General features: G+C 41.0%; 48 protein-coding genes and 2 pseudogenes (2 of these 50 running past the window's edge). 28 read left to right on the forward strand and 22 right to left on the reverse strand.

Going from position 1 to position 57,671, the window contains the following annotated elements; genetic code table 11:
* The 5 genes from BDE27_RS02210 to BDE27_RS02230 form a co-directional block, all read left to right on the forward strand.
* On the forward strand, nt 1-986 hold the 3' portion of the coding sequence (locus BDE27_RS02210; protein WP_167450519.1) for a BglG family transcription antiterminator. It extends 928 nt beyond the left edge of the window; 986 of the gene's 1,914 nt are visible here — the last part of the coding sequence; the start codon falls outside the window, past its left edge; its stop codon occupies nt 984-986.
* 611 nt (nt 987-1,597) lie between these two features.
* On the forward strand, nt 1,598-2,812 hold the full coding sequence (locus BDE27_RS02215; RefSeq protein WP_099132690.1) for an alpha-xenorhabdolysin family binary toxin subunit A: 1,215 nt from the start codon (nt 1,598-1,600) through the stop codon (nt 2,810-2,812).
* A gap of 42 nt (nt 2,813-2,854) precedes the next feature.
* Nucleotides 2,855-3,907, forward strand: coding sequence for an alpha-xenorhabdolysin family binary toxin subunit B (locus tag BDE27_RS02220; protein WP_099132689.1), 1,053 nt, complete (start codon nt 2,855-2,857; stop codon nt 3,905-3,907).
* 491 nt (nt 3,908-4,398) lie between these two features.
* Nucleotides 4,399-5,058: an SGNH/GDSL hydrolase family protein gene (locus BDE27_RS02225; protein WP_099132688.1), complete on the forward strand. Its 660-nt coding sequence runs from the start codon at nt 4,399-4,401 to the stop codon at nt 5,056-5,058.
* A gap of 12 nt (nt 5,059-5,070) precedes the next feature.
* Entirely contained in the window at nt 5,071-6,114 is a 1,044-nt protein-coding gene (locus BDE27_RS02230) for an acyltransferase (RefSeq protein WP_099132687.1), read from the forward strand.
* Nucleotides 6,115-6,547: 433 nt separating this feature from the next.
* Here BDE27_RS02230 and BDE27_RS02235 read toward each other — a convergent pair.
* Nucleotides 6,548-7,241 (reverse strand): IS1 family transposase gene (locus BDE27_RS02235; RefSeq protein WP_099132686.1). Its coding sequence is split into 2 segments (ribosomal slippage): nt 6,548-6,986 and nt 6,985-7,241, totalling 696 coding nucleotides; the frame shifts between segments, so codons are not numbered across the junction.
* Nucleotides 7,242-7,357: 116 nt separating this feature from the next.
* On the opposite strand from BDE27_RS02235, the gene BDE27_RS20125 reads away from it, so the two are divergent.
* Nucleotides 7,358-7,900, forward strand: a complete 543-nt coding sequence (locus BDE27_RS20125; protein ID WP_099132685.1) for a hypothetical protein — start codon at nt 7,358-7,360, stop codon at nt 7,898-7,900.
* Between the two features lie 160 nt (nt 7,901-8,060).
* Here BDE27_RS20125 and BDE27_RS02245 read toward each other — a convergent pair whose 3' ends face one another.
* The 3 genes from BDE27_RS02245 to BDE27_RS02255 form a co-directional block, all read right to left on the reverse strand.
* Nucleotides 8,061-8,687 carry a TetR/AcrR family transcriptional regulator gene (locus BDE27_RS02245; protein WP_099132684.1) on the reverse strand — a complete coding sequence of 209 codons (627 nt, stop codon included), beginning with the start codon at nt 8,685-8,687 and terminating at the stop codon, nt 8,061-8,063.
* 196 nt (nt 8,688-8,883) lie between these two features.
* On the reverse strand, nt 8,884-9,285 hold the full coding sequence (locus BDE27_RS02250; RefSeq protein WP_099132683.1) for a type II toxin-antitoxin system VapC family toxin: 402 nt from the start codon (nt 9,283-9,285) through the stop codon (nt 8,884-8,886).
* Nucleotides 9,285-9,530: a type II toxin-antitoxin system Phd/YefM family antitoxin gene (locus BDE27_RS02255; RefSeq protein ID WP_099132682.1), complete on the reverse strand. Its 246-nt coding sequence runs from the start codon at nt 9,528-9,530 to the stop codon at nt 9,285-9,287. Before BDE27_RS02255 ends, BDE27_RS02250 begins: the two co-directional genes overlap by 1 nt.
* Nucleotides 9,531-9,966: 436 nt before the next feature.
* Between BDE27_RS02255 and BDE27_RS02260 the strand changes: the two genes are divergently transcribed.
* On the forward strand, nt 9,967-11,115 hold the full coding sequence (locus BDE27_RS02260; protein WP_099132793.1) for a porin: 1,149 nt from the start codon (nt 9,967-9,969) through the stop codon (nt 11,113-11,115).
* Between the two features lie 44 nt (nt 11,116-11,159).
* Here the strand turns inward: BDE27_RS02260 and rdgC are convergent, their stop codons facing one another.
* Complete coding sequence (rdgC, locus tag BDE27_RS02265) at nt 11,160-12,071, reverse strand: recombination-associated protein RdgC (protein ID WP_099132681.1); 912 nt, start codon at nt 12,069-12,071, stop codon at nt 11,160-11,162.
* A 168-nt stretch (nt 12,072-12,239) separates the two neighbouring features.
* On the opposite strand from rdgC, the gene mak reads away from it, so the two are divergent.
* The 5 genes and pseudogenes from mak to BDE27_RS02290 all read left to right on the forward strand — a co-directional run.
* Complete coding sequence (mak, locus tag BDE27_RS02270) at nt 12,240-13,148, forward strand: fructokinase (protein ID WP_099132680.1); 909 nt, start codon at nt 12,240-12,242, stop codon at nt 13,146-13,148.
* A 93-nt stretch (nt 13,149-13,241) separates the two neighbouring features.
* Nucleotides 13,242-15,212, forward strand: coding sequence for a bifunctional 2',3'-cyclic-nucleotide 2'-phosphodiesterase/3'-nucleotidase (locus tag BDE27_RS02275; RefSeq protein WP_208638560.1), 1,971 nt, complete (start codon nt 13,242-13,244; stop codon nt 15,210-15,212).
* 481 nt (nt 15,213-15,693) lie between these two features.
* Nucleotides 15,694-17,328 carry an ABC transporter substrate-binding protein gene (locus tag BDE27_RS02280; protein ID WP_167450521.1) on the forward strand — a complete coding sequence of 545 codons (1,635 nt, stop codon included), beginning with the start codon at nt 15,694-15,696 and terminating at the stop codon, nt 17,326-17,328.
* A gap of 131 nt (nt 17,329-17,459) precedes the next feature.
* Nucleotides 17,460-19,094, forward strand: coding sequence for an ABC transporter substrate-binding protein (locus tag BDE27_RS02285; RefSeq protein WP_099132678.1), 1,635 nt, complete (start codon nt 17,460-17,462; stop codon nt 19,092-19,094).
* A gap of 130 nt (nt 19,095-19,224) precedes the next feature.
* Nucleotides 19,225-19,698: pseudogene (locus tag BDE27_RS02290) on the forward strand (ABC transporter substrate-binding protein); the annotation flags it as partial.
* An 11-nt stretch (nt 19,699-19,709) separates the two neighbouring features.
* Here BDE27_RS02290 and BDE27_RS02295 read toward each other — a convergent pair.
* Nucleotides 19,710-20,551 (reverse strand): IS5 family transposase gene (locus BDE27_RS02295; RefSeq protein WP_120211323.1). Its coding sequence is split into 2 segments (ribosomal slippage): nt 19,710-20,209 and nt 20,209-20,551, totalling 843 coding nucleotides; the frame shifts between segments, so codons are not numbered across the junction.
* Nucleotides 20,552-20,614: 63 nt separating this feature from the next.
* Between BDE27_RS02295 and BDE27_RS02300 the strand changes: the two are divergent.
* Nucleotides 20,615-21,712, forward strand: a pseudogene (locus BDE27_RS02300) (ABC transporter substrate-binding protein); the annotation flags it as partial.
* 83 nt (nt 21,713-21,795) lie between these two features.
* Here the strand turns inward: BDE27_RS02300 and gltP are convergent.
* Nucleotides 21,796-23,109, reverse strand: a complete 1,314-nt coding sequence (gene gltP, locus BDE27_RS02305; RefSeq protein ID WP_099132447.1) for a glutamate/aspartate:proton symporter GltP — start codon at nt 23,107-23,109, stop codon at nt 21,796-21,798.
* A gap of 751 nt (nt 23,110-23,860) precedes the next feature.
* On the opposite strand from gltP, the gene BDE27_RS02310 reads away from it, so the two are divergent.
* The gene (locus BDE27_RS02310) at nt 23,861-25,483 is read left to right on the forward strand and encodes an ABC transporter substrate-binding protein (RefSeq protein ID WP_167450522.1); all 1,623 of its coding nucleotides are present in this window, start codon (nt 23,861-23,863) and stop codon (nt 25,481-25,483) included.
* 34 nt (nt 25,484-25,517) lie between these two features.
* Here BDE27_RS02310 and BDE27_RS02315 read toward each other — a convergent pair whose 3' ends face one another.
* The 4 genes from BDE27_RS02315 to sbcD form a co-directional block, all read right to left on the reverse strand.
* Nucleotides 25,518-25,922, reverse strand: a complete 405-nt coding sequence (locus BDE27_RS02315) for a type II toxin-antitoxin system HicB family antitoxin (RefSeq protein WP_099132449.1) — start codon at nt 25,920-25,922, stop codon at nt 25,518-25,520.
* Between the two features lie 51 nt (nt 25,923-25,973).
* The gene (locus BDE27_RS02320) at nt 25,974-26,165 is read right to left on the reverse strand and encodes a type II toxin-antitoxin system HicA family toxin (protein ID WP_099132450.1); all 192 of its coding nucleotides are present in this window, start codon (nt 26,163-26,165) and stop codon (nt 25,974-25,976) included.
* A 79-nt stretch (nt 26,166-26,244) separates the two neighbouring features.
* Entirely contained in the window at nt 26,245-29,925 is a 3,681-nt protein-coding gene (locus tag BDE27_RS02325; protein WP_099132451.1) for an AAA family ATPase, read from the reverse strand.
* Nucleotides 29,926-29,942: 17 nt separating this feature from the next.
* Nucleotides 29,943-31,160 carry an exonuclease subunit SbcD gene (sbcD, locus tag BDE27_RS02330; RefSeq protein ID WP_099132452.1) on the reverse strand — a complete coding sequence of 406 codons (1,218 nt, stop codon included), beginning with the start codon at nt 31,158-31,160 and terminating at the stop codon, nt 29,943-29,945.
* Between the two features lie 292 nt (nt 31,161-31,452).
* Between sbcD and phoB the strand changes: the two genes are divergently transcribed.
* From phoB to brnQ, 3 genes are all read left to right on the forward strand, one after another.
* Nucleotides 31,453-32,142: a phosphate regulon transcriptional regulator PhoB gene (gene phoB, locus BDE27_RS02340; protein ID WP_099132454.1), complete on the forward strand. Its 690-nt coding sequence runs from the start codon at nt 31,453-31,455 to the stop codon at nt 32,140-32,142.
* Between the two features lie 19 nt (nt 32,143-32,161).
* Nucleotides 32,162-33,472, forward strand: a complete 1,311-nt coding sequence (gene phoR / locus BDE27_RS02345) for a phosphate regulon sensor histidine kinase PhoR (protein WP_099132455.1) — start codon at nt 32,162-32,164, stop codon at nt 33,470-33,472.
* Nucleotides 33,473-33,826: 354 nt separating this feature from the next.
* The gene (gene brnQ / locus BDE27_RS02355; RefSeq protein WP_099132559.1) at nt 33,827-35,167 is read left to right on the forward strand and encodes a branched-chain amino acid transport system II carrier protein; all 1,341 of its coding nucleotides are present in this window, start codon (nt 33,827-33,829) and stop codon (nt 35,165-35,167) included.
* A gap of 94 nt (nt 35,168-35,261) precedes the next feature.
* Here brnQ and ggt read toward each other — a convergent pair whose 3' ends face one another.
* The 3 genes from ggt to BDE27_RS02370 form a co-directional block, all read right to left on the reverse strand.
* Nucleotides 35,262-37,022, reverse strand: coding sequence for a gamma-glutamyltransferase (ggt, locus tag BDE27_RS02360; RefSeq protein ID WP_099132456.1), 1,761 nt, complete (start codon nt 37,020-37,022; stop codon nt 35,262-35,264).
* 199 nt (nt 37,023-37,221) lie between these two features.
* A complete protein-coding gene (locus BDE27_RS02365) occupies nt 37,222-37,824 on the reverse strand; it encodes a peroxiredoxin C (protein ID WP_099132457.1) in 603 nt (200 codons plus the stop codon).
* A gap of 199 nt (nt 37,825-38,023) precedes the next feature.
* Complete coding sequence (locus tag BDE27_RS02370; RefSeq protein WP_099132560.1) at nt 38,024-38,611, reverse strand: acyl carrier protein phosphodiesterase; 588 nt, start codon at nt 38,609-38,611, stop codon at nt 38,024-38,026.
* A 118-nt stretch (nt 38,612-38,729) separates the two neighbouring features.
* Here BDE27_RS02370 and queA point away from each other — a divergent pair, with 118 nt between their 5' ends.
* From queA to pgpA, 11 genes are all read left to right on the forward strand, one after another.
* A complete protein-coding gene (queA, locus tag BDE27_RS02375) occupies nt 38,730-39,803 on the forward strand; it encodes a tRNA preQ1(34) S-adenosylmethionine ribosyltransferase-isomerase QueA (protein WP_099132458.1) in 1,074 nt (357 codons plus the stop codon).
* Between the two features lie 143 nt (nt 39,804-39,946).
* Entirely contained in the window at nt 39,947-41,071 is a 1,125-nt protein-coding gene (gene tgt, locus BDE27_RS02380) for a tRNA guanosine(34) transglycosylase Tgt (RefSeq protein WP_099132459.1), read from the forward strand.
* 139 nt (nt 41,072-41,210) lie between these two features.
* Entirely contained in the window at nt 41,211-41,549 is a 339-nt protein-coding gene (gene yajC, locus BDE27_RS02385; protein ID WP_074021392.1) for a preprotein translocase subunit YajC, read from the forward strand.
* A gap of 28 nt (nt 41,550-41,577) precedes the next feature.
* Nucleotides 41,578-43,425, forward strand: coding sequence for a protein translocase subunit SecD (secD, locus tag BDE27_RS02390; RefSeq protein ID WP_099132460.1), 1,848 nt, complete (start codon nt 41,578-41,580; stop codon nt 43,423-43,425).
* 10 nt (nt 43,426-43,435) lie between these two features.
* The gene (gene secF / locus BDE27_RS02395; protein ID WP_074021389.1) at nt 43,436-44,404 is read left to right on the forward strand and encodes a protein translocase subunit SecF; all 969 of its coding nucleotides are present in this window, start codon (nt 43,436-43,438) and stop codon (nt 44,402-44,404) included.
* Between the two features lie 122 nt (nt 44,405-44,526).
* Nucleotides 44,527-44,976 (forward strand): transcriptional regulator NrdR, encoded by a 450-nt coding sequence (gene nrdR / locus BDE27_RS02400; RefSeq protein WP_074021387.1) that lies wholly within the window; start codon nt 44,527-44,529, stop codon nt 44,974-44,976.
* Between the two features lie 5 nt (nt 44,977-44,981).
* On the forward strand, nt 44,982-46,103 hold the full coding sequence (ribD, locus tag BDE27_RS02405; protein WP_099132461.1) for a bifunctional diaminohydroxyphosphoribosylaminopyrimidine deaminase/5-amino-6-(5-phosphoribosylamino)uracil reductase RibD: 1,122 nt from the start codon (nt 44,982-44,984) through the stop codon (nt 46,101-46,103).
* A 98-nt stretch (nt 46,104-46,201) separates the two neighbouring features.
* Nucleotides 46,202-46,672, forward strand: a complete 471-nt coding sequence (ribH, locus tag BDE27_RS02410; RefSeq protein ID WP_074021384.1) for a 6,7-dimethyl-8-ribityllumazine synthase — start codon at nt 46,202-46,204, stop codon at nt 46,670-46,672.
* A 30-nt stretch (nt 46,673-46,702) separates the two neighbouring features.
* Nucleotides 46,703-47,119, forward strand: a complete 417-nt coding sequence (nusB, locus tag BDE27_RS02415; protein WP_099132462.1) for a transcription antitermination factor NusB — start codon at nt 46,703-46,705, stop codon at nt 47,117-47,119.
* 97 nt (nt 47,120-47,216) lie between these two features.
* Nucleotides 47,217-48,263 (forward strand): thiamine-phosphate kinase, encoded by a 1,047-nt coding sequence (thiL, locus tag BDE27_RS02420; RefSeq protein WP_099132463.1) that lies wholly within the window; start codon nt 47,217-47,219, stop codon nt 48,261-48,263.
* Nucleotides 48,256-48,747, forward strand: a complete 492-nt coding sequence (pgpA, locus tag BDE27_RS02425; protein WP_099132464.1) for a phosphatidylglycerophosphatase A — start codon at nt 48,256-48,258, stop codon at nt 48,745-48,747. The genes thiL and pgpA overlap by 8 nt, the downstream gene beginning before the upstream one ends.
* A gap of 46 nt (nt 48,748-48,793) precedes the next feature.
* Here the strand turns inward: pgpA and pcp are convergent, their stop codons facing one another.
* From pcp to BDE27_RS02470, 8 genes are all read right to left on the reverse strand, one after another.
* Nucleotides 48,794-49,441 carry a pyroglutamyl-peptidase I gene (gene pcp / locus BDE27_RS02430; RefSeq protein ID WP_099132561.1) on the reverse strand — a complete coding sequence of 216 codons (648 nt, stop codon included), beginning with the start codon at nt 49,439-49,441 and terminating at the stop codon, nt 48,794-48,796.
* Nucleotides 49,442-49,476: 35 nt separating this feature from the next.
* Nucleotides 49,477-50,493: a DUF979 domain-containing protein gene (locus BDE27_RS02435; protein ID WP_099132465.1), complete on the reverse strand. Its 1,017-nt coding sequence runs from the start codon at nt 50,491-50,493 to the stop codon at nt 49,477-49,479.
* Nucleotides 50,493-51,221: a DUF969 domain-containing protein gene (locus BDE27_RS02440; protein ID WP_099132466.1), complete on the reverse strand. Its 729-nt coding sequence runs from the start codon at nt 51,219-51,221 to the stop codon at nt 50,493-50,495. The genes BDE27_RS02435 and BDE27_RS02440 overlap by 1 nt, the downstream gene beginning before the upstream one ends.
* Nucleotides 51,222-51,522: 301 nt before the next feature.
* Nucleotides 51,523-52,203, reverse strand: coding sequence for a helix-turn-helix transcriptional regulator (locus tag BDE27_RS02445; RefSeq protein WP_099132467.1), 681 nt, complete (start codon nt 52,201-52,203; stop codon nt 51,523-51,525).
* 1,021 nt (nt 52,204-53,224) lie between these two features.
* A complete protein-coding gene (locus BDE27_RS02455) occupies nt 53,225-54,403 on the reverse strand; it encodes a MalY/PatB family protein (RefSeq protein ID WP_099132468.1) in 1,179 nt (392 codons plus the stop codon).
* A gap of 1 nt (nt 54,404) precedes the next feature.
* Entirely contained in the window at nt 54,405-55,844 is a 1,440-nt protein-coding gene (nhaC, locus tag BDE27_RS02460; protein ID WP_099132469.1) for a Na+/H+ antiporter NhaC, read from the reverse strand.
* A 40-nt stretch (nt 55,845-55,884) separates the two neighbouring features.
* Nucleotides 55,885-56,886, reverse strand: a complete 1,002-nt coding sequence (locus BDE27_RS02465; protein ID WP_099132470.1) for a LacI family DNA-binding transcriptional regulator — start codon at nt 56,884-56,886, stop codon at nt 55,885-55,887.
* Nucleotides 56,887-57,015: 129 nt separating this feature from the next.
* On the reverse strand, nt 57,016-57,671 hold the 3' portion of the coding sequence (locus BDE27_RS02470; protein ID WP_099132471.1) for a helix-turn-helix transcriptional regulator. 19 nt of this gene lie beyond the right edge of the window; the window shows 656 of its 675 coding nt (coding positions 20-675); its start codon lies off the right edge, out of view — the gene reads right to left on this strand; its stop codon occupies nt 57,016-57,018.

Below are 57,671 nucleotides of genomic sequence, written 5' to 3' on the forward strand. Positions count from 1 at the left end.
TAGCCTCCGATGATTTTATTTCTTTACTGTCTTTACACTTGTCAGGGCTACACACAAGGTTGAAACATAAAATTTATACTAAAAACCCCATGTTGGAAATAATCAAAAAGGAATGCAGAATCGTTTTTGATATTGCTATCTTCATTTCTTTTCAGTTAAATAGATATTTCAATAATAAATTGAATGAAGATGAAATTTCTTTCATTGCATTACATGTTGGGGCGGAGTTTGAACGGCAAAAAAGAAATATTACTAAAATTAGAACGGTGCTCCTGTGTCCGAGTTATCGTGGAATTGAAAATAAAATTTACCATCAACTATTACGTGATTTTGGTGATGAAATAAATCTTATTAAGGTTATTTCCCAGCCTGCTGAATTGGAAGGCATGGAGTTTGAGTTATTGATTACGACAATAAATTTTTCTCCAGAACGATATTATGAAACTGTTTACATTTCACCTTTTCATTTAAGAGATAAGCATTCTGAATTGATGGAAAAAATTGACACAGCCAATGCGAACCGAAAAAGGGCAAGGTTAATCCGAAATATTGATTTATTCTTTGATCCCGAACTTTTTCTTTATAATCCCAATCTTCGCAATCGGGATGAACTTATCGAAATAGTTTGCCAGAAAATGTTAGCGAAGGGCTATGTTGAAGCTGATTTCATCAACTATGTGTATGAGCGTGAGAATGCATCTTCGACAGCTTTTGGCATTTTAGCGTTACCTCATTCGATCAAACTGGATGCGGTGAAAACTTGTATCTCGGTAGTCATAAGCTCAAAAGGCATACGTTGGGGAAAAGATGAACGAGTGCATGTGGTGTTTTTGAGTGCAATAAATCGGGTAGACAGGACGTGTTTTGCTGAGAGTTACGATGCGTTGTTGGATATCTTTAATCACGACAGTGTTATTGGTGCACTGGGTAAAATCACTGACTTCGAAAGGTTTCGAGATATTTTAATTGAATATCAATATCATTAAATCACCTCATTACCAACAGGGTGAGAATTTAGTTCTTTGCCCTGTTTATGAACTGTTTAAGATAAGTGTTTTAATGTTGTAAAGTTAATTGAAATATCCTTAAATAAGGTTATTTGTACTGATATTATATTTTTTGTTTTATCTTGGGAAACTTGGTTTATTTTTCTGTATTAAAAAAAGTAAAAGATAGATTATTTTTACTACATTGCTTTATATCGATACACTTCTATTTAGCCTTGAGTTGATCTATTCTTCTGTTATTTTTCTTTCTGGCGGATATATATTCTTATATAGAAAATGAGGAACAATAAAAACATATTATATGGTATGCGAAAATAAATATTAGTAATGGGTTGTTAATCTGATTATTTTGGTTTGTTTAATCGTAAATAAATAAAATTTTGATTTTGTCATGATGCTTGTGTAATAAGAATAAACAAAATAAACAGAATAAATTAAAGTAAATTTGCAGATAAAAATATCAACTTTTCACATTAAGGTTAATGTAAGTGTTCGAATTAAAATTATATCGAAATAAAAGGGTTTTCAGATGGAGAAATGAGAAGTTAAATTAACTTTAAATTAAACCTACAACACGAATGGAGAACGATATGTCATTAAATAAACTCTTAGCAGAAAATAAGATACCTGTTACAGAAGTCCCCGCAGTGACCTTAAAAATGTTGACCAGTCAGATAGAAGGCATTGCTCGTCCAGGAGGTATCTTTACTAAAGAAGATCTCATTAGTATCAAATTATATGTTAAACATGGTTTGGAACTACCTTTTAATTTACAGGGAGTCAAGGAATATATCGGTTATAACGATATTGATATTGATGGTTTGAAACCTGCGAATATGACCAACCTGTTTAAAGAAATTCACAATCATGCACTTAGTTGGAGTGATGTAGAAAGTAACGTCCAACAGCAAAGTATCGATCTGGAAAATGCCGGCAGGCAAATTACCGGAACGGGAGGAGAAATAATCAGTGTTATTGAACAAATGCCGATTATTGAACGGGTCAAAACAAAATTAGGTGATTTAACTGATAAGCAATTAGCGGAAATAACTTATACCAATGATGATAAAGAAATCGCTGTTGAATTGGGTAATATCCTTGAAAGCATGAAGAAAGATATTAAAAAACAGCAGGAAAATACTCAGAAAGTTAAAAATTCGGTAACCGATTTTAAGATCACTTTGATTGGTGGAAAATTAACAAATGGCGGAATTGCACAAGGATTAGAGCCACAGGTGAATAGTAAGAAAAAACTGATGGATGAGAATAATCTTTCTGCGACCATTAAAGATCTGCAAGATAAGATTGATGAGAAGAATAAAGAGATTGAGCAACTCAAAAAAGACTATGATAAATACGTTGGCCTGGCATTTTCTGGCATGGCAGGAGGCATAATTGGTTGGGCGATTACTGGTGGTATTTTTGGTGATAAAGCAGAAAAAGCCCGTAAACGAAAGAATGAATTGATCGAGGAAGTTAAGGGATTGCAAGATCAAGTGAAAAATAAAAGTGCACTGCAAACCGCCATTCAAAATCTTTCCCTGAATTTTTACAATATTCATATTTGTATGCTGGATGCGGAATCTGCCTTAAACCACTTAGATTTTATGTGGAACACAATGCTAACGCAAATTACATCTTCAAAAGATAAGTTTTCTGAAATTAATGATGCATTGAAACTGACCTCTTTTGTGTCAACATTTAAGCAAGTTATTAGCCCCTGGAAAGAAGTACAAGGTTCTGCTGTGCAATTAGTTAAGACTTTTGATGAGGCACTGGCAGAATATAAGAAACTCTACAACTAATTTTTTCTGAGAATAATTAATAAAATAGAAAGGAATATTAAAATGTCCGAAGATATTATCTTACAAAAAGAAATTTTGTATCCAGAAATTAATATCAAAGCCATGAATCAGGCGGTAAATGCTATTTGGCTTTTGGCACAACGGCAAACATCCGGTATTGCAATTATTGGGGAAAAAGTTGAACGAATCAGGCTCTATAGCCGTGATCTTGATGAACTGGTGCGTCGCTCGTTATCACAATTAACGCCGATACTCAGCCAGCTTGCTGCGGGAGAGGCTTTCCAGACAATCAACCAAATCGATGAGGCTTTGGCAGCTTCTGATTTGAGTGACGATGATCGTCAGGCTTTGCTGGCAGAGCGTGATCAATTGATCCAAAAGTTATCGCAAGATATTGACCATGTGATTGTTAATTTCAGTAGCAGCACTAATCAACTGAATGGAAAAATCAATGATATTCGCAATATGGTGATTGCGGAGCGTCTGGAGGAGCTTCTGGCACAAACGGAATCACGAAAAGCAGAATTGCAGAGTGATATTGAGAGTAAAGCCGAAAAAAGAAATAAATTGGATGCTGAACGGGCTAAAATTATCGAAAGTCAGGATGTGATCCGTGAAAATAATATCGCGGATATGTTTAAAGATTTTATCCCTGACGCCAGTGATATTGATGGTCTGGATTTTACTCAACCTAAAAAAGAGGCTATTAAACAGGCTATAAAACAAGGTGTTGAGATAGCCAGAAAAATATTAGGTAAAGTTTCTGAAGGATTGAAATATATCGATCTGGCAGATGCCAGAATGAAACTGAGTGATCAAATCGATCAAGTAATAAAAGAAACTGATGCACTGAAAGTGACATTACGGGAAACGGAGCGACGGCTTTCTGGCTTGAAAGATGTAATGCAAATCGAAGCAGAACGCACCATCATGCTTGCTGAGGCGGTAAAACTGGGACAAGCGTGGAACGCATTCGCTACTCAATTACATCGTTTATCAGGTAATAAAGTTGATCAGAAATACTTAACGAGTTTGATAAATAACCAATTGGATTTTTTGGCTAATTTAGCCTCACAATATCATATGTTGAAATAAATATTCTGATAAATAAAAGGCTGGGAATAGGTATTCTCAGCCTTCGTTTTGATAAATATATATTTGTCAAAAGTGTTAATATTTAATTACTTTATAACGTATCTGTTTTATATTTCCGTTGATTATTAACTTATTATTTAAAATAAACTTACACCAGTTGTTTTTTTTGCTCTGCAATTTCTATAGGGCAATGTAGTCAGCTAGAAAGCACAGTAGCCACCGACTGAGTGACAAAAATTTGGGCGATTCCCCTGCGCCAGCCGATAACCCCAGAGACAGAAATTCTTCAACATCCGATTAATTATTGATCGTCATTTCATCAATAATATTTATAAATAATTACAGAATGATAAGTTGCACACAATATTTTATGGATTTAACTGTTAATTTCTTGAATGCGGGAAAATACTGTGATGTGGATACCTTTTTTCCTGAGAAGGATACCCCAGGAACGGCCCGATTATCATTCCAGAAAAAGCAAAGGAAAAGAAATGACTTATATTCAATCTCATTTGGCGGGGCAAGTTTGGTTCTCACTCGGAGACAGCATAACAGAAAGAGGGTGGTATCAACCCATCGTGACTGAAATATTAGGCCTAAGAGAATTTGTTAATTACGGTATTGGAGGAACATGTATAGCTCAAAAAGATAAAGATGATAGTTCTGCTATGTGTTTAAGATATAAAGAAATGGGAAACAATTCAGACATCATTACCATATGGGGAGGGGTTAACGATTTTGGCTATGATTTTGGTTCCCATGGGGGGATAGAAATAGGTGACAGTAAAGAAGAAAAAACTCCATTAACATTTATTGGCGCTATGCATTTATTGCTGGCAGGAGTGACAAAGCAATACCCATTATCAAGGATAGGGTTCATCATAACAACGCCTCTCTCAATAAAAAGAGGAATGAACGAAAAAAATTTGAAAGGATACTATTTGTCTGATTATTGCAATGTTTGCAGGGAAGTTTGCGAAAGATATTCTATTCCGTATCTGGATTTGTTGAAAAACTCCGGTTTTAATGAAGGAAATATAGATATCATGACGAGCAATAGCTCAGGTACTGTGTCCGATGGACTGCATCCATCAAAAACAGGCATGGCAAAAATAGCGCCTAAAATTGCAAACTTCATGTTATCAATTTAAGAGGAATTTTAAATGAGAATTCTAACCATAGATTTATTAAAGATAATGTCTATATTTTTCGTTGTCGTATCCCACGTTACATTGTTCTTTTTGTTACGTCATGATAATGATGTGATTTTGTATTTATACAGGCAAGCAGGCCAGTTGGGTGTTTCGTTATTCTTTATGTGTAGTGGTTATTTTTTACTAAATAACAAACATGAAAACCAAACAACTTATGTAGTTAATAAAGTAAAGAAAATTTTAATTGTATTGTTGTTTTGGTTGGTTTTTTATTATTGTTATGATAATTTCTTTATTAGTAAATTCACAACAATTCCTCCCGTCAGTTTTTTTAACTACATTAACGTTAGTCGTATTATATCCGACGCCACTCATTTATGGTTTATATTTGCAATAATTTCTCTCTATATACTAACCCCATTGATACGGAATTCATTTAATCCAGGGAACGCTAAGGGACTGATAAAGATTATAATCATAATGTTTATTATTTCTAATTTTACCTTGCTGAATGCATTGACAGATTATAAATATAACTTTTCCATTGTGCCCTTTAATATTTTACTCCCATTCCAGGTTCAAGGGCTTCTCAGTTTTCTGATAGGAGGGTATATAGGGCTTACGAACCCTAAAATAAAATCCTTCTCCTTTAACCACATAACTTTATTGGTGTTATCCATTATTTCATTGATAATTTTGTCATTTATATCAGTCAGGACAGGAATGACCTTCTTTTATGGGAAGTTTTATAATATCTTTCTTCAGATCTCTTCCGTGTGCCTATTTTTATTCTTGGTTAATTTAAATATAAGTAAAATATCAAGCGTAACAGAAGACATCAGCAAGAATATTCTGGGGATATATCTCGTCCACAATATTTTTGTTGTTGAGATACATAATGACTTTATTCATGAATTTTTGTTAAAGGAATTTCATTACGTAAATATATATGTTTATATAATAGTGTATTCACTACTGGCTTTTGCTTTATCATATATGTTATGTATTTTATTACGAAAGTTTAAGATAACGTCGTCAATCATCACTGTTTAATGTGATAATAAGGCCAAAAGATCTGCGTTTACAAGGAAGAACACAGATCTTAACGGACTTTTGTGGTCAAGATCGTACTTTGCCTGTAGCGCTAGAGGTGCAACGATAGAAACACTTACCTTCCCAAATTACCAGTGTCAAATTTGGTTAACAGCCTCAAAGGGGTAACGTAACTGATTTCCCTTAGCTTCTAGTTTTTCTGACGCTTTAATTACCTTACCTTGCATAAAAAATGGAGTTGTGCATGGTTATCACTAAATTCTATGAGTTACTCGATCAACTACCACCGAAAAAAATCGGTTTCATTTAAACGCGAAATAGTGAATGACAATTTTTATTTATAACTGGCTAACCTTATTTCAGAAAAACAAAAAGGCTATACCGGAAGCATAGCCTTGGATTCAGGTCATGTATTAAATGGTTAGATTGAATATTAAAAATAGTACTCACGCTCAATAAAAGTCCCTATCACCTTATCGTGCATTTCTTCGGATTTTGAATAACTGATCGTTTTTCTATTCAGTCTTTTTACTCGAGTACGCTGCGTTAAATTCGTTCTCTCTATACGCTGAGTAAACATCTTTCCAGTCAGGTGCTCTTCCTCGGGAAGGTTGTTATAAACAACATAATCATCCGTGCAGTAAAACCGAATATTAAAGGGCGATAAGAGGGCAAGCAGCTTGTCTAACGTTTTTCTACTGCGATCGCCAAAAACAGGGGCCACTACTCGTTTCAGGCGGGGTTCCCAAGCATACCAAAGCCAGCGTTGATTTTTCTTGTTCCTCACAAACGCCCATTGCTCATCTATTTCACAGATAAGCTGAAAGTTATTTCCATCAAGGGGCAGTGTCGTTACGTTTCGGGGCGTGAGGTTTTAACGTTTTCATGACGGTGGCCGTTGCGACTTTCAGGACTCGGGCGGTGTCACGAATTCCCCCGTTATTCATCGCCATGTCGACAATCTGCTCTTTAACGCCGGGTTTGCAGGCTTGATAGGTGTATTCCAACTGAAAAACCTTACAGCAGGTATAGCAGCGATAACGAGGATGACCGCCATTCCCTTTTCCATGTCCTTTGACATGTTCGGATTTATGACAATAACGGCAATAGACGTCAACTTTGGCCATGCTTCCTCCTTAAAAAGCCGGAAGCATATCACAACAACTAACCATTTAATACATGACCTCAGAGTACAGTTTATTCTGTCAGTGTTGATGGCAACAACGATCCTCGTGCAACAGATGTGAATGGAAACATTGGTGATGCTACTCTAAAAGAGCAAGATCAGGGAATTGCATTAGGACCTTTAGCTTACGCTTTGTTGGCATCAACGGCAGTAGGAGGGAATTCTAGCTCTTATGCAAAATATGGTGTAGTTATTGGTGCAAATTCACAAGTTGATACTGGTGCTACTAATTCTGTTGCGGTGGGATATCAATCTTATGTAAGCGGAAAGAATTCTATTGCGTTAGGCGATAATTCAGTTGCAAGTGAGGATAATGTTGTATCAATCGGAAATGATGGCCTTGGTAATGGCTATGGTGGTCCGAAGAAACTACGGAAGCTAGTTAATCTTGATGACGGTAAAATTTCGGATGACTCAAAAGAGGCTATTAATGGTTCCCAATTGCAGAAGGTGCAGGATACTATAAAGAATAACGAAAAGGATATTGAAGCTAATAAGAATCTGCTTGCTAATACAAATGTGATGGCAGAGGAAAACGCAAGGGATATCATCTCTATCTATGATAGAATTGATATGTTGGAAAAAAAATGCAATCCGTAGATAGCGAACTTGGTCGGATTAATTTATTTCAACCCTATGGTGTTGGTAATATACGGGTGTAAATATAGAATGGTGATAGGGTTGTGAAATATATTAAAAATAGCTATTTTGATAAATAAAAGGCTGGGAAACTATTTCTCAGCCTTAATTATAATAAATATTATCCACACTCAAGCAAACTAACCGCTGCGGTAATACGGGGCGTAATATCTGTTTCTGGCAGCGCTGGAAGAATGTCCAGTACCATTTGCCTGAGCGGCTCTACAATAACCATCGAAATGACAAGTTCACTGATAATAGGAAAATCCATTTTTTTCAGTAATCCTTGTTGATATTGGCGTTCAAGCCAATTCACTAATATATTTCTGCTTCTTTCAATTCCACCTTGCTGATATTTATCCAATAATATTTCACGATAAGGAAAATCAGATTGTAATAATTTAAATAATCCTACCGCTTCCATAGATAAGGATTTCTCTGCTATTTCAGTTAGAAATATTTTCAATAATTCTATCAATTGCTGAAAATTATTGGCGTCTTTTTTAAAGTTGGGAATAAAAGGCTCTTCCCAACCCATAACAATTTGTTCAAGTAAATCTTCTCGATTTTTGACAAACCGATAGAGCGTTTTTTTGGCAATACCGGCTTTTTTGGCTACCACATCCATGGTTGTTTTGTTATAGCCTTGATTAATAAGCAGTAGAAAGGTGACCTCGTGAATTTTTTGGCGTATTGCTTGCTCTGGAATTGTCGGGCGGCCTCGTGGACGTGGATGATTTTCTGCCATTTTAGCACCTTTACGTTGTGAATATTTGTACCGCACTGGCGTGATCCCATTAATAAACAGAACAGACTGATACACAACTCGCAGGTGCTTGTCAACTCTATCAAAACATGATTATCCGTTCATGAAATTATTGCCGGATGTTGACGAAAAATAGCAGAACAGAGTAGGACCATGGTCCCACTTGGAGAGTGCAGCGTCATCTATTAGGGATTACGGTAATGTAATTGCTGACAAAATCTATTAGCTTGCTATCACTCGTGATGAGTGGAATCTTGTTGTGTTTTGCCTGAGCGACAATTAACCGATCAAATGGGTCTTTATGTAACTTTTCCGGTAAATCGCATACAACGAGCGAATGATCGCTTTTAATGGGGATTTCAATCAAACCAGCGTCAAACAACCCATCCCTGAACTGTTCGGGATCTATGGAAAAATCAGGTTTGTTTAAATTGCTTTTAATGACCACCTCCCATATAGACGCTGCGCTAAAACACAGGGTTTTGCTGGTATCTTCCAGCAGATCAGCAATATCAGCTTTCAGTTTTTCCGGTTCATATGCCATAAACAGCAGGATGTTGGTATCTAACAGGAATTGCACTATGAATATTTCCCTTCAAACATATCAACAATTTCGGCGCTGTTCATATCGTCAAAATTGGCGGGAACCCGCCCCTTGCCTTTGAGGAAGCCTAATTTGCGTTTGGGCTGTTCTTCTCTGTATGCAATAACTTTAACCAGTGCATGACCATTTTTGGCGATCACCACTGGTTCTCCGGTGCGGGCGACTTCCTGAACAATTCTGGATAGGTTGGTTTTTGCATCGTAGATGTTAATTTGTTCCATAACATCCCCTCTTGATGTTTTAATGTACACAATTTTAGGATATTTATTTTTATTAGTCTGGTCAAGTTGATTAGACCTATAATTGCCAAAATACGTTCTCTATGCTCGAATCATAGCATTTTTTATTACTCATCCATTATTTATAACTTACTGTTTTTAATAAGTTATTATCATAATTAATATTGTTGAATTATAGGGGATATCCCTATAATGTGACCTTCTTCACAAGGTGGCATTTTTTGCTAATTATTGTTAGCAAAAGGTTTTGCTAGATCTTAATATCGTCATTGCTTGTTACAAATTTAACATTAAATTAACTAAAGCAAGTAAAATATTCCGCCCACCTGATTATTGACTATTCCAGAGCAAGTTGTTCTTGGGATAAGGATCTTTTGGCGGTGGCTCAATAATAACAAGTCCAATGAGGATTATGATGATGATAAAACGCAACGCACTCGCAATGGCAATTCCGGTACTGCTTATTACAGGGGCTGCAAATGCTGCTGAAATTTATAATAAAGATGGTAATAAAATAGATTTATATGGAAAGGCTGATGTTCAAAGAACATTCTCCAAATCAGACAAACAGTCTGGGGATGGTTCTGTCGGTCGTATCGGTATTAAAGGTTCAACCCAAATTACGGATACCCTAACTGGCTTCGGGCGCTGGGAATTCAACATGGGTGCCAATGGCACAGAAGTGGAGAGTGGAGCAAACACCAGAACTCGTTTGGCTTTCGCCGGGCTGAAATTTGGCGAATATGGTTCGCTGGATTATGGGCGCAATTATGGTGTGGTTTATGATGCCAACTCATGGACAGATGTATTGCCAGTATTTGGTGGTGATTCCATGGCCGCAACCGATAACTTCCTGATGGGGCGTTCAACAGGGTTATTAACATACCGTAATACTGACTTTTTTGGCTTGGTGAATGGCCTGAATTTTGCTTTGCAGTATCAAGCTAAAAATGATGACGGCACTAAAAATAGCCGTAGCGATGTTGCAAGACAGAATGGTGATGGTTTTGGTCTTTCCAGCACCTATGATTTTGGTAATGGCTTCAATATTGGGGCGTCATACGGCAACTCTAACCGTACTTCGGCACAGAAGTACGGTTCTGATGCAGCTAAGGTTCTGGCAAAAGGGAATAAAGCCGAAGCATGGATCGTTTCTGCCAAGTATGACAAAGATAATGTCTATCTGGCGGCTATGTATGGTGAAACCCGTAACTTAACCAGATTTGGCAGTTCCGTGGATAGCTACACGATGTTTGCCAATAAAACCCAAAACATTGAGTTGACTGCTCAGTATCAGTTTGATTTTGGTTTGCGTCCCTCTGTCGCGTTTGTTTATTCCAAAGGTAAAGATCTGGGTAATGACCTGGCTGATAAGCGCATACAGACAGGCAAGGGAGCTGAAGATTTGGTGAAATATGTTTCAGTCGGTGCTTTCTATAATTTTAATAAAAATATGGGTACGTATGCTGAATATCAATTTAACTTATTGAAAGACAATGATTTCACCAAGAAAGCGAAGATTAGCACTGACGACGTCTTTGGTGTTGGTTTGGTTTATCGCTTCTAATTGTATCGAACTGCCTCAAGGGGGTTGAGGCAGTTCACTTGTGCTTACCTTTCGGCTTCGCCGCCGAGTGCATCAATCGTATTTTTGATTAGCGCACTGAGTTCTCCTGCCATTAAGGTAAAATCAGCATCGAATCGTTGGGCAACATCTTCACGATCAATATCATCATTTTGTTCACGTAAAGTTTCACTGAATTTAATGCGCTTGAAAGTGCCATCGTCTGACAGCATAAACTGAATACGTTCTTCCCAATCTAAGGCCAACTTAGTGACATATTTGCCGGATTCAATATGTGTCGCAATTTCGTCTGAAACCAAATCCTGTTTCTTACAGCGGATCACTCCACCTTCCTCCAGAATAGCTTTGAGTTCGGCTTCATCCATCAAAGCATAACCTGTAGGAAGATCACCTGAACGTACCCATTCGGTTAGCGTCAATTCAATGGGGTTGGTGAAAGTAAGAGGAACAACAGGTAATGATCCCAATGTTTTTCTCAGCAGTGCCAGATTATCTTCAGCTCGTTTTGCGCTAGCGACATCAACGATAATCAAATGGTTGACGGTATCGATCCAAATATAGGTTTGGCTGAAACGGCTGAATGCTCTTGGCAGCAGCGTATGAATGACTTCATCTTTTAGTGAATCTTTCTCTGTTTTTTTCAGTTTGCGATGTTGTTCACCCTCCAGGCGGGCTATTTTGGTCTGTAATTCCTGCTTAATCACCGGAGAAGGTAACATTTTTTCTTCTTTGCGCGCGCAGATCAGAATTTGATTGCCGGAAGCATGGGTTAATGCTTCACCGTGGGAACCCATTGGCGAAACCCAGCCAGTTTTCATCATATCCTGGCTGCCGCATGGGGTGAATGCCAATGGGCTTAATTGTTTTTCCAGTTCATCTGCCGAAAGTGAAATCTCTCGGTTTAAACGGTAAATTATTAAATTTTTGAACCATAACATGCAGTTACCCCATATTGTTGCGCATTGTGACAAAAGTCATCTTAAAACATAAGGGAGCATGATAACGAATCATGTGATGAAGCCCTAGAACTTCATTCGTTTCATATAATCACTGCCTTATTCTCATATAATAAAAAGCATCGTCCCGCTAAATAGGAAAAGTCAGTTATGCGTATAGGAATTGATCTTGGTGGAACCAAGATTGAAGTGATTGCATTAGGCGATCAGGGAGAAGAGTTATTTCGCAAACGGGTGGATACTCCCCGCAATGATTACCAGAAAACATTGGCTGCCATTGTTGGGTTGGTTATTGATGCGGAACAAGCAACCGGACAGCAAGGAACTGTAGGGATTGGCATTCCTGGTGCAATTTCGCCTTTTACCGGAAAAGTAAAAAATGCCAACTCAGTTTGGTTGAATGGCAAGATATTGGATAAGGATATAGCGGCTTTGTTGGGGCGTGAAGTGCGTATCGCTAATGATGCCAATTGTCTGGCGGTATCGGAAGCCACTGATGGCGCGGGGGAAGGGATGCCAATGGTATTTGCCGTTATCATTGGAACAGGTTGCGGCTCAGGCATTGCATTTGAGGGGCGGGTTCATGCCGGTGGCAATGGATTGGCAGGGGAATGGGGACATAACCCATTACCGTGGATGGATGAAGAAGATCGCGTGTATCAGGATGAAGTGCGCTGTTTTTGCGGTAAGCCAGGATGTACTGAGACATTTGTGTCAGGCACCGGATTTATGACGGATTACTTCCGCTTAAGTGGAATGCAGAAAAAAGGCAACGAAATCATAGAAGCGTTGGCACAGGGAGATGAGTTAGCGGAATTGGCGATGCGCCGTTATGAAAGGCGTTTGGCGCGAGCGCTGGCACAGGTGATTAATTTATTGGACCCGGATGTAATTGTACTCGGCGGTGGCATGAGCAATATTGATCGTCTTTACCAAACGTTGCCCGATTTAGTCAAAGAGTGGGTTTTTGGTGGCGAGTGTGCAACACCAATCAGAAAAGCCGTGCATGGGGATTCCAGTGGTGTGCGTGGTGCGGCCTGGTTGTGGCCTGTTTGTTGAAACGGCATATGATGATGCCCGTAGTGACAATCCGGCTTACAAAAATAAAAAACAGACCATTCTGGGAACAATTCTATAAAGGGGCATAGCATGATGAAGAATATGTTGAAAAGGAAGAACGTGTTGAGAATGTCAACCTTGGCAATGCTGGTGGCATTCAATGTGAACGCGGCAACCGTTGATTTACGGGTGATGGAAACCTCGGATATTCACGGTAATCTGATGGATTTTGATTATTTTAAAGATAAATCCACGGAGCAATTTGGTTTGGTTCGTACTGTGAATTTAATTAAGGCGGCCAAAGCGGAAGCAACCAACGCGATCTTGGTAGATAACGGTGATTTGATTCAAGGCAGCCCACTTGCGGATTACATGGTGGCAAAAGGATTGAAACAAGGGGAGGTTCATCCAGCTTATAATTTGATGAATACTATGGACTATACCGTCGGTAACTTTGGTAACCATGAATTCAACTTTGGATTGGATTACCTGAAACAAGCCATCGCCGGTGCTAAATTCCCTTATATCAATGCCAATATCATCGATGCCAAAACCGGCAAAAACTACTTTACACCTTATATTATCGTTGATACTCCAGTTAAAGATCGCGAAGGCAAAGAGCACACGATTAAGATCGGTTATATCGGTTTTGTGCCACCACAAATCAGTATTTGGGACAAAGCCAATCTCAATGGCAAAGTGGTTGTTAATGACATCACTGAAACCGCGAAAAAATTCGTCCCTCAAATGAAAAAAGAGGGCGCAGATCTGATTATCGCCATTCCACATTCCGGTTTTTCCCAAGATCCTTATAAAGCGATGGCAGAAAACTCGGTTTACTATCTGAGTGAAGTTTCTGGCATTAATGCCATTATGTTTGGTCATGCTCACGGCGTGTTCCCAAGCAAGGAATATACCGGTATCAAGGGTGTGAATGTCGCTAATGGAACGATTAATGGCATTCCTGCCGTCATGCCGGGGCAGTGGGGGGATCATCTGGGTGTTGTTGATATGGTGATCAATAACGACAGTGGTGAATGGAAAGTCGAATCTGCTAAAGCACAAGCCCGTCCTATCTATGACAAAGTCCATAAAAAAGCATTGGCTGAACGCGATAATAAACTGGTTTCCATCATCGAAAAAGATCATCTGGGAACTCGCGAATTTGTGAGTAAATTCATTGGTAAAGCCTCTGATAACATGTACAGCTATCTGGCTCTGATCCAGAGTGATCCAACCGTTCAGATCGTCAATGATGCGCAGGTAGATTATACCAAACGCTTTATTCAAGGTGATCCAAATTTGGATGGGCTCCCTGTTTTAGCGGCAGCGGCACCTTTTAAGGCGGGTGGACGTAAAAATGCGCCGGCTGATTTTGTGGAAGTGGAAAAAGGTGATCTGACTTTTCGCAACGCGGCTGATTTGTACCTTTACCCAAATACATTGGTGGTAGTGAAAGCAACGGGGGCGGATGTGGTCGAATGGCTGGAGTGTTCGGCGGGCATGTTTAACCAGATTGATCCAAATTCCACCAAACCGCAAGAATTGCTGAACTGGGAGGGTTTCCGTACTTATAACTTCGACACCATCACGGGTGTTAACTATAAGATAGACCTGACTCAACCCGCTAAATACGACACCGATTGCCAGCTTATCAATAAAGGTGCGAACCGCATCAAAGATGTTACCTATCAGGGTAAGCCGATTGATCCAAAAGCCATTTTCCTGATCGCCACCAATAACTATCGGGGTTACGGCGGCAAATTCGCCGGAACCGGAGAGGATCATATTGCGTTTGCTTCACCGGATGAAAACCGCACCATTTTAGCTTCTTACATTTCCAGAATGACTAAAGAAAAGGGCGTAGTATCAACTCAGGCTGAAAATAATTGGTCATTCTTGCCAATCAAAACAGATAAAAAATTAGATATCCGTTTCGAAACTTCCCCAACAGAAAAAGCGGCGAAGTTCATTAAACAACACGCCCAATACCCAGTGAAGTACTTAAAAAATGATGATACCGATTTTGCCATCTACCAAATTGATTTGACAGAGAAAAAATAAAACTTACTGAACTTAATTATATTAATGCCTGCTCTTGTGCATAGCTAAAGGGTAGGCAACTGTTTGAACGTTAAGAGATAACAAAACGAATTATAAATATAAATGACTTCCGATTTCGATTGGTGCTGCATTGTTGGTCGGGTGTGTAACCAAGCCAGCCTATGATGCTGAAAATGTTGTGGATGTACGAGTTCTGGGCCTCGGGTTATTGATATCGGAACAAAATAATGTGACGGGGATAAAAGATAACGCAGATCGGCGTAGATAAAACCAATAGATCAAAGATACTGTAACGGTTGTTTGATCCAGATCAGAAATGCAACGCTAATTATTATGCGTTGCACTTTGGTATGAGAATAAATTTCAAATTACTCGAATATATTACTCAATATAGTCATTTTCATATCGGTAATAGTCATCAGGTAACAGTGATATATGTATTGATTATTTAATATTGAAAACAATTATGGAGACCAATAATATGCAGAAAATTCTGGTAAAGATAACAAAAAATAAAATAGCTAAAATATTTATCTGTTCTGTCAGTCTGATTCTGGGAAATATCACTTTCTCGTATGCTGCGATTGTTCCTCCCAATGTTCAATTGGCGGATAAGCAGGAAATTACCCGCAACAATTTTTCCGAACCTAGTTCTTTAGATCCGCATAAGTCTGAGGGAAGTAGTGAATTTGATATCTTGCGGGATTTTTTTGAGCGTTTAATTGATACCGATAAAAAAGAAAATATTATTCCTGCTTTAGCGGAAAACTGGGAAACTAAAAATAATAAAACATGGATCTTCCATTTAAGGAAAGGGGTTAAATGGTCTGACGGTTCACCGATTACCGCCCATGATGTGGTTTTTTCTTTCCGGCGGCTGGTGACACCTGATACGATTTCTCCTTATGGTAGCTACTTGATTCAGGCTACTGTCGTGAACGCCCGTGATGTACTATCTGGTAAGAAAAAACCGCAAGAACTCGGTGTAAAGGCGCTGGATGATGCAACGGTAGAAATTGTACTGGAAAGGCCAAAAGCGGGTTTTCTGCAAATGTTGGCGCATCCCGCAATGTCTCCTGTTAGTGAACAGGTTATTAAAAAATATGGCAATAAGTGGACTCAGCCTCAACATTTTGTCAGCAATGGGCCTTTTAAACTCTCTGCATGGGTAGTGAATGAAAAAATTATTGGTGTCAGAAATCACCATTATTGGGATGATAAAAATACCGTAATTAATAAAGTCACTTACTTGCCATTATCAGATTATAAAGCGGATCTAAACCGCTATATGACAGGAGAGATTGATATATCCAATGGAGGGCCATCGGAATTCTTGCCAACCGTTAAGAAGAAGTTTGGCGAGCAATTGCATGTTAGTCCCATAATGAGTGTTTATTATTATCTCTTTAATACACAAAAGTCGCCATTTAATGATGTTCGGGTCAGACAAGCGCTGGCTTTAGCACTGAATAGAAACATTATCACTGACAAGGTATTAGGCAACGGTCAAAAGCCCGCTTATGATGTCGTGTCTCCGGGCGCTGGAGGTATTTATTTAAAACCGCCTGAATATGCCTCATGGACACAAGACCAGCGCGTTGCCAAGGCTAAAATGTTACTGAATGAGGCGGGTTTTAATGAAAAGAATCCACTCAGATTTACCTTGCTATATAACACCTCCGATGCTCATAAAAAAATCGCCATTGCTGCCAGCTCGGCGTGGAAAAAGCATCTAGGTGTGGAAATCATTTTACAAAATCAGGAAACAAAAACACAAAATGATAGTATGGCTCAAGGCAACTTTGAGGTGACGAGATACGCATGGAATGCCGATTATAGTAGCCCGACCAGTTTCTTAGATATTTTTACATCAGGTAATACCAATAATCATACCCAATATCAGAATAAGGAGTTTGATCAATGGGTTTTAAAGGCGGATGAAACTAATGATCCAGCCGATTACCAACAAGCCATTGATATTCTCAATCAAGAAATACCCGCCATCCCCGTTTATTATTATGTCCGTGTAAAACTAGTCAAGCCTTATGTTGGTGGATTCCACGTGGACTCAATGGGAAATATCCCGACAAAAGATCTTTATATTATTAAGCACTAATTTTTTGATCAGTGATAAGAGCCTGTTGCAGTCGGCTATTATTACTTATCAAAGTTAATTGAAATTATAAGTTAAATAAAAATGGTAGAGTAGTGTAATAGTAAAAATAGTAATTAATGGAGAATCAAAATATGAAAAAAATCATGGCAGGTTTAATGAAAAATAAGCTCACCCAAATTCTTACCTGTTCGATGGGAATACTATTAACAAACATCACATTCTCTTATGCTGCCGTTGTTCCACCGGGAACACAATTAGCTGAAAAACAAGAAATTGTGCGTAACAATGGTTCTTTCCCCGCTTCTTTAGATGTACATAAAGTAGAAAGTAATGTTGAGTTGAATATTATCCATGATTTTTTTGATGGTTTGGTTTACACCGACAGAAAAGGTCATATCGAGCCCAGATTGGCTGAACGTTGGGAAACGAATGACAACCAAACCTGGCTATTTCATTTAAGAAAAGGCGCTAAATGGTCTGATGGCTCGCCGATTACCGCTCATGATGTAGTATTTAGCTGGCGACGTCTTCTTGATCCAGAAATGGGTTCGCCTTATAGCAGTTATCTTGGAACCGCCCACGTGGTTAATGCAAACGACATATTACTAGGCAAGAAAAAAGTGGAAGAACTTGGTGTGAAGGCGCTGGATGATTTCACATTGGAAGTGAAACTCGATAAACCCGTGGCTTATTTTTTGCAAATGCTAACCCATCCAATTTTGGTCCCGGTGAGTGAAAAAGCGGTTAAAAGATATGGTGACAAATGGACACATCCAGATGTTTTTGTTGGCAGTGGTGCATTTAAGCTATCTGAATGGAAAGTGAATGAAAATGTGATTGGTGTCAGGAATCCTCATTATTGGGATAATAAAAACACGGTAATTAATAAAGTGACTTATCTTGCTATCACATCAGAAAAATCGGATTTAAACCGCTATCTTGCCGGTGAAATTGATATGACTATGACCATTCCTTTGGATTCTTTTGCATCATTAAAGAAAACATTGGGTGATCAAGTTCATATTAATTCTATGCTCAGTACTTACTATTACGTGTTTAATACGCAAAAACCGCCGTTTAATGATGTTAGAGTCAGAAAAGCCTTAAGTTTAGCCATAGATAGAGATGTGATTGCTAATAAGGTATTGGGAATGGGGCAACTACCTGCTTATGATATTCTGCCCCCTAATATCGGTGGTATCACATTAACCCCGCCAGAATATGCCTCCTGGACACAAGAGCAGCGGGTAAAAAAAGCTAAGGAGTTGTTGAACGAAGCCGGTTTTAACGAGAAAAACCCGCTCAAATTTAACTTGCTTTATAACACGAGAGAATCTCATAAAAAACTTGCCATCGCTGTCACTTCAATGTGGAAACAGAACTTAGGTGTTCAAGCCAGCCTACAAAACCAAGAATGGAAAGTGATGTTGGATAATATGCACCAGAACAAGTTTGATGTTGTCAGATACGCATGGACAGCGGATTACAACAGCCCAATGTCTTTTTTGGATACTTTCCTGACAGGAAGCAGTCATAATATACCACAATATGCCAATAATGATTTTGATCAGACAGTCATTAAAGCAGGTGAAACCGATGATGTCGCTTATTACCAAAAAGCAATGGACATTTTTAATAATGATATTCCAGTGATCCCTATTTATTATTATGTCAGTAATCGTCTGGCGAAGCCTTATGTTGGTGGATTTTACGTTACCCCAATGGATTATATCTCGACAAAAGATCTCTATATTATTAAACATTGAATATCAATCAATTTGTTGTAGAAAAATGTCGGGTTGAAATATAAAAAATAAATACAGTTATGAAGGGTTGAATATGAAGAAAATAACGATAAATAAAAAGATAAAAGTTCTCTCTTTAGCTATCTCTGCCATGATTGGGAATATAGCAATATCTTATGCCGCTGTTATTCCTGAAGGAACAAAACTGGCCGCTAAGCAGGAAATTGTACGTAATAATGGTTCAGAACCCGCTTCATTGGATACACATAAAGTTTCAAGTGATGTCGAATTTAATATTATTAATGATTTTTTTGATGGTCTGATTCAGGTTAATAGTCAGGGCAATATTGAGCCAAGGTTAGCAGCCAGTTGGGAAACTAATGATAATAAAACGTGGATTTTTCATTTAAGAAAAGATATCAAGTGGTCAGATGGTTCACCTATTACGGCTCATGATGTGGTATTCAGTTGGCGGCGTTTGATTGATCCCGATACCGTTTCCCCTTATGGAAGTTATCTTGAGAATGCTGCTGTAGTGAATGCAAATCAGGTATTGACGGGTAAGAAAAAAACGGAAGAGCTTGGGGTAAAAGCGTTGGATGACAAGACGCTAGAGGTGAGGCTAGGCTGCGTCCCTTAATTAGATAACCGCCTGTAAAAGAGTCGAATACAGCCTAATTTCACCATGGACAAATAGTTTCGTGCGGTTTTTTCGTAACGGGTTGCAATACGCCGATTTCCTTTCAGAAAACCGAAACAGCGTTCGACAACATTGCGGTCACGATAAGCCTGTTCATCAAATTGCGTACGACCATCAGCACTGCCTTTTTCATTGATTTTATAAGGAATAACGCTTTTGATCCTCAATTTACGCAGATAACCGCGGAGCTTTCTACTCGAATACCCTTTGTCTGCCAGCACGGCTTTGCCACGTCGTTTCATGAAACCATTTTTGCGTTGTATACCAATGCCGTCGAGCAAAGGGATGGCGGATTGACTTTCATGAGCTTGCCCAGCGGTCAACATCAGGTTGAGGGGAAAACCCTTTCCGTCGGTTGCCAGGTGGATTTTGGTGCCATAACCACCGCGTGAGCGACCCAGCGCATGATCGTCAGTGATATCGGGATGTTTTTTTTCGCGCCTGCGGCATCTTTACTCGCGCGAATATTGCTGCCATCCAGGCAAATTTCAGCCCAGTCAATCAAGCCTTTTTCATCCAGAATGGACAGTAACCGATTAAATATCTTGTTGATAATGCCCGATTTTGACCAGCGATTAAATCGGTTATAGACCGTTTTCCAAGGGCCATAGCGTTCAGGTAAATCACGCCACGGTGCCCCGGAGCACAAGACCCAGAACATCCCATTCATCACACGGCGGTGTTCAACATGTGGACGTCCTGCTCGCTCTGAATGGACCGGGGGCAAACAAGGTTCTATCACTATCCATGCGTCATCAGGAATGTCGTAGCGTGCCATCATCTTTTTCCCATATTGAAAACAGTTTAGATGAGAATACTATCAATTTACATTAAGGGACACAGCCTAGATAAACCTGTCGGAGATTTTCTACAGATGCTGACTCATCCTGTTATGTTTCCAATAAGTGAAAAGGCAGTAAAACAATCTGGTGATAAATGGACCAGGCCAGAAGTTTTTGTGGGAAGTGGTCCATATAAACTCGCTGAGTGGGTCGTCAATGAAAAAATAATCGGAGTCAGAAATCCTCTATATTGGGATAATAAAAACACAGTGATCAATAAAGTAACCTATCTTCCGCTCTCTTCAGAAAAAGCAGATTTAAACCGTTATCTGGCGGGAGAAATTGATATTACCAATACTATTGCCGCAGAATCTTTTCCATCGCTGAAGAAAACATTACCTGATCAGGTACGTATTTCTCCTAAATCTACAGTCTATTTCTATGAGTTTAATAATAAAAAACCGCCATTTAATGATGTCAGAGTCAGGCAGGCACTGAGTTTAGCCATAGATCGCGATATCATTGTGGATAAGATATTGGGACAGGGACAATTACCGGCATATATTATGCTCACGCCAAATATAGGAGGCTTTAATTTTAAACAACCTGATTATGCTTCCTGGACTCAGGAGCAGCGTATTGCTAAAGCGAAAAAGTTATTGAATGAAACTGGATTTAATCAAAATAACCCTCTTACTTTTAATCTGCTTTATAACACTCAGGAAGGACATAAAAAAATTGCCATTGCGGTTAGTTCAATGTGGAAGAAAAATCTTGGTGTAAATGCTGTTTTGCAGAATCAAGAATGGAAAGTGATGTTGGATAATATGCATCAGGGGAAATTTGATGTCATCCGGCGGGCATGGGTTGCTGATTATAATAGTCCGATGACATTTTTATCCATATTTTCATCTAATCAAGTCAAAAATACATCCATGTATGAAAATGTTGAGTTTGATAAATTAGTGGAAAAAGCAAGCAATAATAATGCTAAAGATTATTATCAGCAGGCTTCAGATATTTTAGCCAAAGACTTACCTGCTATTCCAATTTATTTTTATGTGAACCATAATATGGTTAAACCTTATGTTGGCGGATTTAATATTAATACAAGAGGTGAATATTTCACAAAAGATCTTTATATCATCGAGCATTAATAACCGTAGTGGAGCGTGACATAGGTTAAAAGGAAAAGCAAGGATTGCTTTTCCTTTCAGGATAATACGACTAAAAATAAATGTTATTTAGAAATCAGTGATTCTTCATATTGCTTAGATTTTTGCTGATCAAATTGTCTCTCCCATTTAGCCACAACAAGTGCAGCGAGTGCATTACCTACTACATTTAATGCGGTACGAGCCATATCAAGAATTCGGTCAATCCCCGCGATGAAGGCTAAACCTTCTAATGGAATTCCCACACTTCCCAGCGTTGCCAACAGAACGACGAAAGAGACCCCTGGAACACCGGCAATTCCTTTTGAGGTAATAATCAATGTGAGGACAAGCGTAATTTCTTGCCAAAGCGATAAATCTATTCCATAGAGTTGGGCAATAAAAATGGCGGCGATACTCTGATACAGTGTTGAGCCATCGAGATTAAATGAATAACCAATTGGAATAACAAAACTGGTAACTGATTTTGACGCACCATATTGTTCCATTTTATCCATGATACGGGGTAATACTGTTTCTGAGCTGGCAGTAGAATAGGCTAACAGTAGTTCATCTTTGAGGATCTTAAAGAGCGTAAAAATGTTGATATCGCAGTAGCGGGCAATCAAACCAAGAATGACAATAGCAAAAAATAAAATTGCACAGTGAACTAAAATAACTAATTTTATTAATGGCAATAATGAGCTAAACCCGAAATTAGCTACTGTTACTGAAATCAACGAAAATACCCCGATTGGAGCATACATCATAATAATATGAGTAACCCTGAACATGGTTTCAGAGAATGTTTGTAATACCGTTAATAAAGGTTGTTTTTTTTCCTTCGGTAGTGATGATAAGCCTAAACCAAATAATACAGCAAAGAAAATGACGGGCAACATGTCGCCACTGGACATAGCAGCAAAAATATTATCAGGTACTAATGATAGAATAGTATTAATAATACCATGTGAATGATTTTCAACCTGCTGTGTTGTACGTTCATATTGAGATATATCTACTTGATGAAGAGTAGACATATCAATACCTACACCAGGTTTAAACGTATTTGCTAAAAAAATGCCTACAACGATTGCAATTGTTGTTACTATCTCAAAATAAAAAATTGTTTTTAAGCCTAGTTTTCCTAATTGCTTAGTATTACCAACACCGGCAATACCAACAACTAATGTTGAAATAACAATTGGGACAACAATCATCTTAATAAGCTGGATAAATATTTTCCCAGCAGGAGAAAGAACATTAACAATTAACCACTGTTTGTGTTCATTGTCATGTAAAACTGCTCCTACAATAATTCCTAATATAAGCGCAGCTAAAATTTGCCAGCCTAGCCCAAATTTAAATTTCTTTTTATTAACTGTTTCGGTCTTATTCATTAGACAACCTTATGTTTTTTTATTTCTTTACTCCTCTTTTTTATACAATAACCTTGACCTAAAGCACAATAAAAATTGCGGTAATCTTTTAAATAATATACAAACAATACCCGTAATTATTAAAGATGCTGATTTATTATTCAAATCAGCTCATGCTAGCGGCCATGAAAATTGATCTGACACTAACTCAGAAACAATCCCTTGAATTGATATATGATATGATTCGTGATGGGTGAGTAGCTATCTGAAAGGCTACTTCAATCGGGAAAAGGAACCTGTGGCCTACCTCATGATTGTTTTAAAACATTAAAATAATCTGTTAATTATTTTCTTTGCTATTTTGCAGTAATTTGAAAACTATTGTGCATAAATAAATACCTTTTCATAATAGTGAGCGACTAAGGTTAGTGGAGAGCTTGACTCCTTGCGCCGCAAGGAGTCAAGCAGTGTCCTATCATTTTGGAAAGCTATTTATATAGCTATAAATACAGTATTTCTTTATATTTCTAGATGGGAATTTTTAATCACTTTCGGGTGTATTTAAATAATCTGAATATATTAAATTGATTTTAAAAGAAAAATAAAAATGAATGTCAAATATCCATTTGAAAAATACTCAATCAAAAAATTTATTGTTGTTGCACTAAATAATTTATTGAGTAATAAATAGCGTGTCATGCTGTAACATGGATTGAAAACAAAATGGAGGACAAAAATAAATAATTACAGCACAGCTATGGGGAGACATGACATGTTAAATAAAATCAGCAAAAAAAAGATTAAAACATTAGGTTGTTCTATCAGTATTATATTGAGTAGTATCACATCATCTTATGCCGCAGTTATTCCACCTGATACACAATTATCGGAAAAACAAGAAATTGTTCGTAATAATGGTGCGGAGCCTGCTTCACTGGATGTCGATAAAGTCGAAGGTAATATAGCACTAAATATTATCAATGATTTCTTTGATACGTTAGTGGGCACGGATAAACAAGGCCAGATCATACCCAAATTGGCTGCAAGCTGGGAAACGAAGGATAATAAAACGTGGATTTTCCATTTGAGGAAAGGAATCAAATGGTCTGATGGTACACCCATTACCGCTCATGATGTTGTTTTTAGCTGGCGACGGCTGACAAATCCTAAAACACTTTCTCCATATGGTAGCTATTTTGTTGATGCTTCTGTGGTGAATGCCAAAGAGGTTTTGGCCGGAAAGAAAAAAGTGGAGGAGCTTGGTGTAAAAGCCTTGGATGATTCGACATTGGAGGTAAGGCTAGAAAAACCGGTTGGATATTTTTTGCAGATGCTGGCGTTCTCGATTACGTCTCCAGTTAGCAAAAAAGTTGTTGAAAAATACGGAGATAAATGGACTCAACCTGAGTTTTTTGTTTCTAGTGGTGCATTTAAATTAGCTGAATGGAAAGTGAATGAAAAAATTGTTGGAGTGAGAAACCCTTATTATTGGGATAATAAAAATACTGTTATTAATAAAGTAACTTATCTTCCATTGTCATCAGATATATCAGATTTAAACCGTTATCTGGCTGGAGAAATAGATATTACATTTACAATTCCATTAGAATCGTTTGCCTCATTAAAGAAAAATATGAGTTCACAAATTCATATTTCGCCTATACTTAGCACATATTACTATCAGTTTAACAATAAAGAACCTTTGTTTAAAGATATTAGGATCCGACAAGCGCTAGGTCTTGCTTTGGATAGAAATATTATTGCCAATAAAGTCGTTGCCCAAGGGCAAATACCTGCTTACACAATCTTGCCTCCTGGAATTGGTGGTTTTAAATTTAAACAACCTGATTATGTATCATGGACACAAGAGCAACGTAATGAGAAAGCCAAACAGTTATTAAATGAAGCAGGTTTTAATAAAGATCATCCTCTTAAATTTAATTTGGTTTATAATTCATCAGGTTTACATAAAAAAGTTGCTATTGCTGCAACCTCAATGTGGAAAAAGAATCTCGGTGTTATTGCTAATATACAAACTGAAGAGTGGAAAGTAATGTTGGAGAACGAACATCAAGGTAAATTTGATGTTGTTAGAGGTGGATGGATTGGCGATTATAATAACCCAATGTCTTTTTTTAATATATTTACAACAAATCAAACAAATAATACTTCATTTTATTCTAATAAAGACTTTGATAATTGGATTCGTAAAGCAGGAGAAACTAATAAAAAAGAAGATTTTCAACATGCACTCGATATTATGACAAAAGAGACTCCTATTATACCCGTTTATTACTATGTCACTGCGATATTGGTTAAGCCTTATATTGGTGGTTATCACGCCGATCTGCTGGGAATGATATCAACGAAGGATCTTTATATTATTAAGCACTAAATTAAAGAGCCTGCTTAAGCAGGCTCTCCATAGTCTATTGTAGTGCTTTACGAGCAGCCAAAGCTAAAAATCCACTGCGGCTACCATATTCGGGATGCTGCTTGACTTTTGCATCAATGCGATTGATTAAACGCAATGGTAAGGTAATATTAATCCGCTCTGTTTTGTCTTCGAACTGGCTCATATCTACAGGAATTAAAAGCCATTGCCCATTTTTGTATTCACCGGTCTTTTCTACAAGGTGTTCTTGCATGGCTTTTGGCAATGGGAATTCCAGGTTTTGTTCTTTCATTAACTCGAAATGTGCATTGATCGCAGATTGCGCATCAGAATGTGCTGCTTCAAGTGTGTCACCAGCAAAGATACACCCTGCAACGTCAGGAAACCAGCCACTGGCACTACCATCTTGATCTATTTCGACAAATGCTGGATATAACATAATTTTATTCCACTTTTATCTGTATATTTTTTCTGGGTAATTCGTAATCCATTAACTGGATTGTTTGAGTTTTGCGTCTTTTAGAATCTTGCTGAGAGTTCCTGGTTTAATATCTCTACGTGGGTGGGGAACTGTTATCACCGCAGCGAACTCAGGATGAGTGAATTGATGATGACTCCCTTTGATTCGTTTAAGTTTCCAGCCATTTTTTTCCAATAATCTCATTAAATCTGAACTGTTCAAGCAGCCTCCTTTCCGCTTCGAATATTATATACACACCATACACATTGCTCAAGCGGTTGTTACTATTTGATTTCCATGTTTAAACCCGAAATTCTGCAGCTAATTGACTGAAACCCAATCCATTCTTTTTTTCCACTTTGATCTGAACAGGAATTCGCTCTTTTAATGCTTCTACATGACTAATTACTCCGATAGTCTTTCCTGATGCATTAAGGTGATCCAGTGCATCCAAAGCGATATCCAAAGTTTCAGGATCAAGCGTGCCAAACCCTTCATCAAGGAACAGGGATTCTATTTGTGTCTTGTTACTCACTAGATCAGACAAGGCGAGAGCAAGAGCAAGGCTGACAAGGAAACTTTCTCCTCCAGAAAGCGTTTTGGTATCCCTCGTAGCATCCGCTTGCCAGGTGTCAACGATTTGTAATTCCAGTCCGCCGTCATCTTTGCGTTGCAAGTAGTAGCGCCCATGTAATTTTTCCAATCGGATATTTGCCAGATGTACGAGATGATCCAATGTCAGACCTTGAGCAAAACGGCGGAATTTCGCGCCATCGGCAGAGCCAATGAGATTATTGAGATAGCTCCAGTCATCATATGTCTGTTGTAAGAGTGCGATCTGTGCCAGTAACTTGTGTTGGTGTTGACGGCGAGTTGCATTGCTGTTCAATACGATTCTGACTTCACCTTGTTGTTGGTTATTTTGTTTCAACTTAGTCGTAACGTCGGTCAATATGGTGGATAGTTGTTGAGGTTCATGTTGATTAAGCAATTGTGGCTGCGTTTCTGTATGTCGCTGTAAGGCCACTTCTGATTCATGATGCCGTGTTTTAGCTTGCAATTGTTGCTGTTCAAGTTTTTCTTGTAACTGTTGTAATTTTTCCCGCTGTTCTGGTTCCAATAAGGCATGTTCAAAGGATGATTGATCGGGAAAGCCTTGCTGTTCTAAGCCTGTTTGTAAATGGATGATAGCAAGTTTGTAGTTTTCTTCGGCAATGGTGTGGCTTTTTTCTATTTCACTGGCAGCACCGATTAATTGACTCATTTTGTTTTGCAGTGTTTGCAGATGGAAAACAGCCTGTTTGTAGGCGATTTCCAATTCATTGGTTTTTTGCTGCAAGGCCTGACGAACAGCAATGATGGATTGTTCGCCAAATAAACACTGACGTTCCTGACGTGTTTGTTCCAATAACTGCATTTGCTGTTGTTGTTGTTCCCTCAAAGTATGAAGGTGAGTGGAGAGCTTATTTTTTTGTTTGTCTAGTTCACCCAGTTTGCTTTGCAAGGCTGCTTGTTCTTTTTGTAGTTGCTGCCACTTTTCTCGTGAATCGTGGTAGTTTTTTAATTCTTGTTCACGCTGTTGCAGCCAGTTTTCTATTTCATGAGAGACAGGAAGTGTGAAAGGGGTCGGCTGTAATGCCGTGTTTAACTGTTGTGCTGTCGCTGCATAGTCGGCTTCTATTTGTTGAGCTTCTGCTGTCTTTTCTGTCAATTGTTTTTGCGCTGAATCCTGTTTGAATTTTTCCAGTTCAATACTCTTTTCACAGGCTTGGTATTGTTCTCGGTTGGTAGCAAGTGCTTTTTCGGCTGTTTGATAGTTTTTCTCTGCCTGTAATAGGGCTTCCTGCTGCGCTTGGTTTTGGTGATAAGCAGATTGTCGTTGGCTGATAAAGTAATTAACCGTCTTTGTCTCCATCGGTAATTCTGTAGCCTGCAACTGCTGGCAATGGTGTTCCCATTGTTTAACCCATTCCGTCAATTTAGCGTGGTATTGTGCGATATTTTTCTGTAATTGTTCGCCATACTGCTGTTGAAGCTGTTGTTTTTGCCGTAGGGTTGTACGATTTTCTTGCAGTTGATCAATCTGTTGACGCAGGGTTTTCAGGCGCTCTTCTGAATGTGGTAGGGCAATATTCTGGTATTCATTGATTAAAGGATGATGAGTTGAGCCGCAAAGCGGACAAGACTCACCTTCTTTTAATTGTGCCCGTTCTTTTTCCAGGCTGACTATTCGTTGTTCCAAACGAATTCGATTGGTGAGATCGTCATAATGTTGCTGTTTATCTACCAACTGTTGATTGAGGGTTGCGATCTGATCAGGTAAGGCTTTTATCAATGCTTGAGATTGGTTCAATTGGCTTTGATCGGCTGAGATCGCTGTTTGTAACTGTTGGATCTGGGGAAGCAAGATCTCCAATTGGTTCTGTGATACCAATTTTTTCTGATAATTTTCTAAATTTCTCTGCAACTGTTCCAAAGGATGCTTTTGCTGCAACGTTGTGAGTTGGTTTTCAGCAGAGGCAAAGCTATTACGCAGTATTTGGCTCTGTTCTTGCTGTTTAGCCAGCTCTGCATTTAATTTATGTAAATAATCGGTTGTACGGGCAAGCTCTGAGCCAATTTGTTGAGTGCTTTGGGTAAGTTGGTCTATTTTTTCTCGTCGTTCTTTCTGACGGGTGAATAGTTGTTTCCATTCAGGCAGTTTGCTGTCCAAATTGCAGTAATAAGGGTGCTGCTCATAGTAGGACTCCAACGTCTTTTGTTCGTTATTTAAGGTAGCCGTTCGATCCTGTGTGGCTTGGTGTTGGGATAAAATGTCTGTGAGATCACGGTTTTGTCCTGCGATTTCTTGTTCAAGTTTCAACAGCTCTTTGGATTGAATATCAATTTTATGATCGAGTGGCATAATTTGCTCTGAGATGAGCTTTTCTTGCTGATTTTGATGCTGTTGATGCTCTTCCCGCTTTTTCTCCAACTGCGCCAGTTGCTGTTCAGCAGGTTGCAGCATTGCCAGTTGTTGTTGGCGTTCATGCTCTATTTTTGTGCGTTGTTCCACAATCCGCTGTTTTTCATGAGTGGCGCGGTTTTGTGCATCCCATAATGGACGGATTTTCTCTGCTGGTTCGCTAGCAGCAAGTTGTTGCAACTGAGGTTGTGCTTCTTGAATTACTTGCTCAGTTTGCTGTAAAAGTGAAGCACTGCTGACCATTGATTGCTGTAGCTCATCCTGTCGCAAAAGCCAATTTTCGGCAGTTTGTAACGCTTTCATTTGTTGGCTGAGTTGGGTTTCTTCTGTAATAAGCTGTTGTTGCTGGTTTTGGTATGCCTGTTGTTGTTCTGGCGTGAGTAATTCAATGGAAGAGGCTTTAGCCTGCTGAATGTTCAGTTCAGATTGTGCCTCTTTATGACGTTGGTAAATTTCCTGGGACAGGATGCCGTAAATTTCTGTACCAGTTAGCTCTTCCAGTAGATCTGCCCGATCTTTATCCTGTGCATTTAAAAATGCGGCAAAATTTCCCTGTGACAAAAGCATGGATTTGGTAAAACGGCTGAAATCCAGTCCAGTTATTTCGGCAATTTTTTCTTTTTTCTCTGGAATTTTATCAGCCAGAATTTTTCCCTCTTTTTTGAGGGCCAATTCTCCTTTTGGGGGTTGGAGTTTGCCATTTGCTTGGTTGCGAGCACGGCGCTGACTCCAAAATGCCCGATAAGCAATGCCTTTGACTTCAAATTCTACTTCAGCAAGGCACTCTGCGGTATGACGGGTCATTAATTCATTTTGCGAAGCAGAAATAGTATTGAGCCTTGGTGTTTCATGATACAGGGCGAGGCAAATGGCATCCAATAAGGAGGTTTTTCCTGCACCAGTTGGGCCAATAATGGCAAATAATCCATTGCTGGCAAATGGTTCTGCCGTAAAGTCAATTTTCCACTCACCTTGCAGGGAATTGATATTTTTCAGCCGTAAGCTAAGAATTTTCATGGCATGTTCTCTTCATGTTATTGCTGAGAAATATCATCCAGCGTTTGTTTAAACAACGTGGTCAGGCGTTGTTTTTGCGCGGGATCATCGATTTCAGCCAGCGCCAAACGACGTTCAAAGACTTCATCTACGCTTAGCTCGGTAAGTGTTTCTTTATTTTGTTCAGACAATGACAGTTGGCGAGCGCTTTTGCTGCGGCGTAGCAGAATAATCTCAACAGGCAGGCCTTCACTGAGGGTTTGGATGCGTTTTTGGATATCGGGCAGGTAATCTTGGGTTGCGACTTCAATATCCAGCCAAACCGGACGCTCTCCTTGATATTCCTTGAAAGAGTGTAATTGCTCTTCAATTTGTTGCAAATTACCACGAATAAGCTGCATAGGCTGATAATATGGGATCGGTAAAAGTGTGATGCTATCGAGTTTACCTGATTTAAAGTCCACTAAGCAGACGCTTTTTTCTTGTCCCACTTCATCAAAACTGAGTGGAATGGGGGAGCCGCTATAGCGGATATGCTCTGATTTACCGATGACTTGCGGGCGGTGGATATGCCCCAGTGCAATATAGTCAGCAGGAGGGAAGGATTGTGCGGGGAAGGCCTCTAATGTGCCAATGTAAATATCGCGAACGGAATCCGTAGTGGAAGCTCCCACCGTAGTGAGGTGACCAGTGGCAATAATCGGTAATGGCTGGCCGAGCTGCTCTCGTAATGCACAAGCTTGCTGATAGAGTCTGTGGTAATGTTCGGTGATGGCATCCTGTAGCGCCTGCTGTTTTTGTGCGTCAGATTGCCCCGCCTGGCTGGTGATGATATCCCGTGGACGCAGATAGGGAATAGCGCAGAGAATCGCTCCGGCATTACTGTCTCTGCCATACAGGATCTTTATCTGCTGTGCTATATCTTTGGTTTCAGCATTAGCAATCACAGTGGTATTCAGGTAAGAGAGAAGGGATTTAGATTCATTGAGTGTGGCAACGGAATCATGGTTTCCACCGAGAATGACAAGTTGGCAGCCTGTGGGCTGTAGTGCCACAATGAATTTGTTATAAAGTTCGCGTGCGTAGCTGGGTGGGGAGCCGGTATCAAAAATATCACCGGCAATAATGAGTGCGTCAACTTGATGCTGTACGATCTTTTCAATCAGCCATTGCAAAAAATACTTATGTTCAGCGGCGCGGCTTTTAGTAAAGAAATATTGGCCAAGATGCCAGTCAGATGTATGAATGATTCGCATGATTTTCCCGCCGTTGCCCTAATTGTTTTTCTAGCCCGCTACTTATCGCCTGTTGCAGGTGCTAATTATAATGGCAGTGTGAGGGATGTCCTGTGTAATTTGGCATCCTTTACTGAATTTTCGAGCTGGTTTGCATTTCTAATGAAATATGACAAAGATGCAGGATTTTCTTTGGAAACCAGTTTGTATCTTGTTAATTGAGAAATAAGGAATTTCATAAAAGTGTCATAAAATTGACTCATAATATTTGCAGTGAAAGTCACTCACCTTAATGATATTAACGGGATTGATCATGGTTAAACGCATTTTGGTCGTTGAAGATGAAGTGCCGATTCGTGAAATGGTTTGTTTTGCATTGGAGCAAAGCGGTTATGAAGCCATTGAAGCCGAAGATTACGATACAGCAATAAGACGTTTGTCTGAGCCTTATCCTGATTTGGTATTATTGGACTGGATGCTGCCAGGAGGTTCTGGGATACAACTTATCCGGCAAATGAAGCGGGATAATAACGTTAAGGCGATCCCTGTCATTATGGTCACGGCTCGGGTGGAGGAGGAGGATCGGGTACGTGGTTTAGATGTCGGTGCTGATGACTATATAACGAAGCCGTTTTCACCTAAGGAATTGATTGCCCGGGTTAAGGCTGTTTTGCGGCGTATTTTACCTATAGAGTCGGAAGACATTATTGATATGGATGGATTGATTCTGGATCCATCATCCCACCGCGTTTCCAGTCAGGGACAAGATTTGGAAATGGGGCCAACTGAATTCAAACTTCTCCACTTTTTTATGACTCATCCTGAGCGTGTTTATAGTCGTGAACAGTTACTCAACTATGTGTGGGGAACAAATGTTTATGTGGAAGATCGTACGGTTGATGTACATATCCGACGGTTGCGTAAAGCGTTGGAGATAGGGGATCACGCTAAGATGGTACAAACAGTGCGTGGTACAGGTTATCGCTTTTCTACCCGCTATTGACTGTTTGGAGTAAAGTCACGTGCTTGAGCGTTTATCTTGGAAAAAGTTGGTATGGGGGCTTGTGCTTTTTTGCTTGCCCGCTGTCATTTTGTCTCTTTTTATCGGTTACTTGGCATGGCTGCTGGTTATCGCACTGTTTTTGGCTCTGGTATGGCATGGCTATAATTTGCTGAAATTATCCGATTGGTTATGGTTGGATCGCAATATGTTACCGCCTGTCGGTCGTGGCGGCTGGGAACCTATCTTTTATGGTATTTACCAGATGCAGCAACGCAATCGTAAACGGCGTCGTGAACTCGCATTACTCATCAAACGCTTTCGTAGCGGGGCTGAATCATTGCCGGATGCCATGGTGATAATGACCACGGAAGGCAATATTTTTTGGTGTAATCGTCTGGCACAACATTTACTAGGGTTCCGCTGGCCTGAAGATAATGGTCAGCATATTTTCAACCTGCTTCGCTATCCTGATTTCAGCCGTTATATCACAGCGAATGATTTTTCCCACCCTCTGTCCATCGAATTGAATAATGGCAATATGATGGAGTTCCGCATTATGCCTTATTCTGAGAAGCAATTATTGATGGTCGCGCGTGACATTACCCAAAAACGACTGTTGGAAAATGCCAGACGGGATTTTTTTGCCAATGTGAGTCATGAACTCAAAACTCCTCTCACTGTACTGCAAGGTTATCTGGAAATGATGGAGGATCAGGCGTTCGGCAATAAGGTGAACCAGAAGGTTATCGGTACGATGCGGGAACAAATACGAAGAATGGATGGCCTGGTGCAGCAACTGATGCATCTTTCCAAAATTGAAGGGGGGCCACAAGTGGATATGAATGAAGCCGTGGATGTTCCTAACATGTTGAAAATATTGCAACGGGAAGCGTTGGCCCTGGGAAATGAGCAGTATGATATTGTGTTTGATATCGATGAAACACTGAATGTATTTGGTAATGAAGAACAACTGCGCAGTGTAATGTCTAACCTTATTTATAATGCCATCAAACATACCCCGCCGGGCACAAGGATTGAGGTGAGTTGGCGACATGTTTCCCAAGGTGCACTGTTCAAAGTGAAAGATAATGGTGGTGGGATTAGCGCGGAACATTTACCACGTCTGACAGAACGTTTTTATCGCGTCGATCGAGCGCGTTCACGTCAAACTGGGGGAAATGGGTTAGGTTTGGCGATAGTGAAACATGCATTGCATCACTACAATACTCATCTTGATATTGCGAGTACTTTAGGAAAGGGCTCAGTTTTTAGCTTTTTATTGGCGTCTAGGCTTATAGCTGCTGCCAAAAACAGTTTTATGACAAAATGATTTATTAATCGCCATGAACAAAAAATGCGCATGAGCAAAAAAACACACAAATCATATAGTGTGTATTCAATGATAGATAACAATAATAACTGATTTTAAAAACCAGTTCAGGATATTGTTCTGGTTTTTGGTTTTGTGCTTGCCTTTTAGCGCTATAAAAGTTTTACTTGGGGACAGTTATTGGCGATTCTAGCTGTTATTACTACTATCATTCTGTATCTTGCGATTATCAGTGAATATTATGTTGCTCACTGACGGTTAAATCAGAATTCGGTCTCGCCAGTGAAATTCAAGTGCTAGCGATAGTTACTGTCGCAGATGCATCTCTTTTGGCAAAATACATTAACAATCATTATGGCATACCGTTTATCATCTAAGGATATTTGGGCATTAGGCTTTATGACCTTTGCCTTGTTTGTTGGTGCGGGAAATATTATTTTTCCGCCTATGGTTGGCTTGCAGGCAGGAGAGAATGTTTGGATCTCAGCCGCCGGTTTTTTGCTAACCGCTGTTGGCTTGCCAGTCATTACTGTCATTGCGTTGGCAAAAGTGGGTGGGGGCATTGAAGCACTCAGTACACCGATTGGAAAAACTGCAGGTCTGATTCTGGCAACTGTCTGCTATTTAGCTGTCGGCCCCCTGTTTGCAACACCTAGAACCGCAACGGTTTCTTTTGAAGTGGGTATTGCACCACTTACCGGAACAGGTGATCTTCCTTTATTTATCTATAGCGTGATCTATTTTGCACTCGTGGTGCTGATTTCATTGTATCCAGGAAAACTACTGGATAACGTTGGCCATATATTGGCTCCAATCAAAATCGTGGCGTTAGCCATTTTGGGAATTGCGGCTGTGTTGTGGCCGGCAGGTGGCCCTGTTCCTGCTATTGAAACTTATCGGGAAATTCCGTTTTCAAATGGCTTTGTCAATGGCTATTTGACAATGGATACACTGGCCGCAATGGTATTCGGTATTGTTATTGTCAATGCGGCCCGTTCCAGAGGGGTTGAAGCTTCTTCTCTGTTGACGCGCTATGCCATGTGGGCTGGTTTGATTGCTGGTCTTAGCTTGACGCTGGTGTACCTCTCTTTGTTCAAACTTGGGGAAGGTAGTGGCACATTAGTGCCTACAGCAGAGAATGGTGCTGTGATTTTGCACGCCTATGTCCAAAATATTTTTGGTGACTACGGCAGTTTCTTCCTCGCGCTACTGATTTTTGTTGCCTGTATGGTGACTGCTGTCGGTTTGACTTGTGCTTGCTCTGAATTTTTCAGCCGTTATTTGCCATTGTCTTATCGTGCTCTGGTACTGATTTTAGGTACATTCTCCATGCTGGTTTCTAACATGGGCTTAAGTCACTTGATTAAGTTCTCAATTCCAGTACTGACGGCAATTTATCCACCCTGTATCGCGCTGATATTACTGAGCTTTACAATCCGTTGGTGGAATAATTTCACCCGCATTTTGGCTCCTGCCATGTCTATCAGTTTGCTGTTTGGAATTTTGGATGCAATAAAAGCTTCTGAGTATTTATCCCATTTACTACCAGGGTGGGCGAATCATTTGCCATTAGCGGATCAGGGTTTGGCTTGGTTATTGCCTACTTTGCTGACGATTGTTGTGTGCGCCATTTATGATCGCATCGTAGGAGGCGTAAAACTCCCAAAGTATGAAGTGCAGCCTGAAGAGAAGTAGGAATAAAATTTGTTCATGATGTAAATGACGTTATTAGATGATAAAAGGGTGAGCCGCTGAAAACGGCTCACCCTTTTTTGTTGAGTTATTCGGGTTAATAACCAATAGCGGCACCGGCAGGTCGCCGTGCATCGTTGGCGCCGTAGATGTAGCCTTCACGGACAATACCTGATACGGCTGAATCATTACCTGATGATTGTGGAGTCACACCAGCGGCACCCGGCAATCCAATCATGATTAATTCTGCGGCTCCCCAAGGTATCTGTTCCACCATTTTGTAGCCCATTTTTTCCAGTAAGTTTAGGGTGTCTTTCGACAAGCCACGTTGTTCATAATAGACTTCGTCAGGTAGCCATTGATGATGGATCCGTGGGCTATTGACAGCTTCTTGTGGTGGCATGTTGAATTCGATGATATTCAGGGCCGCTTGTAGCGTGATGGAGATAATGCGTGAACCTCCGGGAGAACCTAAGACCAGGAAGATTTTATTATCTTTGGTCACGAGTGTTGGGCTCATTGATGATAGTGGGCGCTTACCAGGGGCTATTGAGTTGGTTGCACCTTGCACTAGCCCGTACAGGTTTTTCTCACCAACTTTAGTTGTGAAGTCGTCCATTTCATCGTTAAGGAAAAAGCCTGTTCCTGGCGCAATTACAACGGCACCAAAACGTCCATTGATGGTGTAAGTTGTTGATACCGCGTTTCCTTCTTTATCTACTACGGAATAGTGGGTAGTTTCCGGTTTTTCATGGGAACCAATGCCTGGTTGAATATTCACCGATGGAGTGGCTTTATTCGGTTGAATCTCTTTTCTGATCGATTCGGCATAACTTTTACTTAACAGTCGATCAAGCGGGTTATTAATAAAGGCGGGATCGCCCAGATAGGTATTTCTATCCATATAGGCGTGGCGCATGGCTTCTGTCAATGTGTGAATATAAGCAGCAGAGTTGTATCCCATGGATTTAAGATCGTAGCCTTCAATGATGTTTAATATCTCGCATAACGTAACACCGCCAGAGCTGGGAGGTGGAGAAGAGATAAACTTGTAGCCTCGGTAACTACAAGTGACGGGTGTTGTTTCTGTGATATGGTAATTGGCAAAATCCGCTGCGGTGATAATTCCGCCTGATTTTTTTGATGCTTGTTCAACTAATTGGGGAATTTTGCCGTGATAAAAAGCATCAGGCCCATGTTTGGCAATCATTTCCAGCGTGTTGGCTAAATCGGTTTGGATAAGCCTGTCCCTTGGTTCGAATGGTGTGCCATCCTTGCGCAGGAAAATACGGGCAGCTTCTGGATCTTGAGCGAAACGCTTCACTGTAGTATCCAGAATATCGGTATCGCCACGGGTCAGTATATAGCCTTCGCGCGCCAGTTTGATGGCCGGTGCCATGACTTGTTCGCGAGTTAATGTGCCGTACTTTTTCAATGCCTCTTCAAATCCCATGACTGTGCCTGGTACAGCAATCGCGTTATAACCATACAGGCTGGCACCTTTGATAACTTTTCCATCTTTATCCAGATACATATCAGCGTTAGCCGCGGCAGGGGCTGTTTCACGGAAATTGATGAAAGTATCTTTTCCATTAGCGAGATGGATGGTCATAAAGCCACCACCGCCAATATTACCGCAGCAGGGATTAACCACTGCCTGGGCATATCCAACAGCAACTGCGGCATCAATGGCATTCCCACCCATTTTGAGAATATCGATGCCAGCTTGTGAAGCAAGACGTTGTGAGCTGACAACCATGCCCTGTTTAGCTTCAACAGCAGGTTCAGTGGCAGAATAAAGTGGAGTAGAAATAAGTAGGGATACAGCGATAAGTGGTATTTTCCATGCTTTGAACATGTGTTGTTCTCCTGAGGATAGGCCAATTGTTATTAATCAATCGTTAATTGATTTGAGTTTTTGTGGTGTTTTTGTTGCGAATGCGTAATTCACCTTATCTAAAGCTCAGGATTTTTGAAAGTAAAAAACCAGCCGACTGGGCGGCTGGTTTGGAATGCTTCATAACATAAAGTTATGAACTGATTGAATCCTAACGGGATTACAGCTTATCAGCGTTTTTGGTCAGGTATTTTGCTACGCCTTCAGGTGAAGCGCCCATACCTTCCAGGCCTTTCTCCCATTGTGCAGGACAAACTTCGCCGTGCTCTTCATGGAATTGCAGAGCGTCAACCATACGCAGCATTTCATCGATATTACGGCCCAGTGGCAGATCGTTAACCACTTGATGACGAACAACACCATTTTTGTCAATCAAGAAAGAGCCACGCAGAGCAACGCCAGCTTCTGGGTGCTCAATGCCGTAAGATTTCATGATGTCACGTTTGATATCAGCAACCATTGGGTATTTGACTTCGCCGATACCGCCTTCGCTGATTGGGGTTTTACGCCATGCGTTGTGAACGAATTCAGAGTCGAAGGATACACCAACAATTTCAACACCACGTTTCTGGAATTCTTCATAGCGATGATCGAAAGCAATCAGCTCAGAAGGGCAGACGAAAGTGAAATCCATTGGCCAGAAGAAAATAACAGCAGGACGGCCATTCAGGTGTTTTTTCAGATTGAAGTTATTAACAATTTCACCGTTACCGAGAACTGCGGCAGCCGTAAAGTCAGGGGCTTGGCGGGTTACTAAAACCATAATTGACTCCTGTGATTTTAAAAAGATGTTATGTAAAAACGGGTTACAGCATAAGGAATTAGGTTATAGCAATAAAGGATAAAATACCAATCATTATAATAGATTTTACCTATCAATAAGATGTTTTTAATTCCTTTTAGACTACATAAGATAAAACTATTTATGAAAAATTCAAGTGATGAAAAGTTCAAGACAGATGCTACTCAAGCAGACGCTTATTTGATGCTAGTGCCATCATTTCTGGGTAGAACTGGCAAAATAGTGCTTCAAAATCAAGGTAATGATTTTCTATATCCTGATACGATCCTGTCAGTGCGGATAATTTGGGACGCCTGCGAGCCATGCTTTGCAAGACATTGGCGATGCATGACATATCGGCATAACGGATGAACAAGTTTTGTGACCAGAGGTAGTTGTTCAATTCCTGAAATTTTTCAGGAGTTGAAGCGAGATGAGGCTCTATATTGTGGCGGGCAAGATTGATAAATTCGGGCAGGGAGTAATTTTTTTCAAACTTGCCCCAATGCCGAGAAAGAAAGTGATCCCAGATGATATCAAGAGTAATGGGGGCAACGCGCCGATATTCGGGGCGAAATAATTTGCGTGCTGCCATGACAAGTGGATGCTTATCCGTCAGGCTGTCCACCCGACGGTGCATACGGATACCCGCTACAATGTCAGAACTGAATGTGCCTTCTGGAGATCCTCGGACGAAATCCGCCATCAAATTCCCCAATAAGGAACTTTCCGCTAATGCAGCTAAATGAAGGTGTGCGAGAAAATTCATGGTGCGAGTATACAGTAAAGAGTGCACCATAAATAGTTAAACCAGGTGCTTCTTTGTTGCACCCTCGCGCTTGCAGCACTAGACTAGTCCGCCTGTTTTTTTGAATGATACAGATAAAATGCGTGTCGCTGATTTTACATTTGAACTGCCTGAAGAGCTGATTGCTCACTATCCCCAGCCACAGCGAAGTGCTTGCCGCTTACTTTCCCTTGATGGTGAAACGGGCAAACTGACGCACGGTGTTTTTACTGATGTGCTGGATAAGCTGGAAGCTGGTGATCTGCTGGTTTTCAATAATACCCGCGTTATCCCTGCGCGTCTGTTTGGCCGTAAAGCGACAGGGGGGAAGTTGGAAGTTTTAGTCGAAAGGATGCTGGATGATAAGCGAGTGCTTGCTCACGTTCGGGCTTCCAAGACACCGAAAGAAGGCACTGAGCTTATCCTCGGTGAGACCCAAAACATTAAGGCAACGATGCTGGCGCGTCATGATACTTTGTTCGAAATCCGTTTTGATGATGAGCGTGATGTATTGACCATTTTGGACCAGATTGGTCATATGCCTTTGCCACCTTATATTGCTCGTCCTGATGAAGATGCGGATCGCGAGCTATATCAGACAGTCTATAATGAACGCCCAGGCGCAGTGGCAGCACCGACTGCCGGATTGCACTTTGATGAACCTCTTTTGGCTGCCTTGCGTGAAAAAGGTATTGAAATGGCCTTTGTCACCCTGCATGTTGGTGCCGGTACTTTTCAACCTGTGCGAGTAGAAACCATCGAAGATCATGTGATGCATGCCGAATATGCGGAAGTGCCACAGGATGTCGTGGATGCAGTACTGGCATGTAAGGCGCGTGGCAACAGGGTTATTGCTGTAGGAACAACATCAGTCCGTTCACTGGAAAGTGCCGCGAGAGCTTGTCAGGATGGGGTTATCGCGCCATTTTTTGATGATACCCAAATCTTTATTTACCCTGGATTTGAATATCAGGTTGTAGATGCACTGATCACCAATTTCCATCTGCCTGAATCCACACTTATCATGCTGGTTTCTGCGTTTGCCGGTTATAAGAATACCATGAATGCCTACAAAGAAGCGGTAGCAGAAAAATATCGCTTTTTTAGTTATGGTGATGCAATGTTTATCAATCGCAATAAAATGGCAGTAAAAGAGCGGGTATCAGAAGAGTGAGTACCAGAAGAAACGGTGCCGATATAAATTAAGTGCTTTGCAATAAAAGATTTTAAAATCAAAATACTCTTCATTTCAGCTTCGCTGATTTGAATGGCATCTAAACATAGCATCAGACTGTCTTTCTGATGTCTGGAGGTTAAGTGAAATTTGAGTTACAAAAGACGGATGGGAATGCCCGTCGTGGTCGTTTGATTTTTGATCGCGGCGTTGTGGAAACCCCGGCGTTTATGCCTGTGGGAACTTACGGCACGGTAAAAGGTATGACACCGGAAGAGGTGAAAGAAACGGGAGCGCAAATCCTGTTGGGAAATACTTTCCACCTTTGGTTGCGTCCGGGACAGGAAATCATGAAGTTGCATGGTGACCTGCATGATTTTATGCAGTGGCAAGGCCCTATTCTGACCGACTCTGGCGGTTTTCAGGTTTTCAGCCTTGGCGCCATGCGTAAAATCAAGGAAGAAGGGGTTCACTTCCGTAACCCAATTAATGGAACACCTGTGTTTCTCAGCCCGGAAAAATCCATGGAAATCCAATATGACTTGGGTTCCGATATTGTCATGATTTTTGATGAATGTACGCCATATCCTGCTGATTGGGATTATGCGAAGCGTTCCATGGAAATGTCATTGCGCTGGGCTGCCCGCAGTCGTCAACGTTTTGATGAATTAGACAATAAAAATGCCTTGTTTGGCATTATTCAGGGCAGTGTTTACGAAGATTTGCGTGACATCTCCATAAAAGGGCTGGTGGAAATCGGCTTTGATGGCTACGCTGTAGGGGGACTGGCTGTCGGTGAACCGAAAGAAGATATGCACCGTATTCTGGAACATGTTTGCCCTCAGATCCCACTGGATAAGCCTCGCTATTTGATGGGTGTTGGCAAGCCGGAAGATCTGGTTGAAGGTGTTCGTCGTGGTATCGATATGTTTGACTGTGTGATGCCAACACGTAACGCCCGCAATGGTCATCTGTTTGTGACCGAAGGAGTTATCAAAATCCGCAACGCCAAACATAAAGAAGATACTTCTCCGTTGGATGAACATTGTGACTGCTATACTTGCCGCAATTATAGTCGGGCATACCTCCATCACCTTGATCGTTGTAACGAAATTCTTGGTGCAAGGCTGAATACGATACATAATTTAAGGTATTATCAGCGTTTGATGGCTGGAATTCGTCAGGCCATTGAAGAAGGCAAACTGGAACAGTTTGTTGAAACGTTTTATCAGCAGATCGGTAAACCCGTTCCGCCGTTAAATATATAATTTATCGTGACTAATCAGTCTCAATATGTGTAGCATATTGGGCTGGTTTTTGATCGAGCCACTGTCGATTTTCAATAGCTATGTTTTCAATAGCCATGTTTTCGGCAGTCACATTTTCGATAACAATGAGGGAAATTTGATGAGTTTTTTTATTTCTGAAGCTGCGGCAGCTACTGGTGCATCAGCGCAAGCTCAGGGAAGCCCATATTCTCTGATTATCATGCTGGTTGTTTTCGGTTTGATTTTCTATTTCATGATCCTGCGTCCACAACAAAAACGCACCAAAGAACATAAAAAACTGATGGATTCTATCTCCAAAGGGGATGAAGTACTGACTTCTGGTGGTTTGGTGGGTCGTGTCTCTAAAGTGTCTGATACTGGTTATGTTGTTATTGCCTTGAATGACACCACAGAAATAACTGTCAAACGTGACTTCGTTGCTGCCATTTTGCCGAAAGGTACAATGAAGGCTATTTAATTTTCCGATTTTCCCGAAGGGAACTGCCGTGTTGAACCGTTATCCTTTGTGGAAGTATCTGATGCTGATCGCTGTGATCCTCATCGGTTTGCTTTATGCACTTCCCAACCTTTATGGTGAGGATCCGGCTGTACAAATCACTGGCGTGCGAGGCATCGCCGCCAGTGAAAAAACGCTGGACCAAGTCCGTAATGTTTTAGAAAAAGATCAAATCAAGAGCAAGTCCATTGCATTGGAAAATGGCGCAATTCTTGCTCGTTTCAGTAGCACTGATGTGCAGCTCCGTGCGCGTGAAGCGTTGGTCTCTGCACTGGGTGAACAGTATGTTGTGGCATTGAACCTCGCGCCTGCAACGCCGGTCTGGTTAAGAGCAGTCGCGGCTGAACCGATGAAACTGGGTCTTGACCTGCGTGGTGGTGTCCATTTCTTGATGGAAGTGGATATGGAAACCGCGCTGAGCAAATTGCAGGAACAGAACATTGATGGCCTGCGTTCTGAACTGCGTGATCAAGGCATCCCCTATTCTACTATCCGCAAAACGGATAATTATGGCGTCGAAGTTCGTTTCCGTGATGACGATGCACGTTCTAAAGCGGAAAGTTATCTTGAACCTCGTCACCGTGATTTAGTGTTCTCTAATGAAGCCAACAGTACGCTGAAAGTGGTGATGAGTGATGAACGTCTGCGTGAAGCCCGTTCTTATGCGGTACAGCAGAACATCACTATCTTGCGTAACCGTGTCAACCAATTAGGAGTTGCGGAACCTCTGGTTCAACGCCAGGGGGCAGACCGCATCGTGGTTGAACTGCCTGGTATTCAGGATACTGCCCGCGCGAAAGAAATCCTTGGGGCAACTGCAACGCTGGAATTCCGTTTGGTCAATACCAATGTTGATCAAAATGTCGTGCAATATGGCCGCATTCCGGCTGATTCAGAAGTGAAAGATACCCGTGATGGCAACCCGGTTGTGCTGTACAAGCGCGTTATTCTGACAGGCGACCATATCACCGATTCTACCTCCAGTGCTGATGAGAACGGTTATCCACAGGTGAATATTTCTCTGGATAGCGCTGGTGGCACAGCAATGTCTAATTTCACCAAAGATAATCTGCACAAGCCAATGGCAACGCTGTTTGTGGAATATAAGGACAGCGGTAAGAAAGACGCCAATGGTCGTGCGATTTTGGTTAAGCAAGAAGAAGTTATCAACATTGCCACTATTCAGTCACGCCTGGGTAATAGTTTCCGCATTACGGGCATTAGCAATCCGGCAGAAGCTCGTCAGTTATCCCTGTTACTGCGGGCTGGGGCGTTGATTGCGCCAATCCAGATTGTGGAAGAGCGTACCATTGGGCCAACTCTGGGCTTGCAGAATATTGAGCAGGGACTTGAAGCGTGTTTGTGGGGTCTGATTGCTTCTGTCGTATTTATGGTGATTTACTACCGCAAGTTTGGTCTGATTGCGAGTTCTGCGTTGCTGGCTAACTTGGTACTGATCGTCGGTATTATGTCCCTGTTGCCAGGGGCGACGCTGACCATGCCAGGGATTGCGGGTATCGTCTTGACGCTTGCCGTCGCCGTGGATGCGAACGTACTGATCAACGAACGTATCAAAGAAGAATTGCGCAATGGCCGTACGGTACAGCAGGCAATTCATGAAGGCTATAAAGGGGCATTCTCCAGTATCATCGACGCAAACCTGACTACGCTGATTACTGCTGTTATTTTATATGCAGTGGGTACTGGCTCTATCAAGGGCTTCGCGATCACTACCAGTATTGGTGTGGCGACTTCAATGTTCACTGCTATAGTGGGAACACGTGCAATCGTGAACTTGCTGTACGGTGGCAAGCGTATCAATAAGTTGTCAATTTAAGGAGCACGTTGTGGCACAGGATTATACTGTTGAACAATTAAACTATGGGCGTAAAGTTATCGACTTTATGCGCTGGGACAACGTTGCCTTTGGGATTTCGTTTCTGTTGTTGATCGCTTCCATCATTATGATAGGAGCACGCGGGTTTAACTGGGGGCTTGATTTTACCGGTGGTACGGTAATTGAGGTGAAGCTGAGTAAACCTGCGGATCTGGACAAGATGCGTGAAAGCCTGAGCCAGCATGGTTTTGCTGATCCACTTTTGCAAAATTTTGGCAGCAGCCGTGATGTGATGGTTCGCATGCCACCTGTGGAAGGTAATGCAGGGCAAGAGCTTGGCAATAAGATTATCTCGGTAATTAACCAGGATATTGATAAAGATGCCAAGGTTAAACGTGTGGAATTCGTGGGTCCAAGTGTAGGAAACGAATTGGCACAGACCGGAGCGATGGCGTTATTGGTTGCACTGATCTGTATCCTGATTTATGTCGGTTTCCGCTTTGAGTGGCGTCTGGCATTGGGAGCAGTTATTGCACTTGCGCATGACGTGATTATTACACTGGGTATCCTGTCGTTGTTCCACATCGAAATTGACCTGACTATTGTTGCGTCGTTGATGTCCGTTATCGGCTACTCATTGAACGATAGCATCGTTGTGTCAGATCGTATCCGTGAGAACTTCCGTAAGATACGTCGGGGTACGTCGTATGAAATCACCAACATTTCCCTGACCCAGACCTTGAGCCGTACCATCATGACTTCCGCAACCACATTGTTGGTTGTATTGATGCTGTACATTTTTGGTGGTGAAATGCTGAAGGGCTTCTCACTGGTCATGTTAATCGGTGTTTCTATCGGTACAGTCTCTTCTATCTATGTTGCTTCTGCACTGGCGTTGAAATTGGGTATGAAGCGTGAACATTTGATCCAGCAGAAAGTTGAGAAAGAAGGGGCAGATCAGCCCTCCATTCTTCCTTAATTATTTTGCCTGATCGAGCACTGATATCGCTTAAACACCCTGTGAGTACTTACTGACAGGGTGTTTTTCGTCATCACTTCAAGGTACACTGTTATCCCTTCGGTTAACTGTCAGGAAACGATATGCATTGCCCATTTTGCGCAGCCGTTGATACTAAAGTTATTGATTCCCGTCTGGTAGGGGATGGCTCACAAGTGCGCCGTCGCCGTCAGTGCCTAGAATGTCATGAACGCTTCACTACGTTTGAAGTTGCAGAGCTGGTGATGCCGAGAGTCATTAAAAGTGATGATATTCGAGAGCCTTTCGACGAAGAAAAATTGCGTCGTGGAATGCAGAAAGCACTGGAAAAGCGCCCTGTCAGCTCTGATGATGTAGAAACAGCAATTAACCATATTAAGTCACAGGTACGGGCAACAGGAGAGCGTGAAATTCCATCCAAAATGATCGGGAATTTTGTCATGGATGCGCTGAAAAAACTTGATAAAGTGGCTTATATTCGTTTTGCATCTGTTTATCGCAGCTTTGAAGATGTTCGCGAATTCGGTGAAGAGATTGCCAGATTACAAGACTAAACGCTATGACACTTGATGAAATATATATGTCCAGAGCGCTGGAGCTAGCGTATCAGGGGCGTTTTACAACATCCCCAAATCCGAATGTAGGTTGCGTCATCGTTAAGGATGGGCAGATAATCGGGGAAGGTTTTCATGCACGGGCAGGGGAACCTCACGCAGAAGTTTATGCCTTGCGTATGGCCGGTGAAAAACCGAAAGGCGCTACAGCTTACGTTACCCTTGAACCGTGCAGCCATCACGGTAAAACTCCCCCTTGTGCTGATGCTTTGATTACCGCCGGCTTAAGCCGGGTTGTGGTAGCGATGCAAGATCCCAATCCTCAAGTGGCCGGGCGTGGCTTGTATAAATTGCAGCAGGCCGGAATTGCAGTTGAACATGGTTTGATGATGGAACAGGCGGAATCCTTGAATAAGGGTTTTCTTAAACGTATGCGTACAGGGTTCCCTTACCTGCAATTGAAACTGGGTGCATCATTGGACGGTCGAACTGCATTGGCATCGGGGGAAAGCAAGTGGATTACCTCACCTGAAGCCCGCCAAGATGTGCAGAAACTACGGGCGCAGTGCAGTGCCATTTTGAGTTCCAGCGCAACGGTACTGGCGGATGATCCTTCTCTGACGGTTCGCTGGAATGAACTGGATGCTGAAACACAAGCTATTTATCCGCAAGAATTGCTTCGCCAACCAATCCGTATCATTACAGATAGCCAAAATCGTGTCACTCCCCAGCATCAAGTTGTCCAGCAACCAGGAGCGTGTTGGTTAATACGCACTAAGCAAGATCAGCAAGAATGGATAGATCAAAAATGGCCTGATAATGCCGAACAGATTTTATTGCCAGCGTATGGTGACGGTGTTGATTTAGTGTTGCTGATGATGCAACTTGGTAAGCGCCAGATAAATTCTGTTTGGGCGGAATGCGGTCCTGCTTTATCTGGGGCTTTGTTGTCGTTAGGCTTGGTAGATGAATTGATCCTTTATATCGCGCCTAAGGTATTGGGAAATAGTGCCCGTGGATTGTTCGATATTCCTGAGTTGCAAAAATTATCGGATGCTCCTGAATTTTCTCTGCTTGATGTTCAGCAGATTGGCCCTGATGTGCGTCTTCGCTTACGGCCGCTCTAAATATGTTGATTTTAGTTTGGACATAAACCAAGACGCAGGGAAAAATAATGTGATAAGATCCGCGCCCCTGCGGATATGAATAAAGTATAAGGAAGGCTATGAACGTAATCAAAGGTGTTGTTGCAGCTCCTGAAGCCCGCATTGCCATTGCAGTTGCCCGCTTTAACAACTTCATTAATGACAGCCTGCTGGAAGGGGCCGTTGATGCGTTGGAACGCATCGGCCAGGTTTCTTCGGATAATATCACCGTAGTATGGGTGCCGGGTGCTTATGAACTGCCATTGACGGTTAAGGCGCTGGCAGAGTCCCGAAAATATGATGCGGTTATCGCTTTAGGTACTGTTATCCGTGGCGGAACAGCTCACTTTGAATATGTTGCCGGCGAATGTAGCTCAGGCTTGTCCAGCGTGGCAATGTCCAGCAACATTCCTGTTACATTGGGTGTTCTGACAACAGAAAATATTGAACAGGCGATTGAACGCGCTGGAACTAAAGCGGGCAATAAAGGTGCGGAAGCTGCCTTGACTGCATTGGAAATGATCAATGTAATTAAAGCCATTAAAGGCTAAATTTTTTAGTTTTAAATTAAGGGGAATTTTGTGAAACCTGCTGCTCGTCGTCGTGCTCGTGAGTGTGCTGTTCAGGCAATTTATTCATGGCAATTATCCAAAAACAGCATTGCTGATGTTGAATTGCAGTTTCTGTCAGAGCAGGACGTATCCGGTGTTGATGTCACCTATTTTCGTGAATTGCTGTCCGGGGTAGCAGTCAATGCTACAAAATTGGATGCTTTGATGGCGCCTTATCTTTCCCGTCAGCTCGAAGAGTTAGGTCAGGTAGAAAAAGCCATTTTGCGCATTGCGATGTTTGAACTAAGCTTTCGTGATGATGTTCCCTACAAAGTGGCTATTAATGAAGGCATCGAACTGGCAAAAATATTTGGTGCTGAAGATAGTCATAAATTCGTGAATGGGGTGTTGGATAAAGCTGGCCCGGCAGCACGTAAGAAAAAGTGATTGCTTGCCAGGAGTTCCCCATGATAACTCAATGATTTTGCACATGAGGCCGGAAATCCGGCCTCATGCTCATTGGTCACTTTTTTGGAATTCTATTATGGCATGTGGTGAATTTGACCTCATTGCACGTTACTTCAATCGCCCTCTCATCCGCCGACGTGATGTCAACCTAGGGATTGGTGATGATTGTGCACTGATGACCGTTGCTGATAAGCAAGAATTAGCGGTAACAACAGATACGTTGGTTGCTGGTGTCCATTTCCTTCCCGATATCTCACCGGAAGATTTGGCTTATAAGGCACTGGCTGTCAATATCAGTGATTTGGCTGCCGTTGGGGCAGATCCCGCTTGGGTATCGTTGGCGTTAACGTTACCTGACGTCAATGAGGATTGGTTAAAACGGTTTAGTGATAGCCTGTTTGAACAACTGAACTATTACGGTATGCAGTTGATTGGTGGGGATACGACAAAGGGCCCCATGAGTTTGACGCTAACCGTACATGGATTAGTGCCGGCTGGCAGGGCGTTGCGTCGTACTGGTGCAAGAAACGGTGATTGGATTTATGTCACCGGAACATTAGGTGACAGCGCCGCAGGATTTGCCTTGTTGCAAAAGAACCTGATTGTGGAAGATCCTGCGATCCACAATTGGCTGGTTAAGCGTCATCTTCGTCCACAACCACGTGTTTTACAAGGGCAGGCACTGCGTGATCTTGCTTCTTCTGCGATTGATTTGTCCGATGGATTGATTTCTGATCTCAACCATATTCTGCAAGCTAGCCAATGCGGTGCGCGTATTAATTTGGATGCGCTGCCTTATTCGGAAGCGATGCAGCAATATGTTCCCGCAGAACAGGCATTGAAATGGGCGCTGAGTGGTGGAGAAGATTATGAGTTGTGCTTCACTGTACCTGAGCTAAACCGTGGCGCGTTAAATATGGCATTGGCCCATTCGGGGGCAAGTTTCTGCTGTATTGGGCAAATCAGGCCAGAATCAGAAGGCATCCGCTATTTTAACAATAACAAAGAAATTGAGTTGGATCTGAACGGCTTTGACCACTTTAAAACGGATAAAAAACCTGTAGTACCTTGTCCGGCTGCACACCAGGAAGAAAACGATCAAACGGAGGGAACGCATGGATGATGCAAAACGCCACTTAAAAATGAGTAATCCGTGGCATTTATTGGCTACGGGATTCGGTAGTGGCTTATCGCCGATTATACCGGGCACAATGGGCTCTGTGGCGGCGATCCCTTTTTGGTTACTGTTGGTGCAGTTACCGACATGGGGAATTTGGTTGGCTATTGTATTGGGAACAGTCATTGGCTGTGTGATTTGCCAGAAAGCTGCTGATGCCATGAATGTGGACGATCCTGGTTGTGTCGTCTGGGATGAATTCATTGGAATGTGGATCACACTAATGGCAATCCCTGTGCTCAACTGGCAATGGGTTTTGGTTGGGTTTGTGGTATTCCGCATTTTTGATATGTGGAAACCGTGGCCGATTCGCTGGTTTGACCGCTATGTGAAAGGTGGTGTCGGCATTATGCTCGATGACATTATCGCAGCGATTTTTGCGGTTGTAGTCATCTGGCTACTGAATTTCTACCAACTGTTACCCTTCTAAGTTAAATAGCCACTGGTATTCAGTGGCTATTTTTCCAGTTTATTTTTCAGTTTGTTGCCCCACCTGAGATAGTAATGTCCTTTTCATTCCTCAATGCTGACTCAATGGCGATTTTCAAGGCTGTTGTCATCATCTCTACAGACATACTTGGTGCACCAGAATGCCTTGTGGCCTGCTCAGGTAAATAAGGGACATGGATAAAGCCGCCACGTATAGCAGGAGTACGTTGGTTCAGATAATGCAGCAAACCGTACATAACATGGTTGCAAACGAAGGTTCCTGCAGTTTGGGATACGGTTGCAGGAATTCCTGCATTATTTAACTCATTGGTGATTGCCTTGATAGGTAGGGTAGAAAAATAAGCCGTAGGACCACCGATAATGACAGGAGTGTCAATGGGTTGTTGGCCGGTATTATCTGGAATACGGGCATCGTTAACATTGATTGCGACACGTTCTACGCTGATATTTGATCTGTTTCCAGCTTCCCCAACGGAAATCACTACTTCTGGTTTAATGAGTTCAATTGCCGCATAGAGTTGTTCCAGAGAAGTATCGAAAATGCAAGGCAGTTGGCAAACTTCAATATTTGCACCTGCTATTTGACATCCCTGCAATGGCCTAACGGCTTCCCATGATGGATTGATGGTTTCACCAGCGAAAGGCTCAAAAGCAGTGACGAGAATGGTTTTTATGGAAGTAGTTTGCATTACTGTTCCTTGTTGTTATTTTATAAGAAGAGTAGAAAATAGAGCAGAAATACATTGGTAAATAGTAAGACACATCCTGTGGGGATTTGTGCCTTGATAACGGCATTGCGGTCAGGCAATTCTAACAGGGCTGCAGGGACGAGATTAAAATTTGCCGCCATGGGTGTCATCAACGTACCGCAATAGCCGGAGAACATACCAATGGCAGCCATAACGGCAGGATTGCCACCGTGCTGTAAGATCAAAATGGGAATACCAATACCGGCAGTAACGATGGGAAAAGCCGCGAAAGCATTACCCATAACCATAGTCAGCAGAGCCATCCCAAAAACGTACGCTACCACGGCGATAAAGCGATTATCGACCGCGATATAATTTTCGGTTAGGTAGGTAATCACCGTACCTATGCCGGCGGCAGTAAACAGCAATCCGAGCGTAGCCAGAAGTTGTGGCAGAATGAATACGCAGCCAATGGCGTCGAGCAGGCGGCGAGTCTCCTGTATTGGCTGTATTATGGCATCACGACTTATGCGTAATGCCATAATTAATCCTATCAGGCAGCCGAGAGTAATTGAAAAGAGCGTTACGAGGGTTGAATGATTTCCCTCACCAAAGACTGCTTGTTGTAAGCCTGGAATGTGATTAAACATCAACACACCAATAATTGTGACAACGGGGATCAGCAGGACGGGAAAAAATAGTTTATTGCCAAGACGATTAGCGTCTTCCAGCCGTTGTTCTGGGGTACTTTGATGATAATTTCCCAGTTGAACTCCACCAAATCCTGCCAATAGTGCCATAAAAACGACCAGCACCCCGATACTAATATAGGCAATTCTTTGGGCATAAGCTTCATCACTGATCCAGATAGCTACTATATAATGACTCCATTTCCCCATCAGGAAGATTAAACCATAAAGCGCCCAGAATAGACCGGTAGTTAAACGGCGAGGATTAGTTTTATCACACCATGACATGATAGCGACAGCCATCAAGAGTATGCCTGCCAGTACGTAGAGATACTGTAACTGAAACATTATTTCTCCTCCTTGCTATGTAGCCTGGTGTGATTCAACGCATTCAGTTCGTTGGCAATTCGATAGTCAAGGCGATATAACCGAGTGGAATGGATTAGAAAAGCACAAATGGCAGTAGGTAGCCCCCAAAGGGCAATATGTAGTGGTTCGGTGTGAATACCCGCTGATTCCAGCATGAAATTGTGCATAAAGATAATTGCCCCGAAGGCGACAAAAATATCCTCCCCAAAGAACAGACCGGTATTATCCGTTGCTGCGGACATAGCGCGAATACGGTGGCGAACTGAATCCGGCAATTCTCCATATTGATTTTCAGACGCCCCTTCTGCCATAGGAGCCAAGAGGGGACGAACCATTTGCGGATGCCCGCCTAAACTGGTTAAACCTAATGCGGCAGAGACTTCTCGTATAAACAGATAGACAATCAATAAACGCCCGGTTGTCGCCATTTTGATATGAGCAATGGATTTCTGGGCTCGTTCTTTTAGCCCATGCCTTTCCAATAGGCCAATGATAACTAAAGGAAACAGGATGGTTAGTGTTAAATTTAGGGTATTAACAAACCCAGAACCTAACTTCTCCAAAATATCAGCTATCGGCATGTGAGCAGCCAATCCCGTGACAAGGCCAGCAATGGTGACGACCAGAACCGGATTAAATCGGATAACAAAACCGATGATGATGACAGCGATCCCGATTAGGGGCCAAAAGTTGATAGTTTGCTGCATATTTTATTTCCCTATGATAGATGTATTGTTTCTTTATTGTGGGTTTAGATCGTGTTTATTGTTAATGCATTGTGTTTATATTGTTGAGCAATAAATAGACTTCGACTAACAAATAAGCAAATAAAATTCGCAATGGATTGTAAAAATGGAATGAAGATCACTTCTTGGATGGAAAAGCGTTTATTGGATGAGAGGAGGGGTTGCTAATCGGCTTGGAAACCAAAGGGGATAAAACCGATATCCGTGATACCGTACGGGCATTAAATATCGGTATTAATGTGGAGACTACAACATTTGAAATTCAAACAAAAAGCCGGCTTTCAGGACGCAAAAATCTTTCTGGCACATAGAGATCGAAATTATTAAAGCGACAATATTCTTCCAATTGTTGAGCAGAGCTAACACCCGCTTTTTTATATATTTGAGCTGTATAATTTTCGACAGTACGATAAGAAATATTTAATATTCTACCAATTTGCTTACTGGTATATTTGTGCAAAGAGAGAAAAATGACGTCCCATTCTCGTTGGGTAAATAAATGAGTTGGTGGTTGAAACATAATAGAAGCAGGGAGCTTTCCATGGTATAGACGAGTTAATGAATAATCTTGGGCTTTCCATAGGTGGTATATAATTCCTATACATTCTCCATTTTCATGATAAAACGGTGATTTTTCACAAAAGTAAGAGGATAATGTTTTTGTTTCTCCCCAAATATGTGTTTCAAGTGAAATATATGATTTTTCATCTTGCATGACCTTTTGATCATGATGAATATATGCCTTGGCAAACTCAGCCCCATCCCAAGGAAGTTCGTCATCGTAAAGCCCTTCAAAATCAAATGAATCAGAAAATCCTTTAATCGAACTTAACGCTTTGTTACCGTAAATAAAGCATGAGTTTTTATCTTTTATTCCCCAGGGATCATCACTTATTGCTAGTGTGTTAATTATTTGAGGTGAAATGATGGGTTTATTATTCATATTATTATTCCTTTGTTAAATTTGGAGCATGAAAAATTAGTCTATTTCTCTGCTGCTTATTTCTCTACTACTAACTGTGACAAACGTTTCAGGGATATAGCGATCAAAATTTTTGTTCTTTGCAGAAGTCTTGCAGATCTATATGGTTTAAAAAATTAAACTTTTGGTAAATTGATTTTATATGATTAACAGTATCTTCTGTGTTTATCATTAATTCCTTACTGATATTTTTTCATCCAGTGAGCGTAAGATCAGAAAAAGAATTTCCCACTCAATGGCGGCCAATTGGTGATCTTTTGCTCCCCAAGGAGCAACATTTTTTCCCTACATATGAATTAATTTCAGGATGATATTATTTTATTTTTTCATATTTTATATATTAACTATTAACCTATTATTTTTATTGTTTTTTATTATAGTTTAAATAAGTTAGTCATATAATATGGCACAATAATTATCCAGTCAAAGATTGGTTGTTTATTAATTTTAATATGGCAATTACTAATATGAAAAATAGGGTTTTATCAATTTAAAACTGAATACATGTTACGTTACAATTGATGAAAATGGATAGTGTTATAAAACCATTACTTATCATTAACACGATATTAACATTTAAATATTGGTTAATTGACGCTAAGTGTTTAATGCTATTTTTTCCTAAGGAAAAAGATGTTCATTAAAGTATTTCATACGCTTACAATATTCCAAAAAATAATTAAAATATCTAAGAATGTTATCGGTTATAAAAATTTATACGAATATCTATTGTTCTATTTTTAGTGTTTTGTACCAGCGCCATCTCCAGGGAATAACCTGTAATAATATAAAAATCAATCTTAAATAGGATATAAACATTAGTACTTTGAATAACTAAAATAAGGGAAAATAAGGAGTATGTATTTTAGTCAATAGTTAGGATTAATTACCTGAAACTTTCCTGGTGGAAAGTTTCAGGTATGATCATAGGGTTAAAACAGGAGCAGTTTCTAGACTATTTTTTTATTTTTATGCATTAGCTTTATGTTGTTAACTGAGCCAAACCACTAATAGCTTTTTCAAGATATTGACGGGGACAACCTAAATTTATTCGGATAAACCCTTTTCCTTTATCACCAAAACTGTATCCCATTGAAACGGCTATTTTGGCTTTTTGTATTAATAGCTGTTGCAAGGTATTATCATCCAAACCTAAATTGCGACAATCCAGCCAGGCCAGATATGTACCTTCCGCTTTGGTCATTCGACACCAGGGGACAGAAGACGCTAAAGCCTGTTCGAACCAGTCACGATTTTCAGCCAGATAATCTTGTAGCTTATCAAGCCATGTATCTCCATACTGGTAAGCTGCTGTAGCCGCAGTCATAGATAATGAATTAAATACATCTAACCCGTGAGCGTTTAACCGATCATTAAAAGCTTGTCGGAAAGTGCGATCTGGAATAATAAAGTTTGATATACGCAGCGATGCAAGCCCGAACGTTTTACTGGCTGAGGTGGCCGCAATCACGTGACTATGCCATTCATTTCCAAGATGCAATATTGAGGTGAATTTTCCCCAAGGTAAAATTAAATCAGCCCAAATTTCATCAGAAATTACCGTCGTACCGTATCTTTTGCAGAGTATCAATAGCTGGAGCAGCTCGTCACGATCCCAACAGCGGCCAGTGGGATTGTGTGGGTTACATAATAATAGCAAAGGTGGTCTGTGTTGCTCCAATATGTGTTCTAGATGGTCATAGTCAATTTTATAGCCTTCGATGTCTTCAAGTAGTGGGTTTTCAATAACCGCCCTGCCGTTCATCGTAATAACTTTGGCAAATGAAGAATAATAAGGCCCTTGTACAATGACGCCTTCCCCTGGTTTACTCAGCATTTGTATCAGTAAAGCTAATCCAGGTATGACACCTTCTATCGATGTGAACCAGTCCCTGTGTAAAGTCAGCTTATGACGTCTTGAAAACCAGTCTATTGCTGCCTGGTAGTAGAGATCGTCGCGCTCACTATAACCAAAAATACCGTGATCAATGCGGGAAGATAGGGCTTGCAGAACTTCTTTGGGACATTGAAAATCGAAATCAGAAACCCACATTGGTAGCAGATCAGTTTCATTTAAATGCAGATAACGATTTAAAAAATCCCACTTAACAGAACCTGAATTATGGCGATCGATTATCTGGTTGAAATCAGGTGATTCCACGTTAAATTTCCTTTTTCTTTAGGGGGTTTTCCGCTGGGATTCTTGCAATACCGAAACCAGTAAAGCCATAAATGAGAGCCAAAAAGACGGCAGCATAGCACTGGATTGCCCAAGGTAGCAGATCAAGGGTACTGACACCCAATGTTGTAGCCATATAAATGCCCGCAGAAGTCCAAGGGATCAGGGGTTCGACGACTGTACAGCCATCTTCTATAGTTCGTGACAGATTTTTGTTATCCAGTCCCATCCGGCAATAAGCCCCCTTAAACAGTTCTGCCGGAATGAGAAGAGCCAGTTTTCCATCACAGGTTGCGCCAGTTAGCAGAATGGTTGTGGATAGGGTTGCAGCGATGAGTTGGCCAGTTGTGCGAACAGCTTGCAGAAGCCGATTAATAATAATGGCTAAAGCGCCAGTGAGTGTTAACGCGCCGGCAAACGCGAATGCACAGAATACAAGCAGTATAGTACTCATCATTGAGAACATACCACCGCGATTGAGCAGGCGGGGAACATCGCTAACGATCCCGGTGATGCTGTGTCCCTGGTCAGAGAACATGGAGAGATTGAAACCATCAATTAATGCATTAAGGCCTTGTTTAAGGGTGAATCCCTGAAGACCTATGCCGATTGCAATAGCCAATATACAGGCAGCCAGCATGGTTGGTATCACTGGGCGTTTTGTTATGGCTCCCCACAACACCAGTATCGGAGGCAAAATCAGCAATAAATTGAAGTGATACAGGCTTTCAAGAGAGTACAGGATTTCTGTGATTTTTTCGGGAGTTGCCACGTTATCCGTTAAGCTCGTATGACCTGCAATAAAATAAACAATGGTGGCTAAAATGAAGCTTGGAACAGTGGTGTACATTAAGTGTTGAATATGACTGTAAAGATCAGTATCGGCAACGATTGCAGCAAAATTAGTTGAGTCAGATAACGGTGAAATTTTATCACCGAAATACGCCCCTGAAACAACCGCACCCGCTGCCGCAGCTAAAGACACATCAAGGCCAGCGGCTACTCCCATTAGGGCAACACCTACTGTTCCGGCTGATCCCCATGATGTGCCAGTGCAAACTGAAATTAAGCTTGTGATAAAGAAGGCGGCAATGAGTATGTATTGCGGGCTAATCAGTTTTAATCCCCAGTAAACCATATAAGGTATGGTTCCACTGAACATCCAGGTGCCAATTAAACCTCCAACGCAAATTAGTATCATGATCACTGGCATTGCTTTGGCCAGTTTTGCCACAATGGCATCAATAATGTCATTCCAGCGGTAGCCTTGCCAATATGCTAAAGTTGCAGCTATTGCTGCTGAAACAAGCAATAAAGCTTCGATACGTAGGCCTAGTTGACCATAACCAATAATTAGCAACAGGAGCATTGCTGCGATTGGCAGTATGGCGAGTCCCAGATTCAACTTCTTCTTATCATCCATATAAAAATCCCAGTTTTATGTACCTTATTGAAATAAAAAGTTATTTTATTGAAAATACGGAATCTCTTATGACGAGTTCCGCTGAGAACATATTCATTTGTGGAAGTAGCTCTTTTTTAGCGCTGAGTTGTAATGCGAGATTGGCCGCTCGTTGAGCCATTTGTTCGACTGGGTTGTGTACAGTCGTTAAGGGAGGACAGAGATATCGGGCCGTGATGACATCATCAAATCCAACAATTGATAGCTGTTCAGGTAAGTTGATTTTTTGCCGATGCAGGTATCTCATCATACCAGCAGCCATAACATCATTGAATGTAACTGCCGCAGTAAAGTTGATACCGCTGCTTAAGAGTTTTTCTGCCGCTTGTTCTCCACCTTCTTCGTTAAATGGAACGCTAATAATCCAATTGCCAGGGACGGTGATACCTGCATTAGTCATTGCAGCATAGTATCCTTCTAAGCGGAGCCTTCTATCATCGATAGGTAAATCTGCCGTTATACAAGCAATTCTACGATGACCATTTTGGAGAAGATAATCAGTTGCAGTTTGGGAAGCGCTGACATTATCTAACCAGATGCACCGGTTAGCGATGGCCGGAAGATATCGATTGATAATCACTAACCCTGGCGTATGAGCGGCATAACGTAATATATCTGCATCGCTCATTCTGCTGATATGGGCAACTATTGCTTCACATCCTTGGTTGATTAAAAAATTCAAGGCAGATTTTTCGAGTTCAGCTTGGTGTCCGCCACTACAAACCATAAGTTTGGCTTCTTTTTTTCGGGCAATTTTTTCAACTCCGCGAGCTAAAAGGGAGAAAAAAGGATCAGCTAAATTACCAGTCAGTAAGCCCAGCATATTCCCGCATCTTTTCGCCAATGCAAGTGCGGCATAATTGCGGTGGTAGTCGAATTCACGCATCGCTTTTTCTACCCGTTCACGGGTGCCTGGTTCGACGTAAGCTGTATTATTAATGACACGGCTAACAGTAGCGACAGACACGCCGGCTCGAAGTGCTACGTCTTTCATAGTGGCCATGCTATTTCCCCCGCAATTATGTAAGATAAATATGAAATGGAATCATATTCCAATTTATTTAAACTCTCATGAAGGCCTAAATTAGCCTCGTGGGTAAGTGACAGAGGATTTAGCATGTAGATACCATCCCTAATATAGCAAAACATGGTCTATAGATTTTAAATAGTTAGGTGGGATATAGAGGTCATAATTATTTTTTTCACAAAGAAATTTCAATTCAATCGCTGAACTAATTGAGAATTTTTCATAGATAACATTAAAATACCTTTCCAAGGTACGATATGAGATTTTCAGCTCGTTAGCAATATCTCTATTACTAACACCACGACAGAACAAAAAAATTATCAACCATTCTTTCTCTGTCAATATATTATTAGGCGGACTAAGGTCAATAGAGATAGAAATGTCATTTTTAATGTAATAATGGACTGAAAAATGATTTATTTCTTTGGCGTGACCAATTATTCCGATGCATTGATTATTTTCATCCATTAATGGGTATTTTTCACAGAAATAGGGTTTTAGTTGTTGATCATTGTGTTGAAAATAAGCTCCGATAGATGATATTCGTTGCATAGATTGTAAAACCTTACGATCATGTTCTTCAAACAGGTGAACAAGATGGTTAAATGGTGTCAGTAACTCTTTCTCAGTATATCCTGTAACATCAAACTGTTCAGGCAAGTTATTTAACGTCATAAACGCTTTATTTGCATATATAAAACCGAGTTTCTTGTCTTTTACAAACCAAGATTCATGACTTTTATCCCACATATTTGTTAACT

This window comes from Xenorhabdus ehlersii, assembly GCF_003610465.1.
In the GTDB taxonomy this organism is placed as follows: Bacteria; Pseudomonadota; Gammaproteobacteria; order Enterobacterales; family Enterobacteriaceae; genus Xenorhabdus; species Xenorhabdus ehlersii.

What these genes read in the sequence shown, in the direction of transcription:
- rdgC (WP_099132681.1), bottom strand. Translation starts at nt 12,071, where the DNA reads ATGTTATGGTTCAAAAATTTAATAATTTACCGTTTAAACCGAGAGATT.
- BDE27_RS02465 (WP_099132470.1), bottom strand. Translation starts at nt 56,886, where the DNA reads ATGGCCACTATGAAAGACGTAGCACTTCGAGCCGGCGTGTCTGTCGCT.
- BDE27_RS02230 (WP_099132687.1), top strand. Translation starts at nt 5,071, where the DNA reads ATGAGAATTCTAACCATAGATTTATTAAAGATAATGTCTATATTTTTC.
- BDE27_RS02220 (WP_099132689.1), top strand. Translation starts at nt 2,855, where the DNA reads ATGTCCGAAGATATTATCTTACAAAAAGAAATTTTGTATCCAGAAATT.
- nhaC (WP_099132469.1), bottom strand. Translation starts at nt 55,844, where the DNA reads ATGGATGATAAGAAGAAGTTGAATCTGGGACTCGCCATACTGCCAATC.
- BDE27_RS02435 (WP_099132465.1), bottom strand. Translation starts at nt 50,493, where the DNA reads ATGTTTCAGTTACAGTATCTCTACGTACTGGCAGGCATACTCTTGATG.
- BDE27_RS02285 (WP_099132678.1), top strand. Translation starts at nt 17,460, where the DNA reads ATGAAAAAAATCATGGCAGGTTTAATGAAAAATAAGCTCACCCAAATT.
- BDE27_RS02215 (WP_099132690.1), top strand. Translation starts at nt 1,598, where the DNA reads ATGTCATTAAATAAACTCTTAGCAGAAAATAAGATACCTGTTACAGAA.
- queA (WP_099132458.1), top strand. Translation starts at nt 38,730, where the DNA reads ATGCGTGTCGCTGATTTTACATTTGAACTGCCTGAAGAGCTGATTGCT.
- BDE27_RS02315 (WP_099132449.1), bottom strand. Translation starts at nt 25,922, where the DNA reads ATGTTATATCCAGCATTTGTCGAAATAGATCAAGATGGTAGTGCCAGT.
- BDE27_RS02310 (WP_167450522.1), top strand. Translation starts at nt 23,861, where the DNA reads ATGTTAAATAAAATCAGCAAAAAAAAGATTAAAACATTAGGTTGTTCT.
- sbcD (WP_099132452.1), bottom strand. Translation starts at nt 31,160, where the DNA reads ATGCGAATCATTCATACATCTGACTGGCATCTTGGCCAATATTTCTTT.
- BDE27_RS02225 (WP_099132688.1), top strand. Translation starts at nt 4,399, where the DNA reads ATGACTTATATTCAATCTCATTTGGCGGGGCAAGTTTGGTTCTCACTC.
- BDE27_RS02370 (WP_099132560.1), bottom strand. Translation starts at nt 38,611, where the DNA reads ATGAATTTTCTCGCACACCTTCATTTAGCTGCATTAGCGGAAAGTTCC.
- ribD (WP_099132461.1), top strand. Translation starts at nt 44,982, where the DNA reads ATGACACTTGATGAAATATATATGTCCAGAGCGCTGGAGCTAGCGTAT.
- BDE27_RS02445 (WP_099132467.1), bottom strand. Translation starts at nt 52,203, where the DNA reads ATGAATAATAAACCCATCATTTCACCTCAAATAATTAACACACTAGCA.
- BDE27_RS02275 (WP_208638560.1), top strand. Translation starts at nt 13,242, where the DNA reads ATGAAGAATATGTTGAAAAGGAAGAACGTGTTGAGAATGTCAACCTTG.
- BDE27_RS02280 (WP_167450521.1), top strand. Translation starts at nt 15,694, where the DNA reads ATGCAGAAAATTCTGGTAAAGATAACAAAAAATAAAATAGCTAAAATA.
- BDE27_RS02365 (WP_099132457.1), bottom strand. Translation starts at nt 37,824, where the DNA reads ATGGTTTTAGTAACCCGCCAAGCCCCTGACTTTACGGCTGCCGCAGTT.
- BDE27_RS02440 (WP_099132466.1), bottom strand. Translation starts at nt 51,221, where the DNA reads ATGCAGCAAACTATCAACTTTTGGCCCCTAATCGGGATCGCTGTCATC.
- brnQ (WP_099132559.1), top strand. Translation starts at nt 33,827, where the DNA reads ATGGCATACCGTTTATCATCTAAGGATATTTGGGCATTAGGCTTTATG.
- ggt (WP_099132456.1), bottom strand. Translation starts at nt 37,022, where the DNA reads ATGTTCAAAGCATGGAAAATACCACTTATCGCTGTATCCCTACTTATT.
- thiL (WP_099132463.1), top strand. Translation starts at nt 47,217, where the DNA reads ATGGCATGTGGTGAATTTGACCTCATTGCACGTTACTTCAATCGCCCT.
- pgpA (WP_099132464.1), top strand. Translation starts at nt 48,256, where the DNA reads ATGGATGATGCAAAACGCCACTTAAAAATGAGTAATCCGTGGCATTTA.
- yajC (WP_074021392.1), top strand. Translation starts at nt 41,211, where the DNA reads ATGAGTTTTTTTATTTCTGAAGCTGCGGCAGCTACTGGTGCATCAGCG.
- phoB (WP_099132454.1), top strand. Translation starts at nt 31,453, where the DNA reads ATGGTTAAACGCATTTTGGTCGTTGAAGATGAAGTGCCGATTCGTGAA.
- ribH (WP_074021384.1), top strand. Translation starts at nt 46,202, where the DNA reads ATGAACGTAATCAAAGGTGTTGTTGCAGCTCCTGAAGCCCGCATTGCC.
- gltP (WP_099132447.1), bottom strand. Translation starts at nt 23,109, where the DNA reads ATGAATAAGACCGAAACAGTTAATAAAAAGAAATTTAAATTTGGGCTA.
- BDE27_RS02260 (WP_099132793.1), top strand. Translation starts at nt 9,967, where the DNA reads ATGATAAAACGCAACGCACTCGCAATGGCAATTCCGGTACTGCTTATT.
- mak (WP_099132680.1), top strand. Translation starts at nt 12,240, where the DNA reads ATGCGTATAGGAATTGATCTTGGTGGAACCAAGATTGAAGTGATTGCA.
- BDE27_RS02245 (WP_099132684.1), bottom strand. Translation starts at nt 8,687, where the DNA reads ATGGCAGAAAATCATCCACGTCCACGAGGCCGCCCGACAATTCCAGAG.
- BDE27_RS02325 (WP_099132451.1), bottom strand. Translation starts at nt 29,925, where the DNA reads ATGAAAATTCTTAGCTTACGGCTGAAAAATATCAATTCCCTGCAAGGT.
- BDE27_RS02255 (WP_099132682.1), bottom strand. Translation starts at nt 9,530, where the DNA reads ATGGAACAAATTAACATCTACGATGCAAAAACCAACCTATCCAGAATT.
- nrdR (WP_074021387.1), top strand. Translation starts at nt 44,527, where the DNA reads ATGCATTGCCCATTTTGCGCAGCCGTTGATACTAAAGTTATTGATTCC.